Source organism: Anisomitus miae (SeqCode) (genome assembly GCF_054906395.1).
In genome coordinates, this window is sequence record NZ_JBRACL010000006.1 from 294,725 (window position 1) to 352,395 (window position 57,671).

At 29.1% G+C, this 57,671-nt stretch carries 68 protein-coding genes and 2 pseudogenes (2 of these 70 running past the window's edge); 8 read left to right on the forward strand and 62 right to left on the reverse strand.

Going from position 1 to position 57,671, the window contains the following annotated elements; all coding sequences use genetic code 11:
• Positions 1–148 carry the final stretch of a MerR family transcriptional regulator gene (locus AALI31_RS04100; protein ID WP_489885253.1) on the forward strand. Its footprint begins 680 nt before the window's first position, so only the last 148 of its 828 coding nucleotides appear in the window; the start codon falls outside the window, past its left edge; the stop codon is at positions 146–148.
• A 183-nt stretch (positions 149–331) separates the two neighbouring features.
• Here AALI31_RS04100 and AALI31_RS04105 read toward each other — a convergent pair whose 3' ends face one another.
• The 22 genes and pseudogenes from AALI31_RS04105 to ahpC form a co-directional block, all read right to left on the reverse strand.
• A complete protein-coding gene (locus AALI31_RS04105; RefSeq protein WP_489885254.1) occupies positions 332–847 on the reverse strand; it encodes a SpoIIIAH-like family protein in 516 nt (171 codons plus the stop codon).
• A 37-nt stretch (positions 848–884) separates the two neighbouring features.
• Positions 885–1,472: a stage III sporulation protein AG gene (spoIIIAG, locus tag AALI31_RS04110; RefSeq protein WP_489885255.1), complete on the reverse strand. Its 588-nt coding sequence runs from the start codon at positions 1,470–1,472 to the stop codon at positions 885–887.
• 13 nt (positions 1,473–1,485) lie between these two features.
• Positions 1,486–2,067 carry a stage III sporulation protein AF gene (gene spoIIIAF, locus AALI31_RS04115; protein WP_489885256.1) on the reverse strand — a complete coding sequence of 194 codons (582 nt, stop codon included), beginning with the start codon at positions 2,065–2,067 and terminating at the stop codon, positions 1,486–1,488.
• 18 nt (positions 2,068–2,085) lie between these two features.
• The gene (gene spoIIIAE, locus AALI31_RS04120) at positions 2,086–3,273 is read right to left on the reverse strand and encodes a stage III sporulation protein AE (protein WP_489885257.1); all 1,188 of its coding nucleotides are present in this window, start codon (positions 3,271–3,273) and stop codon (positions 2,086–2,088) included.
• Between the two features lie 11 nt (positions 3,274–3,284).
• A complete protein-coding gene (gene spoIIIAD, locus AALI31_RS04125) occupies positions 3,285–3,668 on the reverse strand; it encodes a stage III sporulation protein AD (protein WP_489885258.1) in 384 nt (127 codons plus the stop codon).
• Between the two features lie 9 nt (positions 3,669–3,677).
• A complete protein-coding gene (gene spoIIIAC / locus AALI31_RS04130; protein WP_489885259.1) occupies positions 3,678–3,875 on the reverse strand; it encodes a stage III sporulation protein AC in 198 nt (65 codons plus the stop codon).
• Between the two features lie 16 nt (positions 3,876–3,891).
• On the reverse strand, positions 3,892–4,404 hold the full coding sequence (locus tag AALI31_RS04135) for a stage III sporulation protein AB (RefSeq protein ID WP_489885260.1): 513 nt from the start codon (positions 4,402–4,404) through the stop codon (positions 3,892–3,894).
• Positions 4,405–4,418: 14 nt separating this feature from the next.
• Positions 4,419–5,297 (reverse strand): stage III sporulation protein AA, encoded by an 879-nt coding sequence (spoIIIAA, locus tag AALI31_RS04140; protein WP_489885372.1) that lies wholly within the window; start codon positions 5,295–5,297, stop codon positions 4,419–4,421.
• Between the two features lie 129 nt (positions 5,298–5,426).
• Positions 5,427–5,984, reverse strand: a complete 558-nt coding sequence (gene efp, locus AALI31_RS04145; RefSeq protein WP_489885261.1) for an elongation factor P — start codon at positions 5,982–5,984, stop codon at positions 5,427–5,429.
• Positions 5,985–6,062: 78 nt separating this feature from the next.
• Positions 6,063–6,188: a hypothetical protein gene (locus AALI31_RS04150; RefSeq protein WP_489885262.1), complete on the reverse strand. Its 126-nt coding sequence runs from the start codon at positions 6,186–6,188 to the stop codon at positions 6,063–6,065.
• Positions 6,170–6,457: a hypothetical protein gene (locus AALI31_RS04155; protein WP_489885263.1), complete on the reverse strand. Its 288-nt coding sequence runs from the start codon at positions 6,455–6,457 to the stop codon at positions 6,170–6,172. The genes AALI31_RS04150 and AALI31_RS04155 overlap by 19 nt, the downstream gene beginning before the upstream one ends.
• Positions 6,454–6,834, reverse strand: a complete 381-nt coding sequence (locus tag AALI31_RS04160) for a hypothetical protein (protein WP_489885264.1) — start codon at positions 6,832–6,834, stop codon at positions 6,454–6,456. The genes AALI31_RS04155 and AALI31_RS04160 overlap by 4 nt, the downstream gene beginning before the upstream one ends.
• Entirely contained in the window at positions 6,827–7,606 is a 780-nt protein-coding gene (locus AALI31_RS04165; protein ID WP_489885265.1) for a hypothetical protein, read from the reverse strand. The genes AALI31_RS04160 and AALI31_RS04165 overlap by 8 nt, the downstream gene beginning before the upstream one ends.
• A 68-nt stretch (positions 7,607–7,674) precedes the next feature.
• A complete protein-coding gene (locus tag AALI31_RS04170; protein ID WP_489885266.1) occupies positions 7,675–8,079 on the reverse strand; it encodes a hypothetical protein in 405 nt (134 codons plus the stop codon).
• On the reverse strand, positions 8,069–8,509 hold the full coding sequence (locus AALI31_RS04175) for a hypothetical protein (protein ID WP_489885267.1): 441 nt from the start codon (positions 8,507–8,509) through the stop codon (positions 8,069–8,071). Before AALI31_RS04175 ends, AALI31_RS04170 begins: the two co-directional genes overlap by 11 nt.
• Positions 8,510–8,569: 60 nt before the next feature.
• Positions 8,570–8,965, reverse strand: a complete 396-nt coding sequence (locus AALI31_RS04180; RefSeq protein ID WP_489885268.1) for a hypothetical protein — start codon at positions 8,963–8,965, stop codon at positions 8,570–8,572.
• Entirely contained in the window at positions 8,958–9,392 is a 435-nt protein-coding gene (locus tag AALI31_RS04185; protein WP_489885269.1) for a peptidase, read from the reverse strand. The genes AALI31_RS04180 and AALI31_RS04185 overlap by 8 nt, the downstream gene beginning before the upstream one ends.
• On the reverse strand, positions 9,393–9,917 hold the full coding sequence (locus tag AALI31_RS04190) for a type II secretion system F family protein (protein WP_489885373.1): 525 nt from the start codon (positions 9,915–9,917) through the stop codon (positions 9,393–9,395).
• A 126-nt stretch (positions 9,918–10,043) separates the two neighbouring features.
• A pseudogene (locus AALI31_RS04195) lies at positions 10,044–10,253 on the reverse strand (type II secretion system F family protein); the annotation flags it as partial.
• 15 nt (positions 10,254–10,268) lie between these two features.
• On the reverse strand, positions 10,269–10,589 hold the full coding sequence (locus AALI31_RS04200; protein WP_489885270.1) for a hypothetical protein: 321 nt from the start codon (positions 10,587–10,589) through the stop codon (positions 10,269–10,271).
• On the reverse strand, positions 10,586–11,980 hold the full coding sequence (locus tag AALI31_RS04205; RefSeq protein ID WP_489885271.1) for a GspE/PulE family protein: 1,395 nt from the start codon (positions 11,978–11,980) through the stop codon (positions 10,586–10,588). The genes AALI31_RS04200 and AALI31_RS04205 overlap by 4 nt, the downstream gene beginning before the upstream one ends.
• Before the next feature lie 246 nt (positions 11,981–12,226).
• Complete coding sequence (ahpC, locus tag AALI31_RS04210; protein ID WP_489885272.1) at positions 12,227–12,790, reverse strand: alkyl hydroperoxide reductase subunit C; 564 nt, start codon at positions 12,788–12,790, stop codon at positions 12,227–12,229.
• A gap of 327 nt (positions 12,791–13,117) precedes the next feature.
• On the opposite strand from ahpC, the gene AALI31_RS04215 reads away from it, so the two are divergent.
• The 3 genes from AALI31_RS04215 to AALI31_RS04225 are packed head-to-tail and all read left to right on the forward strand — an operon-like array spanning position 13,118 to position 15,537.
• Positions 13,118–14,188 (forward strand): bifunctional glycosyltransferase family 2/GtrA family protein, encoded by a 1,071-nt coding sequence (locus tag AALI31_RS04215; RefSeq protein ID WP_489885273.1) that lies wholly within the window; start codon positions 13,118–13,120, stop codon positions 14,186–14,188.
• A 28-nt stretch (positions 14,189–14,216) separates the two neighbouring features.
• Positions 14,217–15,140, forward strand: coding sequence for a phosphodiester glycosidase family protein (locus AALI31_RS04220; protein WP_489885274.1), 924 nt, complete (start codon positions 14,217–14,219; stop codon positions 15,138–15,140).
• The gene (locus tag AALI31_RS04225; RefSeq protein ID WP_489885275.1) at positions 15,118–15,537 is read left to right on the forward strand and encodes a hypothetical protein; all 420 of its coding nucleotides are present in this window, start codon (positions 15,118–15,120) and stop codon (positions 15,535–15,537) included. The genes AALI31_RS04220 and AALI31_RS04225 overlap by 23 nt, the downstream gene beginning before the upstream one ends.
• Before the next feature lie 26 nt (positions 15,538–15,563).
• On the opposite strand, the gene AALI31_RS04230 is transcribed toward AALI31_RS04225, so the two are convergent.
• Positions 15,564–16,589 (reverse strand): NADH:flavin oxidoreductase/NADH oxidase, encoded by a 1,026-nt coding sequence (locus AALI31_RS04230; protein WP_489885276.1) that lies wholly within the window; start codon positions 16,587–16,589, stop codon positions 15,564–15,566.
• A 219-nt stretch (positions 16,590–16,808) separates the two neighbouring features.
• On the opposite strand from AALI31_RS04230, the gene AALI31_RS04235 reads away from it, so the two are divergent.
• Together AALI31_RS04235 and AALI31_RS04240 are read left to right on the forward strand one after the other, a co-directional pair.
• Positions 16,809–18,518 (forward strand): Rqc2 family fibronectin-binding protein, encoded by a 1,710-nt coding sequence (locus AALI31_RS04235; RefSeq protein ID WP_489885277.1) that lies wholly within the window; start codon positions 16,809–16,811, stop codon positions 18,516–18,518.
• Positions 18,519–18,593: 75 nt separating this feature from the next.
• Complete coding sequence (locus AALI31_RS04240) at positions 18,594–18,767, forward strand: hypothetical protein (protein ID WP_489885278.1); 174 nt, start codon at positions 18,594–18,596, stop codon at positions 18,765–18,767.
• Positions 18,768–18,807: 40 nt separating this feature from the next.
• Here the strand turns inward: AALI31_RS04240 and AALI31_RS04245 are convergent, their stop codons facing one another.
• The 4 genes and pseudogenes from AALI31_RS04245 to AALI31_RS04260 all read right to left on the reverse strand — a co-directional run bounded on the left by AALI31_RS04245 (position 18,808) and on the right by AALI31_RS04260 (position 21,371).
• Positions 18,808–19,299, reverse strand: a complete 492-nt coding sequence (locus AALI31_RS04245) for a hypothetical protein (RefSeq protein WP_489885279.1) — start codon at positions 19,297–19,299, stop codon at positions 18,808–18,810.
• Between the two features lie 262 nt (positions 19,300–19,561).
• On the reverse strand, positions 19,562–20,077 hold the full coding sequence (locus AALI31_RS04250; RefSeq protein ID WP_489885280.1) for a nitroreductase family protein: 516 nt from the start codon (positions 20,075–20,077) through the stop codon (positions 19,562–19,564).
• A 30-nt stretch (positions 20,078–20,107) separates the two neighbouring features.
• Positions 20,108–20,704 (reverse strand): flavodoxin family protein, encoded by a 597-nt coding sequence (locus AALI31_RS04255; protein ID WP_489885281.1) that lies wholly within the window; start codon positions 20,702–20,704, stop codon positions 20,108–20,110.
• Positions 20,652–21,371 (reverse strand): annotated as a pseudogene (locus tag AALI31_RS04260) (SDR family NAD(P)-dependent oxidoreductase). Before AALI31_RS04260 ends, AALI31_RS04255 begins: the two are co-directional and overlap by 53 nt.
• Positions 21,372–21,584: 213 nt before the next feature.
• Here AALI31_RS04260 and AALI31_RS04265 point away from each other — a divergent pair.
• Complete coding sequence (locus AALI31_RS04265) at positions 21,585–21,911, forward strand: winged helix-turn-helix transcriptional regulator (protein ID WP_489885282.1); 327 nt, start codon at positions 21,585–21,587, stop codon at positions 21,909–21,911.
• 132 nt (positions 21,912–22,043) lie between these two features.
• Here AALI31_RS04265 and phoU read toward each other — a convergent pair whose 3' ends face one another.
• The 9 genes from phoU to AALI31_RS04310 all read right to left on the reverse strand — a co-directional run bounded on the left by phoU (position 22,044) and on the right by AALI31_RS04310 (position 29,346).
• Positions 22,044–22,697 carry a phosphate signaling complex protein PhoU gene (gene phoU, locus AALI31_RS04270; protein ID WP_489885283.1) on the reverse strand — a complete coding sequence of 218 codons (654 nt, stop codon included), beginning with the start codon at positions 22,695–22,697 and terminating at the stop codon, positions 22,044–22,046.
• Between the two features lie 21 nt (positions 22,698–22,718).
• Complete coding sequence (gene pstB / locus AALI31_RS04275; RefSeq protein ID WP_489885284.1) at positions 22,719–23,471, reverse strand: phosphate ABC transporter ATP-binding protein PstB; 753 nt, start codon at positions 23,469–23,471, stop codon at positions 22,719–22,721.
• Between the two features lie 26 nt (positions 23,472–23,497).
• The gene (gene pstA / locus AALI31_RS04280; RefSeq protein ID WP_489885285.1) at positions 23,498–24,385 is read right to left on the reverse strand and encodes a phosphate ABC transporter permease PstA; all 888 of its coding nucleotides are present in this window, start codon (positions 24,383–24,385) and stop codon (positions 23,498–23,500) included.
• Between the two features lie 26 nt (positions 24,386–24,411).
• Positions 24,412–25,269, reverse strand: a complete 858-nt coding sequence (gene pstC, locus AALI31_RS04285; RefSeq protein ID WP_489885286.1) for a phosphate ABC transporter permease subunit PstC — start codon at positions 25,267–25,269, stop codon at positions 24,412–24,414.
• A gap of 47 nt (positions 25,270–25,316) precedes the next feature.
• Positions 25,317–26,228: a PstS family phosphate ABC transporter substrate-binding protein gene (locus tag AALI31_RS04290; protein WP_489885287.1), complete on the reverse strand. Its 912-nt coding sequence runs from the start codon at positions 26,226–26,228 to the stop codon at positions 25,317–25,319.
• 162 nt (positions 26,229–26,390) lie between these two features.
• Entirely contained in the window at positions 26,391–27,608 is a 1,218-nt protein-coding gene (locus AALI31_RS04295) for a sensor histidine kinase (protein WP_489885288.1), read from the reverse strand.
• Positions 27,605–28,315 carry a winged helix-turn-helix domain-containing protein gene (locus AALI31_RS04300; protein ID WP_489885289.1) on the reverse strand — a complete coding sequence of 237 codons (711 nt, stop codon included), beginning with the start codon at positions 28,313–28,315 and terminating at the stop codon, positions 27,605–27,607. Before AALI31_RS04300 ends, AALI31_RS04295 begins: the two co-directional genes overlap by 4 nt.
• Before the next feature lie 22 nt (positions 28,316–28,337).
• Entirely contained in the window at positions 28,338–29,060 is a 723-nt protein-coding gene (gene pgeF, locus AALI31_RS04305; protein WP_489885290.1) for a peptidoglycan editing factor PgeF, read from the reverse strand.
• A gap of 19 nt (positions 29,061–29,079) precedes the next feature.
• Complete coding sequence (locus AALI31_RS04310; protein ID WP_489885291.1) at positions 29,080–29,346, reverse strand: YlmC/YmxH family sporulation protein; 267 nt, start codon at positions 29,344–29,346, stop codon at positions 29,080–29,082.
• Positions 29,347–29,481: 135 nt separating this feature from the next.
• Between AALI31_RS04310 and AALI31_RS04315 the strand changes: the two genes are divergently transcribed.
• Positions 29,482–31,575 carry a heavy metal translocating P-type ATPase gene (locus tag AALI31_RS04315; RefSeq protein WP_489885292.1) on the forward strand — a complete coding sequence of 698 codons (2,094 nt, stop codon included), beginning with the start codon at positions 29,482–29,484 and terminating at the stop codon, positions 31,573–31,575.
• A gap of 14 nt (positions 31,576–31,589) precedes the next feature.
• Here AALI31_RS04315 and sigG read toward each other — a convergent pair whose 3' ends face one another.
• From sigG to fabF, 26 genes are all read right to left on the reverse strand, one after another.
• Positions 31,590–32,360, reverse strand: a complete 771-nt coding sequence (gene sigG, locus AALI31_RS04320; protein WP_489885293.1) for an RNA polymerase sporulation sigma factor SigG — start codon at positions 32,358–32,360, stop codon at positions 31,590–31,592.
• 103 nt (positions 32,361–32,463) lie between these two features.
• A complete protein-coding gene (sigE, locus tag AALI31_RS04325; protein WP_489885294.1) occupies positions 32,464–33,174 on the reverse strand; it encodes an RNA polymerase sporulation sigma factor SigE in 711 nt (236 codons plus the stop codon).
• Between the two features lie 10 nt (positions 33,175–33,184).
• Positions 33,185–33,955, reverse strand: a complete 771-nt coding sequence (locus AALI31_RS04330) for a sigma-E processing peptidase SpoIIGA (protein WP_489885295.1) — start codon at positions 33,953–33,955, stop codon at positions 33,185–33,187.
• A 180-nt stretch (positions 33,956–34,135) separates the two neighbouring features.
• Complete coding sequence (gene ftsZ, locus AALI31_RS04335; RefSeq protein ID WP_489885296.1) at positions 34,136–35,284, reverse strand: cell division protein FtsZ; 1,149 nt, start codon at positions 35,282–35,284, stop codon at positions 34,136–34,138.
• A 259-nt stretch (positions 35,285–35,543) separates the two neighbouring features.
• Positions 35,544–36,812, reverse strand: a complete 1,269-nt coding sequence (locus AALI31_RS04340; protein ID WP_489885297.1) for a glycosyltransferase family 2 protein — start codon at positions 36,810–36,812, stop codon at positions 35,544–35,546.
• Between the two features lie 55 nt (positions 36,813–36,867).
• Positions 36,868–37,950, reverse strand: a complete 1,083-nt coding sequence (locus AALI31_RS04345; RefSeq protein ID WP_489885298.1) for a type IV pilus twitching motility protein PilT — start codon at positions 37,948–37,950, stop codon at positions 36,868–36,870.
• 129 nt (positions 37,951–38,079) lie between these two features.
• A complete protein-coding gene (gene sigK / locus AALI31_RS04350) occupies positions 38,080–38,769 on the reverse strand; it encodes an RNA polymerase sporulation sigma factor SigK (RefSeq protein WP_489885299.1) in 690 nt (229 codons plus the stop codon).
• 69 nt (positions 38,770–38,838) lie between these two features.
• Positions 38,839–40,437, reverse strand: a complete 1,599-nt coding sequence (locus tag AALI31_RS04355) for a penicillin-binding transpeptidase domain-containing protein (protein ID WP_489885300.1) — start codon at positions 40,435–40,437, stop codon at positions 38,839–38,841.
• 103 nt (positions 40,438–40,540) lie between these two features.
• Complete coding sequence (locus AALI31_RS04360) at positions 40,541–41,779, reverse strand: peptidase U32 family protein (RefSeq protein WP_489885301.1); 1,239 nt, start codon at positions 41,777–41,779, stop codon at positions 40,541–40,543.
• A gap of 5 nt (positions 41,780–41,784) precedes the next feature.
• Positions 41,785–42,432, reverse strand: a complete 648-nt coding sequence (locus tag AALI31_RS04365; RefSeq protein ID WP_489885302.1) for an O-methyltransferase — start codon at positions 42,430–42,432, stop codon at positions 41,785–41,787.
• Between the two features lie 90 nt (positions 42,433–42,522).
• Positions 42,523–43,557, reverse strand: a complete 1,035-nt coding sequence (gene mltG, locus AALI31_RS04370; protein ID WP_489885303.1) for an endolytic transglycosylase MltG — start codon at positions 43,555–43,557, stop codon at positions 42,523–42,525.
• Positions 43,558–43,739: 182 nt separating this feature from the next.
• The gene (locus AALI31_RS04375; protein WP_489885304.1) at positions 43,740–44,081 is read right to left on the reverse strand and encodes a YlbF family regulator; all 342 of its coding nucleotides are present in this window, start codon (positions 44,079–44,081) and stop codon (positions 43,740–43,742) included.
• Positions 44,082–44,109: 28 nt separating this feature from the next.
• The gene (locus AALI31_RS04380) at positions 44,110–45,900 is read right to left on the reverse strand and encodes a ribonuclease J (protein ID WP_489885305.1); all 1,791 of its coding nucleotides are present in this window, start codon (positions 45,898–45,900) and stop codon (positions 44,110–44,112) included.
• An 11-nt stretch (positions 45,901–45,911) separates the two neighbouring features.
• Positions 45,912–46,361, reverse strand: coding sequence for a Fur family transcriptional regulator (locus AALI31_RS04385; RefSeq protein ID WP_489885306.1), 450 nt, complete (start codon positions 46,359–46,361; stop codon positions 45,912–45,914).
• Between the two features lie 39 nt (positions 46,362–46,400).
• Entirely contained in the window at positions 46,401–46,817 is a 417-nt protein-coding gene (ruvX, locus tag AALI31_RS04390; protein WP_489885307.1) for a Holliday junction resolvase RuvX, read from the reverse strand.
• A gap of 80 nt (positions 46,818–46,897) precedes the next feature.
• On the reverse strand, positions 46,898–47,149 hold the full coding sequence (locus AALI31_RS04395) for an IreB family regulatory phosphoprotein (RefSeq protein ID WP_489885374.1): 252 nt from the start codon (positions 47,147–47,149) through the stop codon (positions 46,898–46,900).
• A 108-nt stretch (positions 47,150–47,257) separates the two neighbouring features.
• Positions 47,258–49,888 carry an alanine--tRNA ligase gene (alaS, locus tag AALI31_RS04400; RefSeq protein WP_489885308.1) on the reverse strand — a complete coding sequence of 877 codons (2,631 nt, stop codon included), beginning with the start codon at positions 49,886–49,888 and terminating at the stop codon, positions 47,258–47,260.
• A gap of 186 nt (positions 49,889–50,074) precedes the next feature.
• Positions 50,075–51,148, reverse strand: a complete 1,074-nt coding sequence (gene mnmA / locus AALI31_RS04405) for a tRNA 2-thiouridine(34) synthase MnmA (RefSeq protein ID WP_489885309.1) — start codon at positions 51,146–51,148, stop codon at positions 50,075–50,077.
• A 22-nt stretch (positions 51,149–51,170) separates the two neighbouring features.
• On the reverse strand, positions 51,171–52,319 hold the full coding sequence (locus AALI31_RS04410; protein WP_489885310.1) for a cysteine desulfurase family protein: 1,149 nt from the start codon (positions 52,317–52,319) through the stop codon (positions 51,171–51,173).
• On the reverse strand, positions 52,312–52,758 hold the full coding sequence (locus tag AALI31_RS04415; RefSeq protein WP_489885311.1) for an RrF2 family transcriptional regulator: 447 nt from the start codon (positions 52,756–52,758) through the stop codon (positions 52,312–52,314). Before AALI31_RS04415 ends, AALI31_RS04410 begins: the two co-directional genes overlap by 8 nt.
• Positions 52,759–52,884: 126 nt before the next feature.
• A complete protein-coding gene (locus AALI31_RS04420) occupies positions 52,885–53,691 on the reverse strand; it encodes an acetyl-CoA carboxylase carboxyltransferase subunit alpha (protein WP_489885312.1) in 807 nt (268 codons plus the stop codon).
• Positions 53,684–54,550, reverse strand: a complete 867-nt coding sequence (gene accD / locus AALI31_RS04425) for an acetyl-CoA carboxylase, carboxyltransferase subunit beta (protein WP_489885313.1) — start codon at positions 54,548–54,550, stop codon at positions 53,684–53,686. The genes AALI31_RS04420 and accD overlap by 8 nt, the downstream gene beginning before the upstream one ends.
• Positions 54,547–55,893, reverse strand: coding sequence for an acetyl-CoA carboxylase biotin carboxylase subunit (locus AALI31_RS04430; RefSeq protein WP_489885314.1), 1,347 nt, complete (start codon positions 55,891–55,893; stop codon positions 54,547–54,549). Before AALI31_RS04430 ends, accD begins: the two co-directional genes overlap by 4 nt.
• 14 nt (positions 55,894–55,907) lie before the next feature.
• Positions 55,908–56,339, reverse strand: a complete 432-nt coding sequence (gene fabZ, locus AALI31_RS04435) for a 3-hydroxyacyl-ACP dehydratase FabZ (protein WP_489885315.1) — start codon at positions 56,337–56,339, stop codon at positions 55,908–55,910.
• A 15-nt stretch (positions 56,340–56,354) separates the two neighbouring features.
• Positions 56,355–56,867 (reverse strand): acetyl-CoA carboxylase biotin carboxyl carrier protein, encoded by a 513-nt coding sequence (gene accB, locus AALI31_RS04440; RefSeq protein WP_489885316.1) that lies wholly within the window; start codon positions 56,865–56,867, stop codon positions 56,355–56,357.
• A protein-coding gene (gene fabF / locus AALI31_RS04445) for a beta-ketoacyl-ACP synthase II (protein ID WP_489885317.1) crosses the window boundary here: on the reverse strand, positions 56,855–57,671 show its 3' portion. It continues 425 nt past the right edge of the window; 817 of the gene's 1,242 nt are visible here — the last part of the coding sequence; its start codon lies beyond the right edge, outside the window; the stop codon is at positions 56,855–56,857. Before fabF ends, accB begins: the two co-directional genes overlap by 13 nt.

The window sequence follows — 57,671 nt, forward strand, 5'->3', positions numbered from 1 at the left end:
GCAGTATAAGAAATTGTTGAATCATATAAGAAAACATAAAATGCAAATTATTGGATTTTCTCGAGAGATTACGCTCATCGACTATGGCATTACAAATAATCCGGAAAAATTTGTGACTGAAATTTGTATTCCTATAAAATGTGATTAATTAAAGGATTTGATATTAAGTTTGGGGTTAAAAAAGAAATTTTTGATATTTAAAAACTTGGTATAGACAAGGAGGCTGTCACGTTATATGTGACAGCCCCTTTGAACATTTTTTAAAGCTTTTATATTGTGGTTTTGTATAATCCATACTGTTACAGTGCAATAAAGCAGCCTAAAATATGAATTATTTTCTCAACTCAATTTCCACATTTTTAATTTTAGCAACGCTCATAACAACTTCTTGAATTTGTTTTCTTTGATTTTCACTTAACTCTTGACCTTTAACAAATACCCTTGCTTTATCATTTTCGATCAAACATAGTATTTCTTCAAAACCTTTTCCTTTAAGTGCAAGCTCTATTTTTGTTTCATTTTCTTGATCCATCACCAATGCTATTTTTTGTTTTGCTGCAGTATCTCTATCAAGTTGTGAGATATTTTCATTATCTATTACTTCTGCTAAGTGCTCTAAAGTTTCTGATGACTTTTTATCCCTTATAGATTTTGCCTCATAGAAGAAATCATAACCTATTTCGTTCTCCTTTGCATCTTTGTTGTTTGATATAGTAACATCATCTCCAGTTGTCATAGATATTGTTCCTAAATCTTTCATTGAACTGTTCACCTTAGCGGCTAAAACTCCAGCACAAACAATCAATGCAAGCAATGCAAGTATAACTCCTGCTTGTTTTTTATTCATAATAAAATCCCCCTAAAATTCAGTTGTTTATTCTTACCTATTGTTCTTCCATAGGTATAACACTAACTTTACTTTCGCTAATGTTGTACAAAGAAGATACTATTTTTGTTAACTCATACGAAAGTTTTTGATCATCAGCACCTTCTGCAACTATAAGTATCCCTAATATTTTTGGATAATATGTTTTTAGAATAAGTGGCTCAGTGCTATTACCTTGATTTGACATCACAACTTTAGCACCATCTTTATTGTTGTTATTTACTCGATTCCCTCCATTGCTATCCCTTTCCTCCGTTACTGTATTTGATTTCTCACTATCAAGTGCTGGAATAAGCTCCTCTCCACCTTCAAAATTCATAATTACATCAACTTTGCCCACACCTTTTATCTTTGACAAAATATTTTTCAATTCATTTCTAACCTTATCTGGATAAGTATCAGATATAAAGTTATTGTTTTGTGAACTTTCATTTGAAGATCTGTCATTTGTAATATTTGAAAATGTTGGTGTTGAACTATTAAAATAGCTAACCACAAAAATCATAATCCCAGCTATTATAATTAATATAATCATATAAGTAAATTTATTACTTTTTCTTATAAATTTTTCTTTTATTTTTTCCATAAAATGAACCTCTCTAGTATACCTTTATTATATTTTCTGGTATATTTAATTCATTAGACAAAAACTTTTTTATTTCTCTGAATTTTGAACTTTCCCTATCTGACTGATCATAATTCTCCACATTTCCTATAACTACCTTTTCAATAGTTTCAATGTTTTTTATACCCTGATCTTCGACTTTAACAATGAGCTCATTTATTTTGAAATTTTCCCCCTCATAAGAGACAGACACATCCACATCGAAATTATTTTTTTTAAAATTGTTCTTCAGAATATTCTCACAATTACGTGATAGATTTTCTCGAAAATTATCTATGGTTGTCCTCTTAACACGCTCACTATATTCGTTTAAATTATTTTCTATGTAATCATCAAACTTATAAACATAATCTTCATTCAGAGTTATATCTCTATATAAGTTATTATCCTGCTTTACAAAACTTATTATTGGATTTATTACGACAACTATAAAAATAAGTCCAAGTACAAATCTTGAGTATTTTTTGATACTATTTTCTGGTAAGACAAGCTCTATTGCTGTCATAAATAAAATGCTTACACAAATATCACTCACCCAATTTTTCAAAACTTCCATTTCTAAAAATTCTCCTGTTTATACACCTATTATTAATTTACCGGCAGAAGCTATTATAGAGATCATTACAAAAAATAATACAGATACCACAATAACACAGGACATTATGAGTATTAATGAATCTCCAACAGAGCTTATTGCAGATACAATTCTATTATCAGATATTGGTTCTATTATTGCTGCTGTTAATCTATACAATGTAGCCATTATAAAAATTTTAATTATTGGGACAACTACGATAGCTATAACAATCAAAAGGCCCAACGAACTTACAGCATTTTTTAAAAGTATCGAGTACCCAGCAACTGTTGCAATGGCTTCAGATATTGCCTTGCCGACTATTGGTACAAAATTATCGACCGCAAACTTAGCTGTTTTAGCAGTTACAATATCTAAAGATTCAGCTGTGAAACCACGTATTGTAAGCATACTTATAAAAAATGTTATAAAAATTCCTTGTGCCCATAAAACAACTTGATTGGTATATTTAACAAGATTTGATATCTTAAAATTATTTGATATATTGTTAGCAAATTGAAGCATGAATCCAAGCAAAATTACTGGTATTAAAATATTCAAGTAAAATGTAGGTCCTATATTTGTAAGTAGAATAATTATTGGATCTAAGGTAGCAACTTGACTTACTCCACCTGCAGATAGTAATAATGTACTTAGTACTGGTATAAGGACTAACAAAAAATTATTTAATTCGTTGATGGTTTCTTTAGCTATATCAATTCCTATAAGGAATGTTTTTGATAAGATTATTATCAACAATGCATAACATGCATAAAAAGCTACATTGGATAAAGTTTGGTGTGAAAACGCTGTTTGCAAGTTTTGTATTAACGAACAGATAACGGCAATAATTATTATTGAAGATAATCCACTTAAAACCAAAATCACCTCACGCAAAACAAACGAAAGTATATTTTTGAAAATTGTTTTTCCTATGCTTACTCCTTCTGTTCCACGACTCATAATTGATTTTACATAATCTTGAGGATTTAAATCTTTCAAAATTTCAATATCATCTTTCATGTTAATTATGTACTCATAAAGATTAGATATCTCTTTTTCATTTTCTTTAACTATATTTTCCATACTGGATTGAGTGCTATTTTCTGTTGCAACACTCGTATTAAAGTTCAGTGTGTATAAAAGTAATGTAGCTAAGATCACACATAAAAATAATTTCTTTACCATAAATCACCCCTCTACATAATGTTTAATATTGACTGTAAAACAGCCATTAATATCGGTATTGCCAAAAACAAAATTAATATTTTACCACCAAATTCAACCTTAGAAGCAATACTGTTTGATCCAGCATCTTTACATATTTCACTACAAAAGGAAGCTATATAACTTATGGCAAGTATCTTGAGTACAATATTTAAGTACACAGTATTTATATTTGCTTTTAAAGCAATTTCTTGAAGGAATAATATTATTGCATTAAATTTACCAAACACAAAAATAAATATAACTACTCCTGCAAACAAGGAAATTATTATGGCTAAATCTTTCCTACCTTGCTGAATAATTATTATAAAAAATAGTGCTATTAATGCAAAAATTGCGATTCTTATGATATCCATAATTCCCACCTACAATTGAAACATTGTTTTAATCGTGTTAAATAGATCTCCTATAAGTTGTATAACCATGAACAATATAAGAACTATACCTAAAATATTAGATAGAGTAGCATATTCCTCTCTTCCAATGCTTTTTAAAACTTTATCTAAAATTGCTACAAGGATACCTACTCCTCCTATTTTAAAAATAACAGAAAAGTCCAACATTAAAATATTCATCTCCCTATATGAGGAAAATAACAATCATTGCTGCCACTCCAATTCCCAAAGTACTATATACTTTATTATTTTTATTTTTTAGGTCGATAGCATCTTTTATTTGATCATTAATTCTTTTTGTAAAAACATCAAATATATTTTCAAAAGAATTAAGATTGTTATTTTCAAGATTAGAAAAAAAATCATATACCATCTCTAAATCTGATTGATTTAAATATAATTTGACTTTATTTAATTCAAAAAAGTTTTTTACGACATCAACAAGATTATAAAATTCCCCTTTTTCAATATCATTAGATATTTCAATTAGTATTTTGCTCAGCTCGCTTTTTTTCGAACATGAAGATTTGATAGCGTAAGATATTGGCGTACGCATAAAAATTATATTATTTTTCAGGGAATAATAAATATTTTCAAATTCTTGAAGTTCCTTTACCCTAATCTTAAAGCCATTACCCAGCATTATACCGATTGATGATATACATATAAAAATAATAACTAAAGCCAAAAATTTCATAAGCAAAATACCCCTTAAATTTTTTTTATTTTTTCTAGGGTACCAACTCCATTCTTATTATTAAGGACTAAAATACATTTAAATATTTTTTCAACATCAATACTCATTCCACACATTCTTAATTTTCTATAAAAGTCTTCTTCACAATTTCCATGTATTGTTGATATTATTGAAACTCCAGAGTTATAAGCTATTAAAATACTCTCAAAATCTTCCTTAGTACCTATTTCATCACAAATTATAACTTCTGGTGCCATAGACCTTATGGCTAAAATAATCCCCTTGCTTTTTAAACAATTATCATAAACATCTGTCCTAATACCAACATCCAATTGAGGTACTCCTTGAAAACTGGCCGCTATTTCACTTCTTTCATCTACAATGGAAACTTTAAATCCTTTATTAAGTGGTGATTCTCCATTTGATATAATTCTAGATAAATCTCGTAAAAGAGTAGTTTTACCACATCTGGGAGGAGAGATTATGAGAGTATTTACGATAGAATCATGATTATATATATAATTTATAAATTTTTTCCCAAATCCTAAAACTTCTCTAGATATTCTTATATTGAGTGATGAAATATTTTTTAAATACTTTATATTTCCATTTTCAAAAACCCATTCTCCAGTAATTCCTATTCTGTGACCACCATTTATAGTTATAAATCCCTGCTTTATATCTTCTTCAAATGCAAAAATGGAAAATTTACTCATTTTATTGATAATTATCCTAATATCTTCTATACAAATTTTTAATGGTAATATTATCTCTTTGTCTGAAAAGATTAGCATAATTGGTCTATTTATTCTAAGTCTAATTTCTTGTAAGTTATTGGATGAAATATATTTTTCTATATGGCTTTTTAAATTTATGGAAAATAAATTTAATATATCCTTTAAATTATTAATAATTTCAAACCTCCTTTTTTTATTAATATATTTTTTTTATTATCTTTTATTACTAAAAACAGTAAAAAGTTGTTAGCAATAAACTAACAACTTCTACACAAAAAATCTAAATTAAACTCTTTCCATATATTCACCTGTTCTAGTATCAATTCTAATTTTATCACCTTCATTAACAAACAAGGGAACTTGTATCACAGAACCAGTTTCAACTTTTGCAGGTTTTAAAGTATTTGTAGCAGTATTACCTTTAAATCCAGGATCAGTTTCAATTACTTCTAATTCAACAAAATTAGGAGCTTCGACAGAAAAAGCATCCCCTTTATAAAATTTTATGACAGCATTCATACCTTCCTTTAAGTATTTCACTGCTTCTTCAACTTTTTCGTAATTAAGGGGCACTTGCTCATAACTTTCCTGATCCATGAAATAATACAACGAATCATTGTTATAAAGATACTGCATTTCTTTTCTTTCAATTATTGCTTCTTGAAATTTTTCTGAAGGATTAAATGTTCTCTCAACAACCCCTCCTGCTATAACATTCCTTAATTTAGTTCTTACAAAGGCAGCTCCTTTACCTGGTTTCACATGTAAGAAATCAATTACTATGTATACTTGACCATCATGTTCAAAAGTTGTACCTTTTCTCAAATCTCCAGCTGTTAACATAACAATTTAAACCTCCAATTCTATTCTCTCGAGCAAAAATAATTTTAACAAAATAACATTATTTATTCAATATGTAACTTAAATTTCAGCAGACATGGCTACATCGTAGTCAAAATTATTTTTTATAATACTTATTTCATTTATTTTTAAACCATATATAGTGTGTAAAAACTCTATAAACTTATCTAACTCTGATAAATACATACTTTTTGTATATCAAATTTAATATTTGATTCACTATCGATAGATATATTATCTAAAACAATATCCATATCCAGTAAATCGTTCTTCAATTTCACAAATTTATTACCATTAGCTTGTTTAAACTCATTCTCTATATCTAATACATGTTTATTAATAAAGCTATCCCTATCGATTCGAATTTTCAAGTTAATTGAGATAATAACCAGTAACAATAAAATAAAAATCAAACCATTCAATAAGAATTTATATATATTTAGTATTTTATTCATGATTTCACTCCAATTTCAATTTCATATATAAACTTTCCATCATTTTCTGATGTACATGTATATGAAATCACATTAAACAGATTTCTATCTAAAGTATCAATTATTTCATAAATATGTCTCTTATCTAGTACAAGCATACCTATATTTAAATTACCATTACTCGTATAAACTATCTTTTCTAAATTTAGTCTCATTTCGCTAATTAAAAATTCTATACTTTGCAAATACTGTATGTTGTAATTTATGTCCTCCTCTACGTTATCATAAACTTCCACACTATTACTAAACATACTACCATGAGTAGAAACTATATTATTAATTAAAAGTGCTGACACTGTTAATAATAGTGAAATGTAAATACAATACTTCTTATGCATTTTTCTTAAAATTTTCTTTCTTATTCCAAAACTTAGAAAATTTACTTCTGATATAGTCATGGTTTATTAGAATCTCCTCCATTGTATATTCTATAAAATTAAACTTAAATTCATAATTATATAAATCTTTACTTTCATTATCATTTAAAAAGTAAATGTTTTTGTCTAAAGTGATGCCAAATTCATTTCTCACGTAATTAATTTTACTTTCTAAATAATCACTGAGATATTTTAAATTTTCTCTACTTATATATTCATTCAGAAGTATCAACGAGTTTTTCGATACAATAAAGTTATATTGGTCGTCACTTACTTTATTTAGAAATATTCCTTTAGGTATGGAGAATTTGAGAGTTAGATACTCCAACATTATGAATTGTAATGGTCGAATAATCAAATAGGATTTATTAATGTATTTTAATACGTTTTGAACATTATCTTGAATTTTTATGGCATACAATAAAATTTTTACTTGTCCTATCTCTACTTCTGAATCAAGTAAAAAATAATCATACAAAATATCTTCTCCAAAACCATTAAAATAAAACTTTAAGGAATTGACGACCCTTTCATGTATGTAATTATCAAGTGGCATACTAAGTGGCTTTATTAAAAAATCCTTAATCTCAAATGTTACTATGCAATTCTTTATATTAAACCTATTTATATCTTCAATATAAATTTTGGATTTATTTGCTTTTTCATATCTATTTGTGATCTTTTTAAAATACACATCACATTTATTTTCATGATAGTAAATTAAATTTTTCATAATCCCCCTCCATGAACTAAACTCTAAAGATACGTGCAATATTTAAAATAATATTTCTTTCACGTTCTTTAGGCATAAAAATAATATCCCTCTTGCATTTTAGAATTGTAATAAAATACTACTTTATCACCATTTAAGTTAACTTTATTACCTAATTTAAAATTCAAAACTGAAAAATTCCCCTTAAATAATTTTAAATTAGTTTTTTTTACATAGTTTAAAAAACTAAGATCACCATCTATAATTCCAAGATCAATTTTATTGTAGTAATTATCTTTATAAACTTTAAGTTGAGATATAAAATCATTTACCTCACTAATGTCATCTAATTCGCAAATTTTTTCATAGTTCAAGTAAACATCCATATCCTTAGTTATATAATTTGAGTTGATTGCAAATGTAAAAATCAGTATCATAACCATTAAAAATGGTATATAAATTATTCCTCTTTTTTTCAAAACATTAAACATCATAAGACATAGGCGAGATAATCTTTGTTAAATTTACACCACCCAATTTAATATCTAAAAATATTAAATTGTCTCTAGCATAAACTCTAAAACTATTTATTTTGCTAATTAAATATGTAATATTTTTATTGTCGTATTCAAGTCTTATGGTTCCTTTACTAAAAATTAATTCTCGTTCTTTGATTTCACATTCGGTAAGATCAACTGGGATTATTTTTTTATAATAAAGCTTATTATCAGATTTAACCTTAAAATCAAATGCATATTTATCAAATTCAGTATTTAGAAACATCTCCAATTCTCTTAGTTTTAGAACATTTGAGGAAATATTATTAGATACAATTATAGATTTTGACGCACCTATAATAAAGTTACTCATAAATACCGAAACTATCATGAACATTATCAAACAAACAATGGACTGCAATAACATACTTCCTCTTTTTTTAAGTCTTACGATGTTTGATGCACCTCCTTCGCATTTTTTATAATTTCATACCTCAAAATTGGATTCGAATAAAATTTCACCATTAGATAAATAACTTATATATACCTCATTTTGAAAAGCATTAAATGATATATAGAAATATCTTTCAATTCCTGTGTACTCATTTTCGAAAATTTCTTTAAATTCTTTATAGTTTTGTGTAGATATATTTTGGGGATTTATATAAATTCCTTTACCCAAATATGGGTATTGCTTATTAAAATACAATTCATTTTTAATTACATCTAATTGATCGAAAAAACTTTTTGAAATTAACATAGAATTCATATTTTTCAAATTTGAACTTTGAAATCTTAAAAGTGATATTGCCAAAGTAAATACTATAACTACAAAAAATAAATTCCCGAGCATAAACGATCCTCGTCTTTTAAATTTAATCATAAGAAACTTTTCCAGTAACAGCATAAATTGTAACCTCATTTATGTTTCCGTAAAACTTATATGTAAATGTTGCACATCTAGGTATTAAGCCATTCCGTTGAATATATAACATTCTATTATAAAGTCCATTAAATTTAGTCATTCTTATATTTTTAGGGAATTCAAATCTATTCACTATAACATGATTTTTATCTACTAACGATATTCCTGTTTCTGAAAATTTTAATGTGTACATTCCCGAATTAATAAAAGCTTTATATTTACCCAAATTTATAAAATTCAAAAATTGAGTTTTAAAGTTGTTATGTTCAAATTTTTTATACATATCATTTAAAAAACTGACACTGAAATATGCAGATGCTAGAATAACTATAATCAAAATAATTGATAACAAGTTTTCTAAAATCATAAATCCAGATTTTTTCAATTAAATTCCCCCCCATATGTAATTAAAGTTATCATAAGATATAAGAGGTAATATGAATATTGAAATGAATATTATTACAAGTAATCCACAAATTAAAATAAATATTGGTTCTATTAGCTTTGTGTATCGTTCTAAACTTTGATAATATTTCTTCGAATAACTCGTCCAAATGTTTTTTAACGATAAATTTAAACTAGAACTTTTTTCTCTTACTTTAATTATTGATATAACCTCTGGTTCAAAAATCTTTGCGTTCTTTAATACATTACAGAGATCAAATCCTTGATTTATCTGATTATAAATATAATCAGAATAAATTGAATAAGATTCGTCCTTTAATTTAGACATTATATTTAATGAAGTACCTATATCTATTCCACTATTAATCATGTAATAAAATGATTGTATAAATTTTAATTGGCAATATTTAAAATATATTTTCCTAAAAATAGACAACTTAAGTAAAATATTTTTAAAAATTTTCTTAAGTTTTCTGTTTTTAATTGCTAAAAATAAAATAGCCACAATACTAATTAAAAATAAATTATAATTATCCTTAATGAAAAGACATATGTTTATAAATAAAATACTGTAATTTGGTAAATTGGAAATCTGTGTTTGAAATGAATTAACATAACTAGGTATAAAGTATAGAATGCATAAATTAATTAGCAATAACATAACAGCAAGCAATAATGATGGGTATAAAAGAGATGACCTAACTTTGTTATTTATAAAAATCTTTTCTTCATAATATGTAGATAAATTTTTAAGTATTTCCGTAAGACTACCTGTTTTCTCACTAATCTTTATCAATGATAAAAATACGTTATCAAATTCATAACCAGTAGATTTAATAGAATCATGTAAAGAGTATCATTTTATTAATTTTTGGCTTATACTTTTGAAAAATATATAATTTCTTCTATTTTTTGAGCTATTTGCATTATCTTTGAAGATATTTACTGAATCTAATATAGATATCCCACTTAAATTTAAAAAATAAAAATCCTCACAAAATCTTTTGTACCATACTAATCCTAGTTTTTTATATGAAAATATAAAAATCGGTATTTTAATTTTAAAATAGATTTTATATTCAAAGTTTTCTAAAAGCTCCATAAAATCTCCACAATATATAATCAATCTAAATACTCCGTCCTCTTTGACAAATACAGCATAATTGCTGATATTCATTTAAGTCTCTCCATATCTAAAATATACACCTCTCCACTATTTATTAATTTTTTTACATTCAATTCAAATGAGTAATCGAAGTATTTGGTTTTAATATATTGTTTTATTTCATTTATAGATTTTTTTTCTGAAAACATATCCTTTATTATATCATCTATTATTAAAATTTCATTTAACAAAATTCTTCCACTATATCCCGTAAATTTACATTTTTCACATCCCTTTGGAGAACTATATTTACCTTTTTCATATTTCGTATCAAATATAATCCTCTCATCAAAAAATTCCCTTTTCTTGCATTTGCAAAGTTTCTTTACCAATCTTTGTGAAATCACTAAATCAAGAGAATCTATAGCTAAAAATTCACTTACTCCTAAATCAATCAGTCTTGTAATAACAGAAATTGAATCTTTAGCGTGTACTGTTGAAAAAACCTTGTGCCCAATCACGGAAGATGATACAGCTATTTTGGCTGTTTCCTCATCTCTTATCTCTCCAATCATAAATATATCTGGATCATGCCTTAAAATACTTCTTGATATTTTTTCAAATGTAAGTCCAATTTTTTCATTCACTGTACTTTGATTTACACCGTCAATTTCGTACTCTATAGGATCTTCTATAGTATAAATACTCACTTTTTCACTATTCAAATGTTCAATAAATTTGTATAATGTTGTAGATTTTCCACTTCCAGTAGGTCCTGATAAAATAATCATTCCACTCTTCTTCTTTAAATATTTATCTAAAATTTGTACTTGCTCATCACTAAATCCTAAATCTTGTATATTTTTGTAGATGATATCGATATAATGAATTCTGAGCGAAATTTTCTCTCCTTTAGAGGTAAGTAATGTAGACACTCGTATGTTATATCTGGATTTATTTTTACTATAAATAATTTTTCCATCTTGAGATATCCTTTTTTCTGTTATGTCTAGATTGCTCAAAACCTTTATTTTAGTAGATATAAATTTATAAGACATAAAAGATATCTTTTTAAAAATTTTAAGTTCTCCATCATATCTAAATCTTATAATAACGCAATCTTTCTGAGGTTCCATATGTATATCTGTTACTCTTGAACTTATAGCGTTCTCGAATATGGATTCATACAAATTTTCTGAATGATCTTGGGAAAATTTTTGTCTTTCGTTGAGTATACCATAGTAATATTCAATATTTTCGTCAACAACATCTCTTGATCGAATATATGGAACTATATTTTCATTAAACATAAGTTTTAAATCATTTATTACACTTTCGTTGATTTCAGAACAAATCACTATTATGCCATTTTCGTATCTTCTTATTGGTAATACATTAAATTTTTTTGAAAAGTCATGACTAATAAACATTAATAAACTTAATTCTACATCTTCTAATACCATAACAATCCCACCTAAATTAACTAAAATCTCATTTAGATAATTCCATATTTTGGTAAAAATATTCAAGTTTTAAATTTTAAGATGATATTTATAACAATAAAGAGCCTTCTGTTAATCAAAACAGAAGGCTCTTTATTGTCAAAATAATATAAAACTCACAGATAAAATTACTACAAAATACGACTAAGTATCACAGCTACTTTGTCATAAATACAATACCGACTGATCAAATCTAACCATTTGATACTACAATTTACCCACTAAATCAATCCCTGGCTCTAATGTATCATCCCCAGGCTTCCATCTAGCTGGACAAACTTGATCTCCATGCTCAGCAACAAACTGGCTAGCTTGCAACTTACGAAGCAATTCACTAGCATTACGTCCAACGTTACCTGCACTTACTTCATAAGACACTATCTTACCTTGAGGATTAACTATAAAAGTTCCTCTTTCAGCTAATCCATTTTCCTCGATCCAAACATCAAAATCCTTAGAAAGCACATGACTAGGATCTGCAAGCATCACAAACTTAATCTTCTTAATACTGTCAGAAACATCATGCCACGCTTTATGTACAAAATGAGTATCTGTAGAAACTGAATAAACCTCACAACCAGATTGCTTAAATTCACTGTAAAGATCTGCTAAATCCTCTAATTCAGTCGGACAAACAAACGTAAAGTCTGCTGGATAAAAGAAAAATACACTCCACTTTCCTAAAATATCCTTTTTACTTACTTCTTTAAACTCACCATTGTGAAAAGCCTGTACATTAAAATCAGAAACCTCTTTGTTTATAAGTGACATCTCTACCACTTCCTTCCCAAAAATTTAAAATTAGCTACAAATTACAGAATTTACAAACGACCAACACAAGAAACAAGATCACTCCGATATACAAAAGTAAAAATCATTAATTGAGGATCAAAACCCTGCAGCATCAAGTATACCATAATTATTTTTCTTTGTAAATAATAATTAATATTATTTACTATTAATTATGATTTTAAAATTCTCATTTATCAATCTCAAAAATATTTTTATAAGCGTGTATTTTTGTTGTTTCAAATAAATTGCTATTTATGTTAACATATATTCATAAGTTATTACTTTGAAATATTGATTTCGTCGGGGGTGAATTTTATTTGTTACTCGATTCTCAATTCAAATCCCGTAATAATTATACCTGCGTATTGTCCAAATGAAAAATTGTTAGAATTGATTTATAATTTAAGATTGAACGAAAAAAACATTCCTATTATAATTGTCGATGATGGTAATGATCACAAATATAATGAGATATTTAATGAAATAAGAAGTACTTCTTTATGTTTCGTAATAAGAAATTCTAGAAATAAAGGTAAGGGCAATGCCTTAAAAAAAGGTGTTAGATATTGCATAAATAATTTTACGAATACAGGTGGATATGTTACATGCGATGCAGATGGTCAACATTCTGTTAAGGATATATTAGCTATTGTAAATGCCTTAAAAGATAATGAAAATAGCTTAATACTTGGAATTAGAAACTTTAAAAATACATCTGTTCCATTTAAAAGTAAGTTTGGTAATAGAGTAATTTCATTATTTTTTTATTTTACTACAGGGGTATGGTGCAAAGATACGCAGACAGGGCTTAGAGGAGTTCCAGAAAAATACAAAAATATATTTATTGCTGAGAAAGGCGACAGGTATGAATTAGAAATGAATTTTCTAACGACAATAGTCAAGAATAAAATAAATATTGTAGAAATTCCTATAGATACATTGTACATAGATAATAACATCGGATCTCACTTTAAACCAATAAAAGATTCTATTATAATTGTTACAAACCTGCTTAAATATTCTCTAAGCTCTGTAATAAGCTCAATATTAGATTTAGGTATGTTTACAATTTTCAATGAATTTGTTTTCACATACAGTGGCAATTCCTTGTTTCTATCAACTATTATTGCAAGAATTTCGTCAACACTATTCAATTTTTCAATAAATAAAAAATTTATATTCAATGAAAAAAATTATACCGTTAAAAATCAGTTTGCAAAGTATATTTTACTTGCAATATTTCAAATGATTGCTAGTGGTGTATTAGTTTCACTACTTAGTTCAATTTACCACAATCCCACTCTAATAAAACTGTTTGTTGACGTTTCATTATTTTTATTGAGCTATCCCATTCAGAAAATATTTATTTTTCATTGAAATTATATAGTGAGGTGTTAAACTTGAAATGCTTAGGATTTTTAAAAAACCATATTTTATATCGGTTTTAGTTTCTGTAATTTTAGTTTTAACTTCAACTTTTGTATTATTAGATGCTTTTGTAATACCAAAATTCTTAAAGTTACCTCCAACTAATAATACTCCCCAAACCAATAATCTCAAAATTAATGATAAAACTTCTGATGATATAATTGTTACCGAAATGAGTTATAAAGATTCATACATAGATATATCAATCGAAACAAGAATAAAGCACAACACAAATTATTACATTGCAGAAATAATTTTAAAAGATCCATCACTTATTAAAACTGCCTTTGCTCATGATGCTTACGGAAGAAATATAAAACAAACCACATCTGAAATTGCAAAATCTAAAAATGCTATTTTGGCAATAAATGGGGATTTTTATGGATTTAGAGATAGTGGATATGTTCTAAGAAATGGTGAGGAATACAGAAATACGATAACCTATGATTTAACAGGAGAGGATCTCATTATTACAAAAGATGGTGACTTCGAAATAATAAATGAACATAATACGCCATTATCAGAACTCAAAGATAAAAATGTATCTCAGGTGATTTCATTTGGTCCGTCTCTCGTACAAAATGGTAAAAGCACTGTTAATGAAAATGATGAAGTTGGAAAATTTATGATAAGTAATCCCAGAACTGCAATAGGGCAAATTGATTCACTACATTACATAATGATCGTTTCGGATGGAAGAACTTCAGAAAGTGAAGGATTATCTCTTAAAGAGTTATCAGATATTTTTGTGGATCTAAATTGCAAAACTGCCTACAATCTTGATGGAGGTGGGTCTTCCACAATGGTATTTAATGGTAAAATTATCAACAAACCAACTACCAACGGTAAAAGGATATCCGAAAGAGAGGTAAGCGATATTGTTTATATTGGATACCAATAAAATAATCAAGAAAACCATAATAGTTTATATTTTGGTATCAATAATAGCCATAATATTTACTAAAATTTATTATTCATTTAGCCATGGAATTAATTCAAATTATATGAGCTTTATGTTTTTATATCCTTTAATAGGTGGAGCGTTGACTTTTATTGTAATATATCCCAAAATCAAAATCAACAAAGTTAAATATAAAACTATAAGAATAAGTTTTAATTTATACAATACAGGAATTGCTATATTAACCACAGAGGGATTGTTAAGAGGAATTTTTCAAATCGCAGGTACGTCATCTGATTACATGATTTATTACTCAATATTTGGCTGGTCCATTACAATAATATCTTTGATAAGTATTTCTATTCAGATATTTTTAAATAAAAAAGCACATTTGTAGTTACACCCTATAAATGTGCTTTTTGTTTAGAAACCTCGCTCGTACTGTTTAGGTATGTCTATTTTTATTCTTAACTTTTCAGAAGCATCGAGAGGCCAATATGGATTTTTGAGCATGTCCCTTCCTATAGCTACAAGATCAGCATCACCACTTCCTATAACGAAATTTGCAACATGAGGGTCACCGAGTTGCCCAACAGCAATTACATCAATATCTAATTTTTGTTTTATAACTCTCGCATATGGAACCTGATATCCAGAATATGAATGAACCCACTCCATTTCAGACAAAGGGCTCTCCCCTCCTGAGCTAACATCCAAAATATCCACTCCTGCTTCTTTATAAACCGAAGCCAGCTCTATTCCATAATCTATTCCATATCCTACTTCTTTTGCATATTCTCTCGCAGAGATTCTCATTATTAAAGGCATACTATTAGGTAATTCACTTTTCGATGCCTTTATAATATCTACTCCAAACTTTGTCAAATCTTTCCCATACTCATCCGTTCTTTTATTTGTAATAGGAGAATGGAACTGATGTATTAAATAGCCATGAGCACCATGGATTTCTATAGAATCAAATCCTGCCTTAACTGCTCTCCTTACAGCTAATCTAAATTTCTCTATAATATCATCCACTTCTTTAGTGCTCAGCTCTTCAGTAACTCTACTATTTTCATCGAATCGTATCTTAGATGGTGCTACAGGATAATGCGAGCACTCTGCTTTTCTTCCTGCATGTCCAATTTGTATTGCAACCTTTGCCCCATATTTATGACACTCATCTACAATTTTCTTAAGTGGTTCAATATGATCATCGCTCCACAATCCTAAATCATAATCACTAATACATCCTCTAGGCTCAACAGCAGCGACCTCCATAATTATCAAACCTACACCGCCTATAGCTCTACTAACATAATGTACATAATACCATTGTGTTGCAACTCCATCTTCATTTTCAACTGAATACTGGCACATTGGTGACAAAACAATTCTATTTTTAAGATTTAAATTTTTCATTTCGTATGGTGTAAATAAATTCTTCATTACTGACAATCGCCCCTTTTATACGATAATTTAAAGATATTGTAAAATATACAATACTATAAATCAACTAAACTTAATATAATTTCCTTCAATTTATCTTTGAATTAACTTAATTTTAAATTTAAACTTGTATCATTCATCGATTCCACATTTATCAATGTTGAAATTTTGCAAATTTATGGATTATACTTTGTGATATAATTCAATTGAGGTGATTGCATGCCAATAGACGGAGTATTTTTAAGATGTTTAACAAAAGAATTAAAACTCAAAATCTTAAATGGTAAAATACGAAAAATTATACAATTTGAAAAATACAGTATTATCCTCTCAATAAGATGCAATAGAGAAAACCATGACTTGTTACTAAGCTCGAATTCTAAATACAGTACGATAAATTTGACAAACGCCAAATACAAAAATCCCGACTCAAGTTTTATGTTTCAAACAATTTTGAAAAGATACATTCTTAATGGTACGATTAAGGATATAGTACAAATTGAAAATGATAGAATTTTAAAATTAATTATAGATAATAGAGATGAGCTTGGAGATGTAAAAACATTTGAATTAATAGTTGAGCTTATGGGGAAACACAGCAATATTTCTTTAATAAATTCTTCAAATCATACTGTTCTGGATTCAATAAAGCATCTTTCGGCAAATAATAATTCTTATAGGGTCCTTTTACCAGGTTCAACATACAAATTTCCACCACAAAATGAATTAAAGCTAAATCCATTCAACTTTGACTTTAAAGACCTCGAAAGACTTTTAAATATTACAGATTTTGAAGAAAATATGTATTCCAAAATATTTCAAGGAGTTTCTGTACCTTTATCAAAGTTTATTTTTGATGAGATGAAAAGCAAATCCCTCGAAAATAAATTTAATTACCTAAAAAATTTATTTGAAGATATAAAAAATGCCCCAACTATATATTTAAAAAATGATAATTACAAAGACTTTTATTGCTTTGATATAAATATTTTGTGTGAAAAAGTTAAAGTTCAAAATTTAAATAGTCTTCTAGATGATTTTATATCTAATAAGAATACATTCGATTCTTTGAACAATAAAATTATGGATCTTAAAAAATTTATAAATTCAATTATACAAAGATGTAATAAAAAGATATGTATATTTGAGGAAACTCTTAAAGCTACTGAAAATAAAGATATTTTTAAATTATATGGAGATTTGATTGCTGCAAACATTTTTATGCTAAAAGGTGGGGAAGAATCCATAATTGTACAAAACTATTTTAGCGAAGACTACGAAAACGTAAAAATAAATCTTAATTCTAAATTAAATGCTTCTGGAAATATAGAATTTTATTACAAGAAGTTTAAAAAACTTAAGAAATCTGAAATTATGAATAAAAAAAATATTCAAGAATGTAGCCAAGAAATTACATATCTAAATTCTGTCTTGAACAATATTGAAAAAATAACTAACGAAAATGATATTAATGAAATTCGTGAAGAACTTATAGCAAGTGGTTATCTTAAGAAAGCGAAAAATAAGGGTAAGAACAATATTATAAAATCAAATCCCTACCACTATATAACCTCAAATGGTGTATCCATATTTATAGGAAAAAACAATATCCAAAATGAATATCTAACATTCAAGATGTCAAAAAAGGATTTTGTCTGGTTTCACGTTAAGAATGTTCCTGGTAGTCATGTTATACTTGCACATAATAATCCAAGTGATAAACTAATAGATATTTGTGGTAAACTTGCTGCCTTTTATAGCAAAGCTTCATCTTCATCAAATGTTCCTGTTGATTTTACAAAAATTAAAAACGTGAAAAAGATGCCTCATGCCAAACCAGGAATGGTTATATACACATCATACAATACAATTTACGCAACTCCACCTTTGTCAATTGACGAACTTAATTTATCTTTAAAAGAAGGTTGAAATTTTTGAATATAAACTTTAAAACTTGTAATAATATTAATGTATTCTAATATTATTATAAAGGGTTGATTTTAAATGGGAAAAGCTCAAGATAATATTAACTCAAGTATGAGTTCAATTCAGAGTGCTTTGAATAATTTACAACAAGCCATGTCATGTTGTGAAAAGCAAGCTAACAAAACCGTAATCCAATCTGCCATAAATTCTATGAACTCAGCGTGTAATGAACTTTCTAATTATAAAGATTAAAACCATTAGAAAATCCTATGATTTCTAGTCATAGGATTTTCTAGCTTATTTGAGAAATAATTTGATAAACTTCATCTTCATCAAATCCAATTCCACCAGGATTTATATTTACGGAATAAGAATATTGTTCTGACTCCCAACAAGCGACATTTATTTTATTATCATTTCCCCTAAATGTAAATTTAATATCATTGTAAACCTTCATATCTATTTGAGGATATTCGTTATAGTCAGCACTGATATCTTCATCATCATTATATAAGCCTTTTCGAATTATTATCCATTGATCTAATTGAGTATAGTGAACTTCTATAATTTTTGAATTTACAATATAAATCTTTCTATCATAACTGCTATCAAATATATCCTCAGGTACATTAAGACCGAATCCTAAAATCTCTTTTACTTTTTCAAAAGAATCAACATCTAGTAAATTGTTCGTTTCTCGAATGCTTACACTACTCGAACTATTACACCCAACTACAAATGTACATAATAACAAAACAATAAATGATTCAAATATTTTTCTCATAAAAATTACTTCCTCAATGTTTTATAAAATATGACTTAATTTAAATAAATAAAATATTTTTTTGTTTTAAGGTGATTCACCTCCTACGTAAAATTAATTCTACCATCTAACATATTACCTTATTGTAAATCAATTTTTATTACAATTTTATTTCATTAAATAAATCTCACCATTAATAAAATAAAAAAAGATTGCTAAATAAATATTAGCAATCTCATAAAATTTCATATTTAAAAATATTTTCAAAAATAATTTGTATAAACTATATATATTTTACAATTTCATCAAGTGTCTTCTTTTGTTCATGTGTACGGAAAGGTACCGTGCCTTCAACTCTGTAGCCAATTGGCATAATTAATACAGAACGCTCATTTTTTGGTAACTCAAATATTTTTTCTAATTCAGTATTCGAAAAGAAATTAATCCATGCAGTATCTACTCCAAGTTCTGCAGCTTGAAGCATAATATGAGTAGCAACTATGCTTACATCCTCAATTCCAGAATTCATACCTTCCTCTTTTGGATTTTTCCATTCTTCATCCGCATTATAAGTAAACAGCAACACTGTTCCTGCACCATATCTGCAAGGGGTAAGCGTATCTAATTTATCCAGTGCTTCTTTACTCTGTAAAACATAGATTCGCTGTGGCTGGAAATTCTTTGCCGTAGGTGCTGTATTTCCTGCCTCCAGCATAAGATCCAGTTTTTCTTTTTCTACAACTTTGTCTGAATAATTTCTGACCGTAATTCGTTTTTTACTTAACTCAATAAAATTCATGCCATTCCTCCAGATTATTTACATTTATTTTTACAATGTCTTACCTAATTCATAGGCTTCTTTCAAATACTGTGTATGCTGCACATCGCCAACGTTTTGCACAACACCTGCAATAATCCTGCCGGTATCTTTATATTTCAAGACTTCTATCATATACTCGTAGTATTCTGCTGGCATATGGTAAATATCTTTTACCGGAGAAGCTGCTGTTACAATCAAAACAGCTTCTTTCTGCTTAGAATTTAACGCAATCGCAGCAAATAAACGGTCTCTGACTGTTGCAAATAGTGAAGTAAAATGCATCCAGTAAATCGGTGATGCAAAAACAATCACATCTGCGTCTGCCCATTTATCATAAATCTGCTGCATATCATCCGACTGTACGCAAGGGTGTCCCTTTCCTGTCTGGCATCCATAACAGCCGATACAATGCTTAATATTCATTTGACGAATATTAAATTTGGTTACGGAATGACCTTTTTCCTCCGCACCTTTTATAAAAGAATCAATGATGCTTTCTGTATTTCCATTTGCTCTTGGACTCCCGTTAATAATCAAAATCTTTTTGCTCATTTTACCAAGGTAACTCCTTTCCATCTCTGAAAAATCCACCTGTTGGACCGTCATCCGGAAGTGTAGCTGCCCATATTACACTTTTGGCACTTTCCTGTACAGGTTGTCCATATCCCATTCCAAATGTATCCGTAACATCCGGACATACTGCATTTACAAGAATGTTATCAAACTTTAATTCTTTTGCAACCTTAATTGTTAACCCATTAAGTGCTAACTTAGACAATCCATATCCAGAGCAAGGAATACCTATTGTCCCATTTAAAAACCCATATTTAGGATCATCATAAGATCATGCTCCACTTGACACATTCACAATACGACCATGTTTCGATTTGCGTAATAATGGAATAAATTTTTGTATTACATTCCACGTACCTACAACATTAGTATTAAAAGTACATTGAATTTCTTCTACACTTTCTTCCTCTACAGAATTTCCTACTTTCATCCTAGCAGCATTATTAATTAAGATATCTAATCGTCCATATTTCTTTTGCACAACTTCCACAGCACTTCTTACACTATTTTCATCTGTAATATCCATCACAATATAGGAAGCATTAATATTATTGTTTGCAAGTTCTTCTGTAAGCTCAGTAAGAACTTTTTCTTTTCGAGCTGATAAAATTATTTGATGCCCTTTTTCTCCAAGTTGTTTTGCAGTTTCAAATCCTAATCCATTCCTTCTACCTGTACCAGTAATTAATACAATATCCAAATTTTACTCCTCCCTTTAACTTTAAACTCAAATCAAAAATCTATTAATTATAATTATGTATAGATGATTTTATTTTTAAGCTATTTCCACCATACTTGAAAAATATTTAGATCTATGATATAAAAATAATACTTTATAGTGCAATAAGTAATAAGTACTATTTCAGAACATACAATAGTATGATTTGAAATACTAAGAGAGGTTTATAGTGAAATGACTTTTGAAGAATTTACAGCTAAGATTCAAACACAATATGATGACAAGGAATGTCCGATCACCAAGGTTCTCGAATTATTAAATGGTAAATGGACCACTCGTGTAATTTATGAATTAGAACGATATAAAAGTGTACGTTTCGGTAAATTAAAAAAATCCATACCATTTATAACAAATTCCATGTTATCTGGTACGCTAAAAATGTTAGAGACACGGGGCATTGTAATAAGACAGCAGTATGATGAAGTTCCACTTAGAGTTGAGTATTCATTATCTGAATCTGGAAGAGATATGCTTTCTATTTACTATGAAATGGCTGTATGAGGTGAGAAACATTTATGAAAATCTATTTTTGGATATTATAGATTTGAAATATTCGTTATCCTCCTCACTCAATTCATAAATTCCAAAAAAAATAAATCTAGAGTAACTAAATACCCTAGACTATAAATCCAATTATCTAAATCGTCTTTTAAAAAATTCCCCAGACCTTAAATACATAATGTTTTCACAAATATTATTTATATGATCTCCTGCTCTCTCAAAATATTTTATCACAAACAACGTTTGTACTCCTATATTCACATTCATCTCTCCAGAATTCATTTTACCTATTACCTTAGAAAAGACTTCATAATATTTTTTATCTATGGCTTCATCACTTTCGTAGATTTCAAGTGCCTTCTTTTTATCATTATTTACATATGCCTCTATTACTTCAGGAACAGTTTTTGTAACCATATTAAAGAAGTATTCTGAAACCCTTAAATCTATATTTTCATTTTCAGGCATATACATAGATACCTTTGCGAGGTCAACTGCATAATCACCTATTCTCTCTAAATCTTGAATTATCTTTATGGTAGTGAATATTCTCCTTAAATCACCAGCCAAGGGAGTTTGTGTAGCTATAAGCTTGAGACACTTATACTCTATCTCCTCCTTTAATATATCTATTTTGTCATCATCTTCAATTATGTTTTTCGCAAGTTCCGTATCCTTAATCTTAAGCACGTTTTCAGATTTTTCAAATTGTTCAGTAACAAGCTTGCCCATTTCATATAATGATTCATTCAATTCATTAAGTATTTTTTCAAATCTTTCACGCATAATAACACCTCTCCTTGAAACCTATCCAAATCTTCCAGTTATATAATCCTCTGTCAATTTGCTCGTTGGATTTTGAAATATTTTTTCAGTCTTTCCAGTTTCTTCGAGTTTTCCGTTTAAAAAGAATGCTGTATAATCAGAAATTCTTCCTGCCTGTTGCATGTTGTGAGTTACGATAACTATAGTATACTTTTTCTTTAGCTTTGCAAGAAGCTCCTCGACTTTCATAGTAGATATTGGATCTAGTGCAGAAGTTGGTTCATCCATAAGCAAAATCTTAGGATGAGTTGCTAAACATCTTGCTATACACAAACGTTGTTGTTGTCCTCCCGACAAGTTATATGCACTTTTCTTAAGATCATCTTTTACCTCATCCCAAAGAGCAACATCCTTAAGTGTAGTTTCCACAAGTTCATCCAGTACCTTCTTATCTCTTATTCCATAATTTTTAGGAGCAAATACTATATTTTCATATATAGATTTTGGAAATGGATTAGGCTTTTGAAAAACCAATCCAACATCTTTCCTAAGCAAAACAACATCTTGTTTCTTTATATCTTTTCCATCAATAAGTATGCTACCGGTGTACCTAGCGTAATCGAACATTTCATTCATTCTATTTAGATTTCTTAAAAACGTAGATTTACCACATCCAGATGGACCAATAAAAGCCGTGACTTTGTTTTTATAAATTTCCATATTTATATTAAACAAAGCTTGCTTCTCTCCATAATAGAAATTCAAATTCTCAACTTTTATAATAACATCTTTCATTTAGATATTTACACCTTTCATTATACTTAGTCATATTTCTTTTCAAATTTCTTCCTTATAATTATAGCTACAATATTGAATAAAAATACAATTACCAACAGTACAATTATGCCCGCTGAGGCTAAATATTGAAACTCAGGTTCAGGACGTGAAGTCCAATTGTATATTTGGATGGGCAAAACCGTAAACCCATCTAACAAACTCGTTGGTATAAATCTCAAGAAAGTAGCAGCACCGACAACTATGAGAGGTGAAGCCTCCCCTATTGCACGAGCCAAGGCCAAAACTATTCCTGTTAAAATATTTGATACAGCACAAGGGATCACAACACCTTTAATAGCTTGCCACTTCGTAACCCCCAAAGCCAATGCTCCCTCATAAAAAGAATGTGGCACAGTTTTTATAGCCTCTTGTGATGAAATGATTATCGGCGACAATACCAAGAGCGATAAGGTAAGAGCACCAGATATAATACTAGATCCCAACATAAAAAATTTCACGAATACACCTAGTCCAAGTATTCCATACACAATCGCAGGAACACCTGCTAAGTTTTGTATATTTAGCTTTATGAAATTTGTTAATCGTGTCGGTTTTGCATACATTTCTAAATAAATAGCTGTTCCAATTCCCAACGGAACAGAAATTAAGACAGTCAAAATCAATATATACATACTTCCAATAATAGCAGGAGCAATTCCAGCTTTTGAAGGTCTGCTTGAAGAAAATCCAGTTAAGAAATTCCAATTTAGATACTGAAATCCTTTAGAGAAAACTTGTACAAGTAATACAATCAAAAAGAAAATCCCTATTAAGGTAGCTATTATAGTTACTAATTTCAGTATTGAATCTTTCTTTTTTCTCCTGCTCAAATTCCTTCTGACAATTTCATCATCAAAAAACTCTTTATTCATATTAACACCTGTCTCCATTTTAAAATTTATACTTTCTTATTAATAATTTTCCTTGCAACTATATTTAAAATGAGTGTTATGAAAAACAATATAGCTCCACATACAAAAATGGTTTTATATTCTATAGAATTGTAAGAAACATCTCCCATACTAACATTAGCCATATATGTAGTAAGAGTCTGAACACCTTTTAATGGATTAAAATTAAGTATTGGATTACTTCCAGAAGCAATTGCTACTACCATAGTTTCACCAATTGCTCTTGATATAGCCAGTATAAATGAAGAAATAATTCCTGATTTTGCAGCAGGTACTAAAACCTTGGTCGTAACTTCGTATTTTGTACTGCCTAGGGCATAAGCTCCCCTCTTAATTGACCCTGGAACACTTCTCAGTGCATCCTCACTAAGAGATGCAATTAAAGGAATTATCATTATACCAATAGCTATACCAGCACTTAAAGCATTGTATATTTCTAAATCATGTATAAATACTTTTAAAAACAGCGTAATGAAATTGAGTGCAAAAAATCCATATACAACTGAAGGAATAAATGCCAATATTTCAAGAATTGGTTTTAAGAGTCTTCGAGTTTTCTTTGAAGCGTATTCACTTAAATAAATTGCAACAAACAGACCTAAAGGTATTCCGATTATACCAGATATCAAAGTTATAATTAGTGTACCTGTTATAAGAGTCAATATGTTATAAGTTGGCTGGCTAAGGAGTGGGTTCCACGAGTTTCCCTTAAACAGTTCAATCAAACTTACTTCTTCAAAAAAATCCTTAGCTTCAAATAACAATAACACAATTATCGAAATGGTTATTAATATAGATATCATTGCAAAAACCTTTAACGTGAATTCTATAATTCTATCTTTCACTTAAGAACCCTCCATATTTAATTTACTTACGGCCAGAATTCAGCATTTCAAGAACTTAATTCTAGATCATTTAACTGTGCTTCGTATGCTTGTTTATCAAGCGGAATGAATTTAACCTCGCTTGCCAATTCATATGAGTTCTTTAAATAAAACTCTATAAACTCCTTGATTTCAGATCTACTCAAATCATTTTTATCAAAGTACACAAACAAAGGTCTAGACAATATGTAATCATCATTTTCCTCATCAGAATCTGGAGATATTCCATCAATTGAAACCAGATTTACCCTACCCTTATTTGTCTCATAATAACTGTACCCAAAATAACCTATGGAATACAAATCTCCGCTTATACCTCTTATCAAAATGTTATCGTCCTCACTCAACAAAGCATCTTCTCTCTGAGATTTAGCCTCTCCATTTATTGTCTCAGTGAAATACTCAAACGTACCTGATGCAGTTCCAGGAGAGTAAACTTTGATTAATTCATTTGGAAATCCTTCTCTTACTTCGCTCCAATATTGAGCTGGGGAATCTTGCCTAAATATGTGCGACAATTCTTCTCTCGTAAGATTTTGTGCAAAATCATTTTTGGGATTTACGACAACAGAAATTTTATCAATAGCAACTACCAATTTTGATACATCTATTTCATTTTGGTTAGCTTGTTGTAATTCGGATTCCTTAATCTCTCTTGATGCATTAACAATATCAATTTCTCCATTTACAAATTTCTTCATTCCACCACCTGTTCCAGATTCAGCAATAGAAATTCTGACCCTAGGATTCTCCAAAGTGAATTCTTCTGCAATAACCTCAGTCATTGGATAAACAGTAGATGAGCCATCAATCACAATATTTCCACTTAAGGTTGAAGAAGTAGAATTGCTCGAGCAGGAAACAAGAGTTACTATTAATAAACCTGCTCCAAGAAATTTTTTAAGTATCCACCTACTCATATAAAAAGTTTCCCCCTAAGAATATTTTTAAATAGATTTTAAGATATTTTGGTTAAATCAGCATTTTATAAATGTAAAATCTATATTAAATATTTTCATATTCTCATATAACAATTTCCCAATTCCCAAAAACAAAAAGAGCGAAGTCTCAAACCTATGACTTCACTCTCTATTTTTAGGAATCACTACTCTAAACGTTATGCCTTTTTCATTATTAAAAACATCTATTCTTCCGTTAATTTTGGTTATAAAATTTTCAACTATGGACAAACCAAGTCCTGTGCCACGACTTTTACTCTTTGACCCAGGAACTTTATAGAACCTACTAAAAATATTCTTTATATCTTCATCAGGTATCCCAATTCCATTATCACAAAAATCCACATGCACTTCATCATCATTGTCAAAACACTCTACCCTAAGAATAGTTCCAAAAGAATGCTTTATTGAATTATCAATTATGTTTATAAATATCTGTCTTAAATATCTTTCATTGTTTAAGATTACGACTTTGTTATCATCTAAAATCTTAATTTCAAAATCTATTTTTGTGATTTGTGGAGACAGAAGTTGCTTTATTTCATTGAGCATTTTGATTATATCTATTTTCTTTCTATTTGTATCACTTTGAGTTTCGATTTCGGAAAACACAAGAATATCACTTATCAAATTATTAAGACGAACTGCTTCTTTATTTATTATATCATAAAATATCTGTCGTTCATCTTCTTCCTCAACGTTCCTTAAAGTTTCAGAAAAACCTATTATGGAAGTTAAAGGAGTTTTGAGCTCGTGAGTAATATTTGAAATAAACTCTGTACTCATATAATCGAGACGCTTATACTCGGAAACATTTTTAAATTTATAGATTTTAAATTCGCCCATAAAACTTTTGACATAACACAAAATACTCAAATTAGTATACTCTCCAGGGATTTCAAAAACTTTCAAATTGTCAAATTTTAAAATCCATTTCAGTTCTGTGTCATTTATACATTTTCCACAAATTTCATTAACATTTTCAATATTAAGAATTACTCCGGCAACAGCATTAACATAATTGATTCTACTACATTTGTCTATAATAAGAATTCCATTGTCAACCGATTCAATAACTTCATATAGCACAGATTGATATTTTCTTAAATCATCATAATTATCGTATATTCTCTTTAATTTATCTTCAATTAAGTTAATTAAATTATAAATATTGAGCCTACTTTTATTTGCAATATTCACAAAGTACTTTAAGTAATTTGGATAATTTAATTTTAGTACATTAAACAACTTATTTTTAACATTTCTCTGATAGAAATACATATAGCTCACAAATACACAACTAGAAATTAAAAATCCAAAAACAACATATAAAAATATCATAAATCTGTCAGATTAAATTTATATCCTATTCCTCTCATAGTTTCAATAAATACGGGGTTTTTATCATCATCTTCAATTTTCTTTCTTAAACTTCTAATATGTACGTCAACAGTTCTAGTTTCGCCAATATATTTGTATCCCCAAATATTATCCAATATATACTCTCTAGTCAAAACCCTTCCATTGCTCTTTATAAACATTACGAGTAATTCAAACTCCTTGAATGTCATGTCTAATTTAGAACCTTTCTTATACACTTCTCTTTTTTTTAAATCTATGATTATATCACCAAACTTAAATTGTTGAGAAGATACAAATCTTTGACTACTTAATTTTTCCATACGCCTAAATACAGCATTTATACGAGCAATTATTTCTTTTATAGAAAACGGCTTGCAAATATAATCATCAGCTCCAAGTTCAAATGCTAAAACCTTATCAAATTCCCTTCCTTTAGAAGATATTATAATAATTGGCACGTCACTTGTAGATTCATTTTCAGAAAGCTCTTTACAAATCTCAAATCCATCTTTTTGTGGTAACATCAAATCCAACAAAACTAAATCACAGTTAAATTCAATAACATTTTCAATAATATTTAATCCATCGGATATACAATTAACATCAAAATTATTCTTAACCAAATTATATCTAAGAAGTTCAGTAATACTATATTCGTCCTCAACTACAAGAATTTTTTTATTCATAAATTTATAACCTCTAAAAAGTTTAATTAACAAATATAAGTGAAAAAATCCTATTTAAAGAATTTCTGTTTCTCCTGTATGAGTAAAACTTTATATCTTCACTACAATAAGTGCAGTAATCTATGACATGTATATTTTCACTTAAAATTCCGCTCGATGTTAGAGAAATTTTTATACACTCAAGCAAATTTAAGTTATTGTTGTAAAAAATATCTTTCTTATCTTTAAATTTGTGATGACTACTAAATTTCTCTCTAAGGTCATCCCCAACTTCATAGCAACACTTCATGTTATGTGGTCCAATATAGATGACTATATCTTCAATACTTGAATTATAATTTTTTAAAAAAATATTTAGAGAGGTAAGTACTATCTCTGAGTAAGTTCCCATCCATCCACTATGTACTGCGGATATAACTTTCTTATTCTTATCGAATAGGAAAATAGGAACACAGTCTGCAGTAAAAACAGCAATTCCATGATCACTTTCATCAGTTATTAGGCCATCTCCCTCAATGCCATTTATAAAACTCGAATCACATATATGTACAATATTGCTATGAATTTGTGACAGAGTAGATATTTTGGAAAGATTAAATTTCGTTTTAAGAAAATCTATATTTTTATTATAACCATCGAGCTTCGGATGAATATTAAATTCAGAATTAGCTGTAGAAATCAACAAATTTACATTGTCAATCTTCTTATATAAAAAATATTTATTATCCAAATTAATTAACTTCATCAAATCACCTACAATAATTTTAATTACTTGGTTGTAATAAATCAAGATTAGTTCCATCGATTAATATAACATCAATTCCAATCTTAATAATTTTATCCCAAGGTATCTCAAGATAGTTATTTTTTGAAAACCAAGATGTCCTACTGTACATTAACATAATAGCAAGTACTCTATGATGCTCAGTATCTATCTTAAAATCACTTATATATCCTATTTTAGCTCCAATACTTACATCTATTATTTCCATACTCTTTAGATTATTTAAAGAAAATGATCTCTCAAACATAAAAAATTTCCTCTATAATAAAAAGTTTTACTATTATTGATATGTCTCAAATTTTTATTTATACTTTTAGTGTATAATATAAATTACCGTGAAATAATACTTTACAAAGATTTTAAATATTAGAAAGGAGCTTAAATGCCATCAAAGCAAATCTTAAAATTTAAAAGTTTAAATTGTTATAATTGTGCTGATAAAATTAAAAAAGAAATTTTAAAGATTTCGTATGTGTCCGATGTGAAAATTGATGTTTTAAATCAAAAACTAGAACTAGAGATAAATGACACTTCAGATCTAAATGAAAAAATAGATTATATTAAAGATCTTTGTATAAAAATAGAACCTGAAATGAGTTTTGTTGATACAATCATTGAGGATAAGACCTTAGCAAAATATATAAATTTTTCAATAGGTCTGATTCTATTTTTAGTTTCATTTATTCCAAATATATCACAAACATATGCTTTCTTTTTATGCATTGTAAGTTACGTTATTATAGGTAAGGATATTTTCAGAAAAGGTTTTGGGAATATTAAGAATAAAATTTTATTTGATGAAAACTTTCTGATGATTATTGCTACAATAGGTGCATTTGTAATTGGAGAATTTCGAGAAGCTATAGCTGTAATTGTATTTTATGAAATTGGAGAATTCATTCAAAATGGTGCAATAAACAAATCAAGATCATCAATCTCAAAACTTATGGATATAAAACCTGAAATAGCAAATCTTGAGTTTGAAAATTCGGTAGTAACAGTGCATCCAAGCAAAGTTAAAATTGGCGATATAATAATTGTAAAACCGGGAGAAAAGATTCCATTAGATGGAGTGATAATCTCAGGAGAATCAAGTTTGGATACTAGAGCATTAACTGGGGAATCTTTACCTAAAGAGGTAACAATCAATGATTCAGTATTATCTGGTTGTATAAATATAGATTCAATGATTAAGATAAAAGTTAGATCAGAATTTAAAGATTCTGCTGTATTAAAAATTCTAAACCTTGTAGAAAACGCCCATTCTAGAAAATCAAAAGCAGAGAATTTTATTACAAAATTTTCACAAGTCTATACACCAATAGTTATTCTAACAGCATTGATAGTTGCCATATTTCCTCCATTGTTTATTCCAAATCAATTATTCTCAGAATGGATTTATAAATCCTTAATTTTCCTAGTAATATCTTGTCCATGTGCTCTTGTAATATCAATACCTTTAAGTTTTTTTAGTGGAATTGGAGTATGTTCTAAAAATGGTATATTGGTAAAAGGAAGTAGCTATTTAGAGTCTCTTAACAATATATCAGCTATTGTATTTGATAAGACAGGTACTTTGACTGAGGGTGTCTTCAGCGTAACAAAAATCAATAACATAAATTGTACCAAATATGAATTAATAGAAATTGCAGCGATTGCTGAGAGTTTTTCAAACCATCCCATAGCAAAATCTATAATCGATTTCCACAACAAGAAAATCGATAAATCAAAAATCCTAAAACATGAAGAAATTCCTGGACATGGAATAGTCATAGACCTTGAAAATGATATAATTATAGTTGGAAACCGAAAAATAATGGATAAATTTAATATAACAGTCAGTGAAATCCATGAGTTTATTGGAACTAAAGTTTACGTAGCCAAGAACAATATATATATGGGCGATATCTTAATATCAGATAAAGTTAAACCAAATTCTCAAAAGACAATTTCTGAATTGAAAGCATTTGGAATAAAAAATATTACAATGCTAAGTGGCGACAGTATTAATGTGGTAAAGAGTTTATGCGATAAAATTGGAATAGATAATTTCCACGCAGAGTTGTTGCCAAATCAAAAAGTCGAATGTATCGAGAAATTTTCAAAATCTAAAAGACCAAAATCAAATTTGGCATTTGTAGGAGATGGAATCAACGATGCTCCCTCTCTTGCTATAGCAGATATTGGAATATCAATGGGCAAATTTGGCACAGATGCTGCCATAGAGGCATCAGATATTGTATTAATAGATGATGATCCTTTCAAAATAGTAACAGCAATAAATATTGCAAACCAAACACGGAAAATAGCTTTACAGAACATAGCAATCTCATTAGGAATAAAAATACTGATATTAATTCTTGCAGTACTAGGAATAACATCAATATGGGCAGCTATTTTATCTGATGTTGGGGCTTCTGTCATAGTAATCTTGAACTCTATAAAGATATTAACAAAAAAACATAAAGCTATCTAGAAAACTAGATAGCTTTATATGTATTTTCTCATATGTCTCAGAGCTGTTTTCTCTAATCTGGAAACTTGTGCTTGAGATATTCCGATTTCCTCAGCAACTTCCATTTGCGTCCTTCCGGTAAAGAATCTTAAATTTAATATCATTGTTTCTCTTTTGTTAAGCTTTTTCATAGCCTCTTTTATAGATATATCCTCAATCCAACTTTCATCACAATTCTTAGAATCACTTATTTGATCCAATACAAAGATTGAATCTCCTCCATCATGGTAGATAGGTTCAAACAAAGAAATAGGATCTTGAATTGCATCTAATGCAAATACAACATCTTCACGAGGAATATCTAATTCTTTTGCTATTTGAGATATAGTCGGCTCTTTATTATTCTTAAGCATCAATTTATCCTTAACTATAAGTGCCTTATAAGCGATATCTCTTAAAGATCTACTAACACGAATAGCATTATTATCTCTCAAGTATCTCCGTATTTCACCTATTATCATTGGAACTGCATAAGTAGAAAATTTAACGTTTTGACTTAAATCAAAATTATCTAAAGCCTTTATAAGACCTATGCATCCAACCTGAAATAAATCATCCACATTCTCTCCACGATTATTAAATCTATGTATAACACTTAATACCAATCTTAAATTTCCCTGAACGAAAGTTTCTCTAGCCTTATCATCACCACTTCTCATTTTCAATAAAAGCTCTTTCATTTCCTTGTCTTTTAGTACTGGCAACTTCGACGTATTAACTCCACATATTTCAACTTTGCTTATCATAACATCAGCCCCTTTAGAGTACTTTCTCTTTAGAGTATAACCGACATTTTTCGATTTTATTCATTTTCTTTAACCTATTTGTAAATATTTCGTAGTATTTTATTTATAACATTTTATTTATTTCTTTCTTTAATTTTTTAATTATACGCTTTTCCAATCTTGATATATAAGATTGAGAAATTCCCAAAAGTGTTGCAACTTCCTTTTGAGTTTTTTCAAGTCTGCCATTAAGCCCAAACCTTAATGATATTATTTCATGTTCCCTATTGTTTAAAGAATCCATAGCTATAACCAGCAAAGCTTTATCTACTTCTTCTTCAATAAATTCAAACACATTATTTTCATCTGATCCTAAAATATCAGATAATAATAATTCATTTCCATCCCAATCTGTATTTAAAGGTTCATAAAAGGAAATTTCTCCTTTAACACGATTTGTTCTCCTCAAATACATTAAAATTTCATTTTCGATACATCTTGAAGCATATGTAGCTAATTTTATTTTTTTATCAGGATTAAAGGTATTTACAGCTTTTATTAAACCTATAGTTCCAACAGAAATAAGATCCTCAACCATGATTCCTGTATTTTCAAATTTTTTAGCTATATAAACCACTAATCTTAAATTTCTTTCAATTAATACAGTTCTTATACTATCATTATCATCTAAGAGTAACTTATTTATCAAATCGTCTTCTTCATCACGAGTTAAAGGAGGAGGTAATGCATCACTACTTCCTATATAAAATATAGCTCTAGTTACAAGTTTAAATTTAAAAACCAGATTATTGATGAAAATTATAATGCCTTTCATATTTTTCCTCCTAAATTATACATCTAGATAATATTGCATCAAACCGTTTTTCCGAATCTAAACACATTTTAGTTGTACATAAAATAATATCTGTATAAAATTCATGGGAACTATTTTTAAAAAATACATTTTTTATCTTAATTCCTTCAAAATATGAAATATTTCCCGTTATAACTTTATATGGAATCCTATAATAATATTTTTCATTATAAAAAATACCTGGCATACATCTAGTCTCAATTATAACTACCGGTAATCCTGTAATTGGCTCACGAAGTTCATTTCCAGTATCAAGAAATCCATTAAAATTATAAATTACATCATTATACTTTAAAGTTACGTTAAATATACAGTTATCAAAAAATGTATTCCTTTTTATATATTTTTTTGATATATCAAATATTACAAAAATAATTGCAAACATGATCACAATATGAAAATAATTAATATTTTTTATATTAATTTTTATAAATGAAACACTGCCAAATACTAGAAATGAAACGACAACTAATGTCGTGAAAATTTGAATAAAATATTTAATATTAAATTTAGGAGTACATAAAATCACATTAGTAAAAAAAGATATCAAAATAAGAATATATAAGTAAGTGCTAGAATCTAATTTAAATAATATTAATATATTTAAAAATGATGAAATCAAACAAGAAATAATCAATTTTTTAATATTTAATTCATAATTTAACATTTTAAAGCTCACATAAAATATAAAAAAATTGAAAATGAAGTTCTCAAATAATAACAAATCTAAGTAAATAGTCATATTTAAGCCCCCCTTTGAAAATTATTTATAGATTATATATAATCAAATTTTAAAATTTTGTAGTTTTTACTGAATATATTTTTTAAAAATCTTACAATATTTTCAAAATGAGTCTCTCATTAAAAAACAAAAAAACTAGATAGAAAAAATACCTCTACCTAGTACATAAATCACCAAAACCTATTTATTAAAATCTCTTTTCCTTAAAAAAGCAGGTATACCATAGTCATCATCTTTATCAATTATCCTAGAGTTCAACTTTTCCTTATCTCCATCACCAACAGATGTCTTATTTTCTTCACCATTTTCTATTTGGTTGCCCGTATTTAGAACTCCACTATCACTAGAAAATACACTACTTTTTTTATTAGTTCCTCCCTCAAAGCCAGTAGCTATAAGAGTTACTCTAATCTCATCTTTTAAATCTTCGTCTATAACAGCACCAAACATGAAAACAGCATCTTCATCAGTGGACTCCTGCACCATATTTCCTGCTTCATGTATCTCATGTAATGATAAATCAGGTCCACCGGTTACATTCATCAATACTCCAGTAGCACCAATTATGGAAGTTTCTAAGAGCGGCGAAGAAATAGCTTGTTTTGCAGCTTCAATAGCTCTATTTTCACCTGTTCCTCTTCCAATTCCCATATGTGCAAGTCCTTTATCACTCATTATAGCCTTAACATCAGCAAAATCTCTATTAACTATACCAGGTATAGTTATAAGATCAGATATACCTTGAACTCCCTGTCTTAAAACATCATCTGCCTTCTTAAAAGCCTCAAGCAACGAAGTCTTTTTATCTACCATTGTCAATAATCTTTCATTAGGTATAGTAACTAAAGTATCAACCTTACTCATCAAATTAGATATTCCCATATCTGCTTGGATCATACGCTTTCTACCTTCAAACGGAAAAGGTTTAGTAACAACTCCTACCGTCAATATCCCTAATGATTTTGCAATTTCAGCAACAACAGGAGCCGCCCCAGTACCAGTTCCACCACCCATTCCAGCAGTTATGAATACAAGTTCTGCTCCCTGAATAGCATCTTTTATCATATCCTTACTTTCCTCAGCTGCCTTTTCCCCTATATCAGGATTAGCACCTGCACCAAGTCCTTTGGTTAATTTTTCACCAATCTGTATCCTAGACTCAGCTCTAGATAGTCTCAAAGCTTGATTATCAGTATTTACAACTATAAACTCAACATTTTTCAAACCATCTTCTATCATTCTATTGACAGCATTTCCTCCACCGCCACCACATCCGACTACCTTTATTCTTGCATTTTGAAACACACCATTCATATCAAAATCCAGCACACCAATTCCTCCTATACTAGAAAAATCAAATCTTAACTTTCATAAAATACACAACCAAAATTAAATTAAAAAACAAATCCTACTTAACTATGTAAATAACCACAATACAAACAACTATCACAAGATTATAATACAATAACCCTAAAATTAAAATAGTTCTTCTAGTATATTATACCCATAGAAAACTCAAACTGAATTGAAAAGTTATTTACACTAACCTCATAGAGGTATATTCAACATTAAAATAAAAATTCCTTGTTTAATTTTTAAATTTTTCTAAATCTTCTATATTCACATTTCTGGAATGATCTGTATGAAACCACTCCTTTTTATTTTTATTCATAATTCCCTGTATGGCTATAGGAACCCAAGTAATGACATATACGGGATAAGCAAATACATAACACATAAACACTTTAATATCAAGCTTAGAATCTAAATATATTACAATCGGCGTAATAAAAAATTGAAACATAAAATATACCATTGACATAACCTCTAATGCTCTAAATTCAAATTTAAATGTTTGTCCCAAAATAGCTCCTAATACCATAAGAAAAAATTTACTGGAATTAAATACAGATACAATACCTAAAATACTCATCACTATAGGTTGTATAGAATACAACGCACAATCCAAAGCTCTAATATCCTTTTGGGTAACGAATTTTTCCATTAATTTAAAAAAATATCTACCAGAAACATCTGCAACTCCCTGCATCCAACGTTTTCTTTGATTCCATGATTGTTTCAATGTTAATGGCTTTTCATCATAAACTACAGCCTTATATGCTGAAACAACTCTCATATTGTTCATTACTAACTTACAAGTAAATTCTAAATCTTCAGTAAGACATGTAGCACCCCATCCTATATCCTTTAAAGTATTCAAATCAATACAAAAGCCCGTTCCAGATAATTGACACGATAATCCTAAATTATCTCTACAAAGTTGAAATAATCTATTATTACTCCAAAATGCAATTGAATAACTAAGAGTAATCCAATTATCACCATAATTTTTACTATCCACATAGCCCTGAATAACCTTGTAACCATTATTCAATTTAATATTCATTTCAGTTAAAAAATTTGCAGATACTATATTATCTGCATCTAAAACAACTACTGCTGAATATTTATCTTCCATATCAAATATTATCTTAAATACCCAATCTAATGCATGACCTTTACCCTTGTTTTGATCATCAAATCTCTCATAAACAATTACATTCTCATTCAAAGAATACTCAGCAGTTCTATCTGTACAATTATCAGCTACCACAAAAATATCAAAATAATCCCTGTCATAGTTTAATCTCTTTAAGCTCCTTAAACTTTCAGTAATGACTTTTTCTTCATTATGTGCTGCTATCACAATAGCAAATCTATTTTTATGAGAATTTTTTTTATCTTTCCTAGTTTTTATAAGCAATCCCAGTACCGAAATTGACAAATAATAAATTGAAATAATGTATACAAAAATGATAATAACTGAAGCCATCCTCTCAATTAAGTCAAAAAACAAAATTATTATACCTCCCTCAATACTTATCTCTTTAAATACATTACTACAACATAAGTTAATAATTCAATATAATTTTTGCAGCAAGCTCCTTATTTGAAATATTTTGTAAAAAAATACTTTTAGATATTTTAGATAATTTATATGCTTCTATTAATGCCATATCTAAAGTACACATTCCTAATTTTGAATTATTTCGGAGCAATGTCTCGATATGAAATAATTTATTTTCTCTTATACAATTCGATATACTTTGCGTCTTGAACATTATCTCAAATAAACATAATTTATTATCATTGTTATCTAGCACAATTTTTTGACTAACTACGCATTCCAAAATGTTTGATAAAATATTTTTAAAATTTATACTATTATCGGAGTCCATTTCCATCAAATTACATATAGTCTCTGTTACACTATGTGAATATATGCTTGATATAACCAACATACCAGCATCACAACATTTAAAAATCATCTTCAAAATATCGTAATCAATTATATTATCTATTACTAGTATATCAGGTGTCTCTTTAAATGCGGCCTTAATAGCTTCCATATATGATCTTGTATCGCTACCAACCTCACGTTGATTTATCACTGAATTATTGTGCTGATGTAAAATTTCTATTGGAGATTCTATAGTTATGATATGTTTGGGAAATTTTTTACTCATTTTTTCTATAATAGAAAAAATAGTAGTACTTTTCCCACTACTAGACGGACCTGTTATCAAAACTAATCCTTTATTAAGAAGAGATATATACTCAAATACCCTTTCAGGTATAAAATATTCACTCATATTGTCTGAATTGTTTAACGATACTAATTTTATTGCTATAGCAACACTATTACGTTGTTTAAATACATTAGATCTAAATCTTCCAATTCCAGATATAGAAAATGATATATCCATATCACATTTTTTATCTAATTCATCGAAACTATCTAAAAGTATCTCCTTGGCATATCTTAATGTATCTTCTTTACGTAGAGTTTCATTAAAAATTACTTCAAGCTTTGAATTTATTCGTCCAAATACCTTTGCTCCTACGCTTAAATAAATATCTGAGCATCTTTTTATTACAGCATTTTTAAGTATTTCATCTAATCTTATCATTAATTGAATTAAAGGAAATTTCAAAAATTCCCTATCCTTTCCTAATTTCTTTAAATTTTGTACATTCTGTATTCTACACCATATACTTGTATTATATTCATCTTAAAAATAAACCACTTCTAAAATCTTATTTTAAAAGTGGTTAGTATAAATTTAGTTATTTTTTTTAAATAACTCTTTATTCAATTTCCTTAAAGCCTTTTTTTCTATTCTAGATACATATGATCTAGAGATATTTAATTTTTTTGCTATTTCTTTTTGTGTTTTGATATTTCCATCAATCAAACCATATCTAAGCTCTATTATTAATCGCTCCTTATCACTTAATATATTCATTTTACTATACATCTTTTTGATAGCTAACTTTTGTTCAACAACGTCAATTATTGTATCATCTCCACTATTAAGTATATCTATCAAAGATATTTCATTGCCTTCTTTATCCGTACCAATTGGTTCCTGTAAAAAAATTTCATTTCTATTTTTTTTATTATTTCGTATAAGCATCAATATTTCATTTTCTATACATCTTGAAGCATACGTGGCCAACTTAGTTCCCTTTGTATAATCAAAAGATTCTATTCCTTTTATTAGACCTATAGTACCAACTGATATTAAATCTTCAACTTCTTTTATAGAAGAGAATTTTTTAGCTATATGCACGACTAAACGCAAGTTCCTCTCTATCAATATGTTTTTAGAGTTTAAATCTCCAGCTTTAAACCTCTCTATGTGCTCTTTCTCTTCAAAACTAGTTAATGGAATTGGAAATGAATGATTACCAACTATATATCCTGTAAATAAAACAACACTACCTATCATATTGACTAAACTAACAATCAACGTAAAAGTTCCCCCTATTTAGGTAATTACTAATATGAATATAGAAGCTCACTCTCAACTATATAAAATTCAAAAATTTTTAACAAAGTATTCTACTATATCCTTAAAAATTGGACCAGCTGTATTTCCTCCATATTGTCCCTTTTCATTTATATTTTCAACAAATACACACATTGAATAATATTTATTTCTATGTTTAAAATATCCCAGAACCCATCCATCAGATACATAATTTTCACCATTAAACCTCTCAGTTGTACCAGTTTTAACTCCCACTTCGACATTCTCAATATTCATAACTTTACCAGTACCATTTTTAACAGTATTCACAAGCATTTCTTTTAAACTATTTGCTGTACTTTCATTTAAAACTCTATTCGTTTTATAATTAAATTTGCTTATAATTTCCCCATCTTCATTAATAATGCTATCAACAATACTCAATTCATTGTGATTACCATTATTTAAAATTGTATTTATTATTCCTAAAGATTGAATTGGTTCAATTAACATATTTTGACCCATAGATAAAAAAAGTGGTCCATCTTCGTATTCTTTCGGATTAGCATAACTCCCATTTATCTCTCTTAAATCACTAAATCCAAAAACTTTTTTAAACAATCCTTGTTCAAGTGCATAATTCAGCATGTACTCCCATGTAACTACTTTACCTATCTCAGCAAAAGTATTGTTGCATGAAACAGCTAAGGCTTCTTCAATATTTAATACACCATGTCTACTCTGACATAAATCATAATTGCTATTTCTACAATCAAAAGTATCATTCCTTGTAAATATACCTAAATCCAAAGCTGATTCTGTAACGACAAGCTTAAAAATAGATCCTGGCACATATCCAACTGTTGTTGAACCAAGCATTATATTAGGATTAGATTCATTTTTTTGAGTCATTACTTTTATCTTTCCTGTATCTGACTCTGATATAGCTACTGCAATACTCTCAAACTCATTATATTTTTTATTATTTATTATTTGCTCTACCCCTGTTTGTAAACTTTTATTTATAGTTAATTTTAAATTATTATTATTTCTATTTATGAGCTCTTGTCCATAATTCATACCTAAGAAACTTATCGTCGGATATTTATTATCAACCATATATTCATGGTACAAATTATCAGTACTCTTTTCTTGTATCTCTCTTATGAGTACATTTTCGACAGACCATGCTTCCTTTTCATTTACTTGATTATATTTATATAAATAGACACCATTTATCTCATCCAATGTTCTAAGCTTATCGTAAGTATGTTTATCAACTTCAAATTTAAAATTATAACTCGGATTTTCATCAAACTTTTTTATTAAATCAAATTGATTATCGTAATTTTTTAATATTGATATAAGACTCAATATCTTCTCCATTTCTATATTATTGTTGAAATTTTTAAATATGTTAGATTTTATTTCGACAATATATTTTTCATTATAGTTTATTAAGTCTTCATTACTATCATCCAGTATTCTATAATTCAAATTGCTTATTCTATATTGCAAATTATATTGATCCAAAGCCATAGAAACATATTCGGTGGATTTATAACCTAATTGTATATAAGCTAATCGTCCTAATATAAATATAGTGATACACAAAAATATAATATTTATACAACAAATTCTTCTTTTTAAAACTTTATTATAATTCATAACCGATTATCCTTTTCAAAATTCCAAATTTCTATTTAATTAATTTCAATTTTATAGATAAAATATTCAAATAAAAAAGAGCTAAAATTATAAATTTTAGCTCTTAAAGGATACCTAAATCCAATTCATTCTTTCTCATAATTATAAGATCATTTGATTTTAAATCTTTACTAGTATTCACTGTAAATATCATTTGAGCGTGATTCGCCTTTTCTATACTCTCCCCTCTTTCATTTTTCATATTAGTTAAAGTGACCTCAAAATTTTTGGTTTTAGGTCTTAATATTTCGACAGTATCTCCATTAAAAATTCTATTTCTTTGTTCTATAGTAGCTATCATAGTATCTTTATCATACTCTTTAACTATTCCTATAATATCATATTCCCTAACATAAGTTGAGCTCTCATAACTTTGCTCTCCATTATTTCCATAAAAAAACCCCGTAGAGTACCTCCTGTGACTAATTTTTTCAAGATTCCTTTTCCATTTCGGATCGACTTTGAAACTCTCAGGTTCTTTATAGTATTCATCAAGTGCTTCTCTATACATTTTTACAACCATAGCAACATAAAATATACTTTTCATTCTTCCCTCAATTTTGATAGAAGATACCCCTGATTTGATTACATCATCAATATGCTCTATCATACACAAATCTTTAGAATTCATTATGTATGTACCTGCATCATCTTCATATACAGGAAAATACTCATTCGGCCGTTTTTCCTCTACGAGATAGTATTTATATCTACATGCTTGAGAACATGCCCCCTTATTTGAATCCCTTGACGTCATATAGTTTGAAATTAAACATCTACCCGAATAGGCCATACACATCGCACCATGAACAAAAACCTCTATTTCACAATCATTGGGTAAATTTTCTCTAAATTCTTGTATTTCTTTCATTTTTAATTCTCTTGCTAATATAATCCGCTTCACTCCATAATCGTACCAAAACTTTGCCGAAACATAATTCATTGTATTTGATTGAGTACTTAGATGTATATCAAGATTTGTATTATTTTTAATTACTGAAATAACTCCTGGATCAGCTGCAATTATACCATCAATACCTAATGACTCACATTTTTTAACGTATTGTTCTAAGCCTTTCATATCAAAATTTCTAGGTATCGCATTTAAAACTAAGTATACCTTAACATTTCTATCATGAGCATACTTAGTCCCCTCCTCTAATTCCGAATAATCAAAATTATCTGCAAAAACTCTTAAGTTAAGTCTTGGACCACCTACATACACCGCATCTGCACCAAAATTAACAGCAACCTTCAATTTTTCCAAATTGCCAGCTGGTGCGAGTAATTCTACTTTTTTCACTTTATTTATTTCCTCCTCAAAATCATAATTCCATCACCAATGGGAAGCAATAACGTAGAAAAGTTTCTATCTTTGGTTAAATCTTGTATAAAACATCTCATATTTTTAACAATAGTTTTACTTCGCTTTTTTATTAATTCATCTGATATAACCATTCCTTTATATAAAACATTGTCAAACAAAATTATACCATCTTTACTCAAGTTTTGAATACAGCTATAAAATAATTTTCCATAATGTGCCTTCGAAGAATCCACAAATATAAAATCATATTTGCAATGTAAGCGTTTCACATTTTCTAAACAATCTCCTTCTATAATTTCAATTTTACTAAGACAATTAAATTTTTCAAAATTTTTCTTTGCAATACATATCCGATTCAAATCTCTTTCCATAGTTGTTATAAATACATTTCCCTTTAACTGCTCATACATAAAAATTGAAGAAAATCCTACGGCAGTACCAAATTCCAAAATCCTCTTAGGAGGTTTAATCAGAAACAACATATTTATTAAATTTTGTATTTCTTTATCAATCAATGGTATACCTTGTTTAAAACAATATCTTTCAATTTCTTTAAGTTCATCCGACAAATCTAAATTTATATTCTTTAATAAAAATTCCCTTGTAAAATTGTTAACTATATCCCCCATATAAATCTCCAAAATATTAAACTTATATCAATTTTATAATAAAAAACTATAAAAATCATCTCAATTATAAAATTAAGATGATTTTTATAATTACTTTTTTACAAAAAGGGTTGTGTCTCTAACACTTTTTTGATTTAAGAAATCCTTATAGTTATCAAAGAAGTAATGATAATTAGTCTCATCATTTAAAATAAAATATAAATAACTCGTATTATCTGGATTAACGACGGCTTTAATTGATTGTTTACCTGGAGATGCGATTGGCCCTATAGGGAGACTGCTATACTTATATGTATTATACTTAGAATCAATTTCTAAATCAGAATAATATAAAACCTCTTTATGAAATCCTAAAGCATATATAACTGTAGCACACGACTGTAGAGGCATTCCAACCTTCAATCTATTATAAAAAACAGATGCAGCTTTAGGTCTTTCGCTATCATGTATTATCTCCCTTTCAACAATAGATGCCATAGTTATAATCTCATCTATTTTATTAATGTCAATTTTTTCACCAAGTTCATTTTGAATTTCATTGATTATTTCCTCAAATCTACTTATCATTGTATTAATTATAACTTTAGGTGTTGAATTTTTATCAAAATGATATGTATCTGGGAATAAAAAACCCTCTAGAGCATATCTTCGGCCATTAACATTTTTCACATATAAAGGTAAAGTGTAATTATTTACCTCATTTATAAAATCATCTTTTGAAAAATTAAGTTCAGAATTACCTAAAAATTCTGCTATTAATTCTATAGAATATCCTTCTGGAATAGTAATTTTAACATAATCTGCTCTTATTCCCTGATTTAATTCATATATAAGATGCTCAAGAGATATACTACTATCAAAAGTATATTTTCCAGGTTTTATATTCGTATCATATTTAAATATTTTGGTTAGAATTTTAGTAAATAAATTACTTCGTAATTTTCCTTCATCAGAAAGTTTATTTAAAACATTATTTAATGTATCTCCTTCTTTCACTTCAATTTCAACATTAGATAACAATGGATTACGACTTGTTGATTGAAAATTATATACAAAGTATGCTACAAAACACAATAATACCGCAAATATTATCATCGAAAGCCTTACAAACCATGACGTTCTCATTAATCATCCCACCAATATACTATATTTATCAACAATTAAACGATTATAATTAATTTTTATATCACTTCATATTATTTATCAAATTTATATTATTTATATGCATATTCTTAAATTACAATATTAGTGTACTATATAATACAGAGGTAGGGATATATCCTTCAATAAAATATACCCCTACTTCTTTAAATAAAACTTTCTATTCCAAATGCCTCATTTAATATTTTCATCATATCATTTACAATTACACCAATTTTTTGTTCATATTGAACATACTCAGATACTATCGAATTATCCATTACTTTTTTGGAAACTTCCTTAAATTTTTCCTCACTTTCACTTGATAAATTACCATCAGAGCGCTGCTCATTGAAAACTAAGAATTGAACTTCTCTCAATTGCTTTAACAGTGATTTTAAATTTTCATCAGAATTAATTTTAGCACCAATCTCTTTTAATTTTTTAACATCATCCATTTGCTTAATGCTTTCTGCCAACTCATGAGCCTTATCGTATATATTAACCATTATCTATCCTCCTTCAATCTCATACCTATTATATCTCCATTATTATGGGTAAAATCATTGGACGTCTCTTCGTTTTCTCGTACAAAAAATTCCTGAGCTTATCTTTTATATTAGATTTCAATGTAGACCAATCTGTTATTCGATCTTCTTCACAATTTCTTAAAACTTCTTTAACTATATTTTTTACATTATCTATAAGACGCTCCGATTCTCTAACATAAACAAATCCTCTAGAAATTATATCAGGACCTGCTATTATACTTCCACTTTGACTATCTATGGTAACCACTACAGTAAGAACTCCATCTTGGGACAAATGCTTTCTATCTTTAAGCACTATATTACCAACATCGCCCACACCCAAACCATCTACAAAAATTTGACCAGAGGGAACAGTCCCAATTTTATTTATGGAATTCCTTTTTATCTCTACAACTTCACCACATTCCATAATCATCATATTTTTTCGATCTATTCCTATACTCTCAGCTAAATCAACATGCTGCTTTAAATGCCTAAACTCTCCATGTATTGGTATAAAAAACTTTGGCTTAGCTAAAGCAAGCATTAATTTCAATTCTTCTTGACAAGCATGACCAGAAACATGAACCTTTGCTAAAGATTCATATATAACGTTGGCTCCGCTCTTAAACAATCTATTTATAACCTTAGAGACAAGCTTTTCATTTCCAGGAATAGGAGTTGCAGATAATATAACAGTATCTCCTTGCGCTATAGAAACTTTTTTATGATCCCCTGATGCCATCCTAGCAAGTGCAGACATAGGCTCACCTTGAGTTCCTGTAGTTATTATAACAATATTCTCTGGAGCCCATCCATTAATTTCATCAATTCCTATTAACACGTTATCATCAAATTGTATGTATCCCAATTCCTTAGCAACACCAGTTATGTTTTCCATACTTCTTCCGGAAATAGCAACTTTTCTTCCATACATTGATGCAGCATTTATTATCTGCTGAATTCTATGAACATTAGATGCAAATGTAGCAACAATTATACGTGATTTTGCTTTGGAGAATATATCCTCAAAAGTCTTTCCTATAACCCTCTCCGAAATTGTATACCCAGGTCTCTCGACATTCGTACTTTCACCTAACATACATATAATTCCCTTTTTTCCAAGCTCTGCAATTCTTCCAAGATCCGCAATTTCTCCATCAATTGGAGTAAAATCTATTTTAAAATCACCAGTGTGAAAAATCACACCCATAGGAGTATGTATTGCAATTGAAACAGCATCAGCTATACTATGGTTCATTTTGATAAATTCCATAGTCACATTTCCTATTTTAATAATGTCTTTAGGTTTTATAGCATTCAATTCAACATTATCTATATAATGTTCTTTCAATTTTACGGACAATATCCCCAATGTCAGTCTTGTTCCAAATACAGGAACATTTATCTGCTTTAAAATATACGGAAGTGCTCCTAAGTGATCTTCGTGCCCATGAGTTAAGAATATGCCTCTAACCTTATCTCTATTTTTTATAAGATAAGTTACATCTGGTATCACTAAATCCACGCCGAACATATCATCATCCGGAAATTTAAGACCACAATCAATAACAAATATATCATTCTTATACTCAATAGCAGTTATATTTTTACCCACCTCATTGAGCCCACCCAATGGAATTATTTTTATAGAGTTTATCTCTCTCCTTGACTCTTTAAAACCTTTATCTTTTTTATTAGTATCTTTATCTTTTTTAAATCTAGTATCTCTTTTAACAGAAACACTCTTAGAACCATTCTCTACACTTTCCTTCTTTGGCTCTGAATTTAAATCCATTATTCAACCTCCTACTTACTGTTACAATCATTACAAATTCCCAAAATCTTTAAATTATGATCCAGTATCTTAAAATAATATTTGTCCTCAACCTTTTTCTCAAGTTTCTCTAGCAAATCTTCCTCAACCTCTATAATTCTACTACATTTAACGCAAATTAAATGATGATGCATATGTCTTTCGTCAAAAGAAGACAGCTCATATCTAATTACCCTATCATCGAAAATAAGTTTACTTATAACTCCTAATTCTTCAAATAACAGTATGCTTCTATAAACTGTGGCAATTCCTATAGCTTTATTTCTTTCATACGCATACTTATAAATTTCATCAACTGTTAAATGCTTATCTCTATTTTCAATTATTATATTAAGTATACACTCCCTTTGAGCTGTTAATTTATATCCCTTTGACTTCAAATATAACTTTATCTCCTCAACATCCTTTAAGTTCTTTTGCATTAAAAATACTCCTCAGACACCAGAATCCTAAATTCGATTTTACTTGTTTTTTTTCATATTTAAATAATCCTGCAAAATTATTTGAGCTGCTATTCTATCAACTATACTTTTACGTTTCTTGCGAGACATATCCGCTTCTAACATAAAATTATTTGCTAAGACCGTGGTAAGCCTTTCATCCATAAATTCTATATCAATACTTTCTTCTAATTCCGCTTTTAAATCCTCACAAAAATCAACAACCTTCTGTCCTTGAAATCCTATGCTACCATTCATGTTCTTAGGAAGTCCAACTACAATTTTTGAAATAGAATTCTCCTCAATAAGTTTTTGTATATAGCAAATATCTTTTTCAAGGCTGACTCTTTTATAAGTACATAAACCCTGAGCTATTATTCCAGAACTAATTGCAATGCCTATATTTTTATCTCCTACATCCAAACCCATATAGTTCATAAATCAAATTCCCCTAAAAACTCAAAATGACAATAAAACAAAAATCCAAGTAAGCAAACATGCAAACTCGGATAAATTAACTACTTTTTCAGGTAAGTCCTAAGCACTTCCTCTAATATATCATCACGCTCAAGTTTACTTATTAATGCCCTAGCTCCATTATAATTAGTGATATACGTCGGATCACCAGATATAAGATAGCCAACCAACTGATTTATTGGTTTATAACCCTTCTTTTCCAAAGAGTCATAAACTTCCTCTAAAATCTCTCTTGTCTTACGTTCGTTCGTATATTCAATTTCATTCTCAACTAAATTCCGATCATACTTCATATACATAGTAAAATCTTTCTTCATACACACGACTTATAAAAAGTCTCACGCACCTCCCTTTTGGAGTCGTCCAAAGCTAATTATATAACAATCATAGAAATTTGGCAATTAAATAATTTCATATACCTTATTAATAACCTCATTTATTTTTGATACATTTATTATAGACCCTTGTGCCATATCTTTTCGGCCTCCTCCACTCCCTTCAGCTATTCTTAATACATCTTTTATTATTTTCCCACAATCAATTCCCTCTTCAATAGCATTCTTCGTCGCCATACAAACAACGCTTGCTCTATTATTACACACAGACACAAACATTACAAAGCCACAACTAATTTTATCTTTAGCTATACTACAAATTTCCCTCAGTTGACCTGCATCAATATCATTAAAAGTACTCGTAACTATCTTTAATCCATTTTTAACCTTCGAGCTTTCAATTATCGAATCTATATCTTTCAACTTCAAGTTCAATGCTTCAGATTTAAGTCGTGCAATTTCTGTATTTTTATCCTTGATTTCGAGAAATAAGCTTGAGACTTTACTCAATATATCATTTTGTGAAGTTGCCTTAACACGATTATGAATTTCATTTAATACGTTACGATTAGATTTAAAAATATCAAATACATTCCTCCCTGTAGTCGCTTCAATCCTTCTCACTCCTGAAGATACAGATATCTCATTTAATATAACAAAATTTCCTAGAAAACCAGTATTCGAAACATGAGTTCCTCCACAAAGCTCCATACTACAATCTCCTATAGACAAAACTCTGACCTCATCTTCATACTTTTCACCAAATAAAGCAACTGCACCTCTTTCTTGAGCTGATTTTATATCCATTACTTCAGTCTTTACACTTACTTGATTATATATACATTCATTAATAATTTTTTCAACTTCTTCTAATTCTTTTTTTGTCAAAGCTTTGGGATGAGTAAAATCAAATCTTAATTTATGTTCATCCAAATAAGAACCCGATTGTTTAACATGATCACCTAACACGATTCTTAATGCACTGTGTAACAAATGTGTCGCAGTATGATTTCTACAAATTGAATCTCTTCTTTTCTCATCAACTCCAAGATCCACAAAATCCTCTTTTGAAAACTTCCCACTAATAACTTCGACCAAATTATAAATCTTACCTTGAATATTCTTTTTTGTATTTAAAACTTTTCCATATCCCATTTTAGATTTAACATACCCTGTGTCACCAACTTGCCCTCCCATTTCAGGATAAAAAGGCGTCTTATCAAAAATTAAAAACCCTTTGTTCCCAGCTCCTATTTCGTCAACGAAAGAGTTATCAAATATTATATCTAAAATCCTTGAACTCAAATTCAAAGTATCGTGTCCTAAAAACTCTATTTCGTAATTTCCCGTTGAGTTCAACACCCCAAGATCATTTCCCAAATAATTATCGTCTTTCCTTGAATTCCTAGCTTTTTGTTGCTGCTTCTTCATTTCTACATTAAATTCATTTATGTTAACCTCAATACCCTCATCCTTCAAAATCTCTTGAGTCAATTCAACTGGAAAACCATATGTATCATACAACTTGAAAGCCTTATTGCCCGACAATATATTAAAGTTTGAAGACTTCAAATCCTTCAAATAAGACATTAATATACTCATGCCCTTATTTAGAGTTTTTGTAAAGTTATCTTCCTCGGTATCAATAATATTTTTTATGTAATTCTCTCTTTCAAGTAGCTCGGGATAATCATCCTTATATTCATTTATAACAACATCAACAACATTACTCATAAATTTAGACTCTATACCCATAAGCTTAGCATGTCTGATGCTTCTTCTTATCAATCTTCTTAAAACATACCCCCTTCCTTCATTGCTAGGAATAATTCCATCCCCAATTAAGAATACTGTACTTCTTACGTGATCAGCAATAACTCTACAAGAATATTTAACCTCTGAGAAATCACATTTTAAGTTTGCTATTTTTATTATCTTATTTATTATTTTTACAAAAACATCTGTATCAAATACGCTTTGAACGTTTTGCATCACAATGGCTAATCGTTCAAGACCCATTCCCGTATCAATATTTCTTGTATTTAATTGCTCATATTCACCATTCTCGTTTTTGTTAAATTGAGTAAATACCAAATTCCAAATTTCAAATAGCTTTCCCTCTTCTTGCAAATTCAAAAATTGATCATTCGTTTTTATCTCTACATCATCAAAACAATAAAAGATTTCAGAACATGGTCCACACGGTCCGACTCCTATTTCCCAAAAATTATCCTCTTTTCCCATTTTAAAAATCCTATCTCTGGTAATAGAAGTATTATTTATCCAACAATCAAGAGCTTCATCATCGTCTACATAAACACTTACATACAATTTATCGCTAGGTATATCAAGGACCTTGGTTAAAAACTCCCAAGCATAAGTTATAGCGTCCTTTTTAAAATAATCTCCAAACGAAAAATTCCCAAGCATTTCAAAAAAAGTACAATGTCTAGGAGTCTTTCCTACTTCGTCAATATCTCCTGTTCTAATGCATTTTTGATATGTCACTATCCTTTTACTTGGAGGAACTGCAGCTCCTGTAAAATATTTTTTAAGTGGTGCCATTCCTGCATTTATTAAGAGTAAGCTATTATCATCTTTAGGTATAAGAGGAAAACTATTTAATCTATAATGAGATTTGCTTTTAAAAAAATCTATGTAAAGGTTTCTAAGCTCCGTGTATGTATATTTCTTCATAAAATTAATCACTCCAACCTAACTAAAAATATAAGCTTTCACCTCAAAGTAAAACCCCGAGACAAAAGCTTAGCCAACGCTCTGAAATAACTTAGATAAATTATATATTAAAATCTTGATCAATGTCAATCAATTAAATACTACAATGTTTATTGTGTCAAACTTTAATGATTAAATGTAACGTTGCTAAAAATAATTTCTTATGATACCCCCACCTACAACTATATCGCCATCGTAAAATACCAAAGATTGCCCCCTGGTAATAGCTCTTTGGGGTTCACTGAAAATAATCTTTGCTTCATTATCATTTACTATATCAATCTTAGCATCACAAAATTTAGATTGATATCTTATCTTAGCTTGAATATTCTCGGGCACACCATGTATGCTTCCAGAAATTATATTGACATTATCTATAATAACATTATTAAAAAATATTTCTTCCTCATTACCTATTACAATTTCATTAGTCTTCTCTCTTATTTCTATCACATAACCTGGTTTCCCTAAAGATAAATTTAAACCTTTTCTTTGTCCAATAGTATAATAAACAATTCCTTTATGCTTACCTAGGACTTTGCCATTTTTGTCAATAAAATTTCCCTGTTTAACTTTTCTAATCTCCGATATAAAATTTCCGTGATTGCCATCTGGAATAAAGCAAATTTCTTCACTATCTCTTTTGTTATATATATCCATACCAATACCTTTTGCAATATCTCTAATCTGCTCCTTTGTATAATTTCCACATGGCATTAAGACATGTTTAAGTTGATCTTGAGTTAAAGTATACAGCATATATGTTTGGTCTTTCTTTGAATCTATACCTTTCTTTAAAACAAATTTACCATTTATATTTTCCACATTTGCATAATGTCCTGTTGCCATATAATTTGCACCGAGCATACTTGCATTCCTTAAGAACTTCCCAAATTTTATATGCCTATTGCATTCAATGCAAGGATTAGGCGTATTCCCAGACATATAATCTTCTACAAAATAATTCACTATCTTTTCCTTAAAAACATCCTTATAGTTCAGAACGTAAAATGGAATCTCCAAAAGCTCGGCCACCTTGCGAGCATCAAGAACAGAAGACAAAGAACAACATCCTCCCTCCTGTCTCAAATACACCTCATCATTCTGTGATAAATTTAACATTACACCAATCACATCATACCCTTGTTCTTTGAGCAAATATGCAGCAACAGCACTATCAACACCACCACTTAATCCAATAACTACTTTCTCATTTTTCAAATCAGATCCTCCAAATCAAACCTTAACATTTTCTATGTCTCGATACTATTTCCTTTAATTCATCTACAACATAATCAACATCTTCTTGAGAGGTATATTTCCCAATAGTAAATCTAACAGAACTCTGAGCCTCTATTGTACTAAGACCTATACCTTTAAGTACATGCGATGAATTTACAGAACCAGAATTACAAGAACTTCCACTGGACGCAAGAATTCCCTTCAAATCTAGAGAAAGAAGAATGCCCTCATCTTCCAATCCTTCAAAGCAAACGTTTATGTTGTTGCTTAACCTATGGATTCTGGAACCATTGATTTTGCTCTTAGGTATTTCATTTAAAATTCTATCCATCATATAATCTCTAAGTTTTTGCAATTTCTTTCCTTCCTTATGAAGCTCTGAACACACAATCTCAATAGCTTTTCCAAGACCAACAATACCATAAACATTTTCAGTTCCAGACCTTTTTCCTTTTTCCTGACTTCCTCCATGAATATAAGTCTGTATGTTGGTACCATCTTTAATGTACAAAATACCCGTCCCTTTTGGAGCGTATATTTTATGACCAGATATTGAAAGCAAGTCGATGTATTTATATCTATCTAAACCTATATCCACTTTCCCTATGGCTTGTATTGCATCAGTATGAAAAATTATATTTCTCTCATGGCAAATTCTAGATATGGAATCGATATCTTGTATAGTACCAATTTCATTATTTGCAAATGCGATAGTGGCAAGTATAGTTTTGCTCGTTATAGATTTTTCAAATAACTCTATATCAACAAGTCCATCATTGCCAACATCCAAATATGTAACATCAAATCCGCACTCTTCTAAATATTTACAAGTATACAAAACTGAATGATGATCAATTTTAGTTGTTATTATGTGATTTCCTTTATCTCTATTTGCAAAAGCAACTCCTTTTATAGCCCAATTGTTCGATTCTGTTCCACCACTTGTAAAAAATATTTCCTTCCTATTAACCTTTAAAGAATTAGAAATCATTTCTCTAGATTTCTCTATTGCATTTTTAGAAACTCTAGCTAGCTCATGTATTCCTGAGGGATTTCCATAAAAATCATATAGGTACGGATTCATTTCGTTCAAGACTTCTTCTCTTATAAATGTGGTGGATGCATAATCCATATAAACTTTTCTACTCATTGTAGTTAACCCCTATATTCAAAATTTGAAGTTTATTGTGTTCATCAATTATATCTTGCAAAGTTACAGATGAAAAAATTTCATCTATCGCATCACGTATTCTCACCCACAAAACTCTTGTTGCACACGTATCTAAATTATCACAAATTGCACCCTCTTCTATACAATTGGATATACTTATAGGTCCCTCAAGAGCATCCATAATATTTTTTATCGTAATGTCTTTAGGTTTTCGAGTTAAAGAATATCCTCCTTTAGCACCTCGTGTACTTTTTATAAGTTGAGCTTTTCTGAGAACAGAAAATATTTGTTCCAAATAGAGTTCAGATATATTTTGTTTCTGTGATATACTCCTGACAGATATGGTTTCTTTGTCATAAACAAGTGCAAGTTCGAGCATAGCCTTGATACCATATCTACCTTTAGTAGACATCTTCATCTAAATTCTCCTTAACTCTGTAATGATTTTTGATTATAACAATTCCGTTTTCTACAGTCAACTTAATGAAACAATCTTAAAAAATAAAAAATCCAATCTAAATTTAACTAGATCAGATTCTTCGTATTATTGAATTTTATATTTCCCAATTTCTCTAAATTTTCTATACCTATGTTCCTTTATATATTCGCAAGTTTTGTCTTTGAATCTATTTATAAAATCAAGTATTTCATCTTTCATATTTTGTGCTATCCTATTTTTAGTGACGTGTGCCCCTTCTCCAAATTCATCAATTATCTTATCAACAATTTTAAAATCGTATAGATCATAAGACGTAAGCTTTAATGCTTCAGCCGCTTCTTTAACTTTTGTAGAATCCTTCCACAAAATACTTGCACATCCTTCAGGAGAAATTACAGAATATATAGAATTTTCCAACATCCATACTTCATTAGCCACTGAGATCCCTAAAGCACCCCCACTTCCTCCTTCGGAAATGACTATAGACAATATAGGAACACCAAACCCCATCATTTCAAATAAATTTTTAGCAATTGCTTCGCCTTGTCCTCTCTCTTCAGCCTGTTTACCACAAAAGGCACCGGGTGTATCAACAAAAGTTATAATAGGTCTTCCAAATTTATCAGCCTGCTTCATTAATCTTATAGCTTTCCTATATCCCTCTGGGTTTGGCATCCCAAAATTTCTAAATATATTTTCTTTAGTATTTTCCCCTTTCATTTGTGCTATTACAGTAACCGAAATATTATTTATAACTCCAATTCCTCCACAAATGGCTTTATCATCTCCGTAAAATCTATCTCCATGGAGTTCTTCAAACGAATCAAACACATTATCAATATAAAATTTAGAATTAGGCCTAGTTGGCATTCTAGCGAGTGTAACACGATCCCAAACAGACAAATCACCCATTGCTACACCTCCTATGAGTACTAAGTATATGCGCTATAAATCCTTTCATATCTTTTCTATGTACTATCTTATCCAAAAAACCTTTTTCCAAAAGAAATTCAGCTGTTTGGAAATCATCTGGTAAACTTTCGTTTATAGTCCTCTCTATGACTCGCCTTCCAGCAAAACCAATCATAGCTCCTGGTTCACTTATAATTATATCTCCTAACATCGCAAAACTAGCGGTAACTCCACCAGTAGTTGGATCAGAAATAACTGTCAAATATAATAATCCTTTTTCGGATAATTTTTTTACAGCACCACTTATTTTCGCCATCTGCATAAGAGAAAACACACCTTCCTGCATTCTAGCTCCTCCAGATGATGTAAATATCACTATCGGTAGACTGTATTCAATTGCTCTTTCAATAGCCAAAGTTATTTTTTCTCCAACAACACTGCCCATACTTCCCATCATAAAAAAACTATTCATTATGCAAATAACAGCTTGATTACCATCTATAAAACATTTACCACAAACTACAGCATCATTTTCTTTAGATTTATCAACATTATCCTCTATTTTTTCTAAGTAGCCAGGGAATTGTAAAGGATTTGAACTCAAGATATTAGAATCAAATTCTTCAAAAGTATCTTTGTCCGACAAATATTCAATTCTTTTCCTTGGATCCAATCTAAAATGATATTCACAAAAAGGACAAACCATAAAATTCAAACTAATATCTTCCTTATAGAGTATTCTCAAACATTTATTACATTTTATCCAATGGTCATTTGGTATATATACCTTTCTATCATCTTCAAAAGATGTAGTGCTTACAGTAACATACCTATTCTTTTTAAAAAAATCAAACTTCACTCGCTACTCACCAACTTATTTAAAAATCCTGTATTATAATTACCTGAAACAAAATCAGGATTATTCAAAATTTTAAAATGAAAATCTATATTACTCTCAATACCATCAATGACAAATTCAGCTAGTGCTCGTTTCATTTTCATAATAGCCTCTTGTCTATCTTTACCATGGACTATAAGTTTAGCAATCATAGAGTCATAAAAAGAAGGTATAACATATCCTTGATAAACCGCATTATCCAAACGTACCCCAAATCCTCCAGGTACATTTAATTGCTTTATTTCTCCAGGAGATGGCAAGAAATTCCTATTCACATCTTCTGCATTTATTCTACACTCAATCGAATGTCCATTAATCTTAATATCCTTCTGAGTAAAACTTAATTTTTGTCCACTTGATACCTTAATTTGTTCTTTTATAAGGTCAATACCAGTTATCATCTCAGTAACAGGATGCTCAACTTGAATCCTCGTATTCATTTCCATAAAATAAAAATTCTTATCATCATCAACAAGGAATTCTATCGTTCCAGCATTAACATATTTCACAATTTCACAAATTTTCAAAACAACTCTTCCCATTTTTTCTCTGGTATCACTGTCTAAAAACGCAGAAGGTGCTTCTTCCAATATTTTTTGATTTTTCCTCTGAACAGAACACTCTCTTTCAAATAAATGCACTACATTACCATAGCTATCTGCCATAACTTGAAATTCTATATGATGTGGATTTTTTATGTACTTTTCAATATACACTACGTCATTATTAAAGCAAGCCATAGCTTCATTTTTAGCTAATATGTACGAAGTTATAAAATCACTTTCTTTTTCAACAATCCTTATTCCTTTTCCCCCACCTCCAAGTGCGGCTTTAATCATAACGGGGAATCCTATTTTTCTTGCTATATTAAAGGCATGATTTTCATTAGCAATAACACCTTCATACCCTTCTATAATTGGCACATCATGTTCTTTCATTGTCCTTCTTGCATTAGCCTTATCTCCCATTAAATCCATGGTTCTATAATTTGGTCCAATAAATACAATATTACACTCTTCACACATCTTTGCAAATTTAGAATTTTCAGACAAAAAACCAAAACCTGGATGTATAGCTTCAGCTCCACTCAAAGCCGTAGCCTCTAAAATATTCGGTATATTTAAATAAGAATCTTTGGATGAGCTTGGTCCTATACAAATTGATTCATCTGCTAATTGAGTATGTAAGGCTTCTCTGTCAGATTCGGAATAAACTGCAACAGAAACTATTCCAAGTTCTCTGCACGCTCTTATGATTCTTACTGCTACTTCTCCTCTATTTGCAATCAATATCTTCTTTATCATAAGTCTCTCCTAGTTTAATGAATAGCAAACGATATTTTAGCCTCACAGGCTATCTCATCCCCTACTTTAGCAACACATTTTGCTACACCAAATTTAAACCTGTACTTCAGTATTTCACATCTCAATATTAAGACATCTCCAGGAACCACCATTCTCCTAAATTTAACACTATCTGCTCCGACAAACAACGCTGTCTTACCTCGATTTTCATCGATAGACAAAACAATTGCAGCTCCAGCCTGTGCCAAGGCTTCTAATATTAAAACTCCTGGCATAATAGGATTCCCTGGAAAATGCCCTTGAAAAAATGGTTCATTAAAAGTGACATTTTTTATAACTGTAACACTCTTATTCTCTTCAATATCAACTACTTTATCTATTAGCAAAAACGGATATCTGTGTGGTAAAACCTTAAATATATCAACTATACTAGAACTTTTCTCCATATAAACATCACTCCTTTAATCACATTTCACTTTGAACAACTTCTGACCATACTCCACCATTTGTGAATCCTTGACTAAGATCTCTATGATTTTACCTGAATATTCACTTTCGATCTCATTCATTAATTTCATTGCTTCTATTATGCAAACTACATCTCCTTTACTAACACTTTGTTTCTCACAAACATATGTTTGCTTACCTGGTGATGGCGATAAATATACAGTTCCAACTATTGGAGAAAGTATGTAAGCAAAATCACTATCATCATACTCGACTATGCTATCATCACTATTATCTTTAGCTTCATCAATTCTTTGTTTGACAATATCAGTAACATCATTTGATTTTCCAGACAAATCATCCTCAATTAATACTTTTTTATCAGATAGCTGTCGATTTATGGATTTGTCCAATTTTAAATATACGTTCTCACAATTTAACTCCATAAGTGAAATCTGAGATTTATCAATTAAATTTATTAAATGTACTATATCTTCAAAAGACATTACAACATCTAACCTTTCCATTTTTTAAATAATAAAACGGCATTATGTCCTCCAAATCCTGAGGAATTAGACATAGCATAATTCACTTCCGAGACAACGCCAACATTAGGAACATAATTTAAATCACATTCCTCATCAAATACTTTATATCCAGCAGTCGGATGAACAAAATTCTCTTCACATGATTTAACACAAGCAATAGCTTCAACTGCACCAGTAGCTCCTAATAGATGCCCTGTCATAGATTTTGTTGAATTAATTTTAATGTCATAAGCATAATCTCTAAATACGCTCTTTATGGCTAGCGTTTCCACCGCATCATTTATTTTTGTACTAGTACCATGAGCATTTATGTAATCTATATCTCTATAAGTTATTCCAGCCTCCTGAATTACATTTTTCATAGCATTAGAATTTATTTCTCCAGTTGGCATAGGTGAAGTTATATGATAACCATCTGTGGTAGAAGAATATCCCACTATCTCGGCATGAATTTTAGCACCCCTATTTAAAGCATGATCCAAAGTTTCAAGTATTAAAATCCCTGCACCTTCTCCCATTACAAAACCGTTCCTCTCCTTGTCAAACGGAATTGATGCTCTGCAAGGATCATCTGATGTGCTTAGTGCAGTTAGAGATGTAAATCCCCCAATCCCCAAAGTTGTTATCGCAGATTCACTCCCACCAGTTACACATAAGTCTAGATATCCATGCTTCAATAATCTATATGCATCTCCAATAGATTGAGTTGAAGTGGTGCAAGCACTTACAACCGATTTACCTTCACCTCTTATTCCATATTTTATAGCAATATTTCCAGGAACC

Coding starts and splice junctions, on each gene's coding strand:
- AALI31_RS04105 (WP_489885254.1), bottom strand. CDS start 847: ATGAATAAAAAACAAGCAGGAGTTATACTTGCATTGCTTGCATTGATT.
- spoIIIAG (WP_489885255.1), bottom strand. CDS start 1,472: ATGGAAAAAATAAAAGAAAAATTTATAAGAAAAAGTAATAAATTTACT.
- spoIIIAF (WP_489885256.1), bottom strand. CDS start 2,067: ATGGAAGTTTTGAAAAATTGGGTGAGTGATATTTGTGTAAGCATTTTA.
- spoIIIAE (WP_489885257.1), bottom strand. CDS start 3,273: ATGGTAAAGAAATTATTTTTATGTGTGATCTTAGCTACATTACTTTTA.
- spoIIIAD (WP_489885258.1), bottom strand. CDS start 3,668: ATGGATATCATAAGAATCGCAATTTTTGCATTAATAGCACTATTTTTT.
- spoIIIAC (WP_489885259.1), bottom strand. CDS start 3,875: ATGTTGGACTTTTCTGTTATTTTTAAAATAGGAGGAGTAGGTATCCTT.
- AALI31_RS04135 (WP_489885260.1), bottom strand. CDS start 4,404: ATGAAATTTTTGGCTTTAGTTATTATTTTTATATGTATATCATCAATC.
- efp (WP_489885261.1), bottom strand. CDS start 5,984: ATGTTAACAGCTGGAGATTTGAGAAAAGGTACAACTTTTGAACATGAT.
- AALI31_RS04150 (WP_489885262.1), bottom strand. CDS start 6,188: ATGTATTTATCAGAGTTAGATAAGTTTATAGAGTTTTTACACACTATA.
- AALI31_RS04155 (WP_489885263.1), bottom strand. CDS start 6,457: ATGAATAAAATACTAAATATATATAAATTCTTATTGAATGGTTTGATT.
- AALI31_RS04160 (WP_489885264.1), bottom strand. CDS start 6,834: ATGCATAAGAAGTATTGTATTTACATTTCACTATTATTAACAGTGTCA.
- AALI31_RS04165 (WP_489885265.1), bottom strand. CDS start 7,606: ATGAAAAATTTAATTTACTATCATGAAAATAAATGTGATGTGTATTTT.
- AALI31_RS04170 (WP_489885266.1), bottom strand. CDS start 8,079: ATGATGTTTAATGTTTTGAAAAAAAGAGGAATAATTTATATACCATTT.
- AALI31_RS04175 (WP_489885267.1), bottom strand. CDS start 8,509: ATGTTATTGCAGTCCATTGTTTGTTTGATAATGTTCATGATAGTTTCG.
- AALI31_RS04180 (WP_489885268.1), bottom strand. CDS start 8,965: ATGATTAAATTTAAAAGACGAGGATCGTTTATGCTCGGGAATTTATTT.
- AALI31_RS04200 (WP_489885270.1), bottom strand. CDS start 10,589: ATGAATATCAGCAATTATGCTGTATTTGTCAAAGAGGACGGAGTATTT.
- AALI31_RS04205 (WP_489885271.1), bottom strand. CDS start 11,980: ATGGTATTAGAAGATGTAGAATTAAGTTTATTAATGTTTATTAGTCAT.
- ahpC (WP_489885272.1), bottom strand. CDS start 12,790: ATGTCACTTATAAACAAAGAGGTTTCTGATTTTAATGTACAGGCTTTT.
- AALI31_RS04220 (WP_489885274.1), top strand. CDS start 14,217: ATGCTTAGGATTTTTAAAAAACCATATTTTATATCGGTTTTAGTTTCT.
- AALI31_RS04230 (WP_489885276.1), bottom strand. CDS start 16,589: ATGAAGAATTTATTTACACCATACGAAATGAAAAATTTAAATCTTAAA.
- AALI31_RS04235 (WP_489885277.1), top strand. CDS start 16,809: ATGCCAATAGACGGAGTATTTTTAAGATGTTTAACAAAAGAATTAAAA.
- AALI31_RS04240 (WP_489885278.1), top strand. CDS start 18,594: ATGGGAAAAGCTCAAGATAATATTAACTCAAGTATGAGTTCAATTCAG.
- AALI31_RS04245 (WP_489885279.1), bottom strand. CDS start 19,299: ATGAGAAAAATATTTGAATCATTTATTGTTTTGTTATTATGTACATTT.
- AALI31_RS04250 (WP_489885280.1), bottom strand. CDS start 20,077: ATGAATTTTATTGAGTTAAGTAAAAAACGAATTACGGTCAGAAATTAT.
- AALI31_RS04255 (WP_489885281.1), bottom strand. CDS start 20,704: ATGACGGTCCAACAGGTGGATTTTTCAGAGATGGAAAGGAGTTACCTT.
- AALI31_RS04265 (WP_489885282.1), top strand. CDS start 21,585: ATGACTTTTGAAGAATTTACAGCTAAGATTCAAACACAATATGATGAC.
- phoU (WP_489885283.1), bottom strand. CDS start 22,697: ATGCGTGAAAGATTTGAAAAAATACTTAATGAATTGAATGAATCATTA.
- pstB (WP_489885284.1), bottom strand. CDS start 23,471: ATGAAAGATGTTATTATAAAAGTTGAGAATTTGAATTTCTATTATGGA.
- pstA (WP_489885285.1), bottom strand. CDS start 24,385: ATGAATAAAGAGTTTTTTGATGATGAAATTGTCAGAAGGAATTTGAGC.
- AALI31_RS04290 (WP_489885287.1), bottom strand. CDS start 26,228: ATGAGTAGGTGGATACTTAAAAAATTTCTTGGAGCAGGTTTATTAATA.
- AALI31_RS04295 (WP_489885288.1), bottom strand. CDS start 27,608: ATGATATTTTTATATGTTGTTTTTGGATTTTTAATTTCTAGTTGTGTA.
- AALI31_RS04300 (WP_489885289.1), bottom strand. CDS start 28,315: ATGAATAAAAAAATTCTTGTAGTTGAGGACGAATATAGTATTACTGAA.
- pgeF (WP_489885290.1), bottom strand. CDS start 29,060: ATGAAGTTAATTAATTTGGATAATAAATATTTTTTATATAAGAAGATT.
- AALI31_RS04310 (WP_489885291.1), bottom strand. CDS start 29,346: ATGTTTGAGAGATCATTTTCTTTAAATAATCTAAAGAGTATGGAAATA.
- AALI31_RS04315 (WP_489885292.1), top strand. CDS start 29,482: ATGCCATCAAAGCAAATCTTAAAATTTAAAAGTTTAAATTGTTATAAT.
- sigG (WP_489885293.1), bottom strand. CDS start 32,360: ATGATAAGCAAAGTTGAAATATGTGGAGTTAATACGTCGAAGTTGCCA.
- sigE (WP_489885294.1), bottom strand. CDS start 33,174: ATGAAAGGCATTATAATTTTCATCAATAATCTGGTTTTTAAATTTAAA.
- AALI31_RS04330 (WP_489885295.1), bottom strand. CDS start 33,955: ATGACTATTTACTTAGATTTGTTATTATTTGAGAACTTCATTTTCAAT.
- AALI31_RS04355 (WP_489885300.1), bottom strand. CDS start 40,437: ATGAATTATAATAAAGTTTTAAAAAGAAGAATTTGTTGTATAAATATT.
- AALI31_RS04365 (WP_489885302.1), bottom strand. CDS start 42,432: ATGGGGGATATAGTTAACAATTTTACAAGGGAATTTTTATTAAAGAAT.
- mltG (WP_489885303.1), bottom strand. CDS start 43,557: ATGAGAACGTCATGGTTTGTAAGGCTTTCGATGATAATATTTGCGGTA.
- AALI31_RS04375 (WP_489885304.1), bottom strand. CDS start 44,081: ATGGTTAATATATACGATAAGGCTCATGAGTTGGCAGAAAGCATTAAG.
- AALI31_RS04380 (WP_489885305.1), bottom strand. CDS start 45,900: ATGGATTTAAATTCAGAGCCAAAGAAGGAAAGTGTAGAGAATGGTTCT.
- AALI31_RS04385 (WP_489885306.1), bottom strand. CDS start 46,361: ATGCAAAAGAACTTAAAGGATGTTGAGGAGATAAAGTTATATTTGAAG.
- ruvX (WP_489885307.1), bottom strand. CDS start 46,817: ATGAACTATATGGGTTTGGATGTAGGAGATAAAAATATAGGCATTGCA.
- AALI31_RS04395 (WP_489885374.1), bottom strand. CDS start 47,149: ATGAAGTATGATCGGAATTTAGTTGAGAATGAAATTGAATATACGAAC.
- alaS (WP_489885308.1), bottom strand. CDS start 49,888: ATGAAGAAATATACATACACGGAGCTTAGAAACCTTTACATAGATTTT.
- AALI31_RS04410 (WP_489885310.1), bottom strand. CDS start 52,319: ATGAGTAGAAAAGTTTATATGGATTATGCATCCACCACATTTATAAGA.
- AALI31_RS04415 (WP_489885311.1), bottom strand. CDS start 52,758: ATGAAGATGTCTACTAAAGGTAGATATGGTATCAAGGCTATGCTCGAA.
- AALI31_RS04420 (WP_489885312.1), bottom strand. CDS start 53,691: ATGGGTGATTTGTCTGTTTGGGATCGTGTTACACTCGCTAGAATGCCA.
- AALI31_RS04430 (WP_489885314.1), bottom strand. CDS start 55,893: ATGATAAAGAAGATATTGATTGCAAATAGAGGAGAAGTAGCAGTAAGA.
- fabZ (WP_489885315.1), bottom strand. CDS start 56,339: ATGGAGAAAAGTTCTAGTATAGTTGATATATTTAAGGTTTTACCACAC.
- accB (WP_489885316.1), bottom strand. CDS start 56,867: ATGGAAAGGTTAGATGTTGTAATGTCTTTTGAAGATATAGTACATTTA.